Source organism: Streptomyces sp. GDS52 (assembly GCF_052246875.1).
GTDB lineage: Bacteria > Actinomycetota > Actinomycetes > Streptomycetales > Streptomycetaceae > Streptomyces > Streptomyces cathayae.
Genome location: NZ_CM125966.1, coordinates 5,858,737 through 5,916,035 on the forward strand (window position 1 = coordinate 5,858,737; position 57,299 = coordinate 5,916,035).

The following is a 57,299-nucleotide window of genomic DNA, read 5'->3' on the forward strand; positions in this document are numbered from 1 at the left end:
CCGAGGCCGCGGAGCGGTTCGCGGCGGCCGTCACCGCGGAGCTGGCGTCCCTCGCCATGCCGCACGCGCGCGTGTCGTTCGACATCCGGCAGACGGAGGACCCGGACGGCGTCGAGGTCGGCGGGCGCACCGTCGCCCACGGGCCCTCGGGTGTGGACGAGGTCGAGCTGCTGCTGGCCCCGCACCCCGGGGCGCCGCCCCGGCCCATCGCCAAGGGCGCGTCCGGCGGTGAGCTGTCGCGCGTGATGCTGGCCGTGGAGGTCGTGTTCGCCGGGACGGACCCGGTGCCGACGTATCTGTTCGACGAGGTCGACGCCGGTGTCGGCGGCAAGGCGGCCGTCGAGATCGGACGGCGGCTCGCCAAACTGGCGAAGAGCGCGCAGGTCGTGGTCGTCACGCATCTGCCGCAGGTGGCGGCGTTCGCCGACCGGCAGCTGCTGGTGGCGAAGACCGACGACGGGTCGGTCACCCGGTCCGGCGTGAAGGTGCTCGAAGGGGAGGAACGGATCCGGGAACTGTCCCGGATGCTGGCCGGCCAGGAGGACTCCGAAACGGCCCGGGCCCACGCGGAGGAACTCCTGGCGACGGCCCGCGCGGACGGCTAGCCGTCGTACCTCCCGGCGCCTCGGCCGACGGGAGGCACGTCCGCACTCGTACGGGTGAAATTCCTCTCCGGTCCGGTGCAGGCGGGCGCTCCCGTCGTTCCCGCGATCCCCTCGTGTCCTGGCATGCTGGGCGGAGCACGCGTAGGAGACCGTGCGGTACACCCCCTCCGCACGGTCCTTCTGTACGTTCTTCGGGACCATCCGACCCGCACCAGGAGCTCGGCCACGTGACCCCCGTGAGCAGCCACTCACCGCACGGCCAGTCGCCGCTGCGCACCGTGCAGGTGCTGGGCGGCGGCAACGCCGCCACCAGCGCCCATGTGCGCTCACTGGCGGCGGGGCTCGTCGCACGGGGCGTGCGGGTCACGGTGTGCGCCCCCGCCGAGGCGGAGCACACCCACGACTTCACGGGCGCCGGCGCCGGCCATGTGCACGTCCCGCGCAGCAGCGACCCCGGCTCGGTGGCCGCCCTGCGGACGGCCTGCGCGAACGCCGACCTGGTGCACGCGCACGGACTGCACGCCTCCTTCCGGACCGTGCTCGCCCTCAGCGGCCGGCCCACCCCGCTGATCGTCACCTGGCACGACCGGCCGCCCGCCGACGGCGCCCGCGCGCACTTCCTGCGGCTGCTGGAGCGGAGGGTCGCCAAGGCGGCCACCGTGCTGCTCGGAACCACCTCCGCCCTGGTCGACCGGGCCCGCCGGACCGGAGCGCGGGACGCGCGGCTGGCGGCCGTGGCCCTCCCCGTGCCCCGCACGGCCGCGGAGCCGGAGGACCCCGACGGGGCGCGGCTCAAACTGCGTGCCGAACTCGGCGCCGTCGGCCGCCCCTTACTGGTCGCGGCAGGCCCCCTCGAACGGCGCCGTGGCCACCACACCCTGCTGGACGCCACGCACGGGTGGCGCCGTCTCGACCCCGTGCCGCTGCTCGTCGTCGCGGGGGAGGGCCCGCTGCGCGGTGAACTCCAACGGCGGATCACGGACGAGGAGCTGCCGGTCCGGCTCATCGGACGACGCGACGACGCCACCGGGCTGCTCGAGGCCGCGGACCTCGCGCTGCTGCCGAGCCGGGGGGAGGGGCGCTCCGTGCTCGCCCAGCAGGCCCTCCACGCGGGTGTGCCGCTCGTCGCGACCAGGGCCGGCGGCATGCCCGAACTCGTCGGCGACGCCGCCGAACTCGTCCCCCATGGCAACGCGCGTGCGCTCGCCGACTCCGTCGTACGGCTGCTGGGGGACCCGCTGCGCCGGGAGGAACTCAGGGCCAAAGGTTCCCGGCAGGCGGCCGGGTGGCCGACGGAGGACGAGGCGGTGGCCCAGGTGCTCAGTGTCTACGACGAGTTGACGCAGTACCGCCCGTTGATCTGACGTCACCCGCCGCGTCAGGGCATGTGCCGCCGTGCCCGCGGGGCCAGGCTCAGGGTCAGGACCGTGTGCGGGTCGTCGAGGTCACGGCCGGCCGGTTGTACAGCGTCTGGCGGTTCAGGCGCGGTTCGCGGGCCGTCTCCGCCTTGCGGCCCGCGGAGGCCGGACAGGTCTCCGAGGTGGGCAGCAACGGCGGCCGCGAGCGGCGGTCGTGGTCCAGGACCGGGCCGATCGCGCGGTCCACGAAAGCCGCCGGGTCCGGCTGGTCGCGCGGCCGCCACATCAGCAGGTCGATGTCCAGGCGGCGGGCGTCGGACCAGGGACGGTCCGGCGGCCCCTGCGCCGCACCCGCGGTCCGGGCCGCGTGCCGCAGACCCGCCGACGCCCGGTCACCGGCCGCCCCGACCACCACTACGGGCAGCCGCGCCCCCGGCGACATCATCCCCGTCCGCTCCGCCCCGGCACGCAGTGCCGGCGCCCCCGGTCCGCGAGCACCGGCCGTTCCGTCTGCGCGCGCAGCCCGAGCAGCAGCGGCACCCACCCCTCCACCGGCCGCACACCCAGCAGCACGGGCCCCCGAGTGAGGCCGGCTTTTCGGCGACCCACGGGCCGGCACCGCCCAGCCGCCGCCCATGCCCCGGACGCCACCCGTGCGCACGGGCGCACGGGCCGTCGGGCGGTTCCTCAGCCCCCGTACGCTCCCGACGCCGTCAGGCGCAGGGCCGTGTCGATGAGGGGGACGTGGCTGAAGGCCTGGGGGAAGTTGCCGACCTGGCGCTGGTTGACCGAGTCCCACTCCTCGGCGAGCAGACCGAGGTCGTTGCGCAGGGCCAGCAGCTTCTCGAACAGCCGGCGGGCCTCGTCCACGCGGCCGATCATCGCCAGGTCGTCGGCCATCCAGAACGAGACGGCGAGGAAGGCGCCCTCGTCCCCCGGCAGCCCGTCGACGCCTTCGTCGACGCCCTCCGTCGGGTAGCGCAGGATGAAGCCGTCCGGGGTGGACAGCTCGCGCTGGATCGCCTCGATGGTGCCGATCACCCGCTTGTCGTCCGGCGGCAGGAAGCCCACCTGCGGAATCAGCAGCAGCGCGGCGTCCAGCTCCTTGGAGCCGTACGACTGCGTGAACGTGTTGCGCTCCTTGTCGTAGCCCTTCTCGCACACGTCCCGGTGGATGTCCTCGCGCAGTTGCCTCCAACGCTCCAGCGGGCCCTCCACCTCACCGGACTCGATGAGCTTGATGGTGCGGTCGACGGCGACCCAGGCCATCACCTTGGAGTGCACGAAGTGGCGACGCGGACCGCGCACTTCCCAGATGCCCTCGTCCGGCTCCGTCCAGTGCTTCTCCAGGTAGGTGATCAGCTTCACCTGGAGCAGGGACGCGTAGTCGTTGCGGGCCAGGCCCGTCATGTGGGCCAGGTGCAGGGCCTCGGTGACCTCGCCGTACACGTCCAGCTGGAGCTGGTGCGCCGCGCCGTTGCCGACCCGGACCGGGGTCGAGTTCTCGTAGCCGGGCAGCCAGTCCAGCTCCGCCTCACCGAGCTCGCGCTCACCGGCGATGCCGTACATGATCTGCAGGTTCTCCGGGTCCCCGGCCACCGCGCGCAGCAGCCACTCGCGCCAGGCGCGGGCCTCCTCGCGGTAGCCGGTGCGCAGCAGCGAGGACAGGGTGATCGCCGCGTCACGCAGCCAGGTGTAGCGGTAGTCCCAGTTGCGGACGCCGCCGATGTCCTCCGGCAGGGAGGTGGTGGGCGCGGCGACGATGCCGCCGGTCGGGGCGTAGGTGAGGGCCTTCAGCGTGATCAGGGAGCGGATCACGGCCTCGCGGTAGGGGCCGTGGTACGTACAGTGCTCCACCCACTCCCGCCAGAACTCCTCGGTCGCCTCCAGCGACTGCTCCGGCTCCGGCAGCGGCGGCGGCTCCTTGTGCGAGGGCTGCCACGAGAGCGTGAAGGTGATCCGATCGCCCGGCGCCACCGTGAAGTCCGAGTACGTCGTCAGCGACTCCCCGTACGTCTTGGCGGGTGTGTCGAACCACACCGAGTCCGGGCCCGCGACGGCGACCGTGCGTCCCTCGTGCCGGTGCACCCACGGCACCACCCGGCCGTAGGAGAAGCGCATCCGGAGCGCCGAACGCATCGGCACCCGGCCCGAGACGCCCTCCACGATGCGGATGAGCTGCGGGGCGCCGTCGCGCGGGGGCATGAAATCGATCACCCGGACCGTGCCGTGCCCGGTGTCCCACTCCGACTCCAGGACCAGCGAGTCACCGCGGTAGCTGCGCCGGGTCGCGGCCTGCGGCGGGGCGTCGGAGGCGTGCGCCGGGCCGATCCGCCAGAAGCCGTGTTCTTCGGTGCCCAGTAGGCCGGCGAAGATGGCGTGCGAGTCGAAGCGGGGCAGGCACAGCCAGTCGACTGTGCCGTCCCGGCAGACCAGGGCGGCGGTCTGCATGTCTCCGATGAGTGCGTAGTCTTCGATGCGCCCGGCCACGTGCAACTCCAGTCGAACGGCCACGTCACCCCACGAGGGGGCTGTCGCTAGTGCGGTCAAGGGGACAGTGAATGGTGCATGACGTCATACGTCGTTGAGCGACGAAGCAAAGCAGTCGCTCAGCCATGAATGCAAAGCGCCGATTGTTCAGTCAACGAACTGACGAGCTTTCGTTGTTCCGGTGTGACGGGCTGGGGTGGTGCCGTCCGGCCGGCCGGGCTCGACAGTGGGGTGTCCGAGCAGGATACGACGCACGTGGAGGGTCTGTGTGCCGCTCCGGACAACGCACCACCGCCGAACGGGTGAGCAGCGGGTGATGGGCCCGTGAGAGGTGACGAACCCGTGCCGGAGCGTGCGCGGAGCGTGGCCGGACGGCACCACCCCGCGTCGCTGATACGCTGGTAGCCCGTGGACCGGTGGGCCCCTTCCCCGGAGGGGAAATCCGAACAGGGCACCCCCGAACCGCAGCGACGGCACCGTCGGAGCTCTCCGGCAGGCAGCCGCCTCGCACCCTCCAGACCGCGACCACGGGAGCCCCCTCTTGGCCATGCCAAAATCCACGACGACCAAGCACATCTTCGTCACCGGGGGTGTCGCTTCCTCTCTCGGCAAGGGGCTGACCGCCTCCAGCCTCGGCATGCTGCTCAAGGCCCGCGGTCTGCGCGTCGTGATGCAGAAGCTCGACCCGTACCTCAACGTCGACCCCGGCACGATGAACCCCTTCCAGCACGGTGAGGTGTTCGTCACCAACGACGGCGCCGAGACCGACCTGGACATCGGGCACTACGAGCGTTTCCTCGACCGTGACCTGGACGGCTCCGCCAATGTCACCACGGGCCAGGTCTACTCGACGGTGATCGCCAAGGAGCGGCGCGGCGAGTACCTGGGCGACACCGTGCAGGTCATCCCGCACATCACCAACGAGATCAAGCACCGCATCCGCCGGATGGCGACGGACGAGGTCGACGTCGTGATCACCGAGGTCGGCGGCACGGTCGGCGACATCGAGTCGCTGCCGTTCCTGGAGACCGTCCGCCAGGTGCGGCACGAGGTCGGCCGCGACAACGTGTTCGTCGTCCACATCTCGCTCCTGCCGTACATCGGCCCCTCGGGCGAGCTGAAGACGAAGCCGACCCAGCACTCGGTCGCCGCGCTGCGCAACATCGGTATCCAGCCGGACGCGATCGTGCTGCGCTGCGACCGCGAGGTGCCGACCGCGATCAAGCGGAAGATCTCGCTGATGTGCGACGTCGACGAGGCCGCCGTGGTCGCCTGCCCCGACGCCCGTTCGATCTACGACATCCCGAAGGTCGTGCACACCGAGGGCCTGGACGCCTACGTCGTGCGCAAGCTGGACCTGCCGTTCCGGGACGTGGACTGGACGACCTGGGACGACCTGCTCGACCGGGTCCACAACCCCGACCACGAGATCGTCATGGCCCTGGTCGGCAAGTACATCGACCTGCCCGACGCCTACCTGTCGGTCACCGAGGCGCTGCGCGCGGGCGGCTTCGCCAACAAGGCCCGGGTGAAGATCAAGTGGGTCACCTCCGACGACTGCAAGACCCCGGCCGGCGCCCAGGCGCAACTCGGTGACGTCGACGCGGTCTGCATCCCCGGAGGCTTCGGGGACCGCGGTGTGCTCGGCAAGGTCGGCGCGATCCGCTACGCGCGCGAGAACCGGATTCCGCTGCTCGGTCTCTGCCTGGGCCTGCAGTGCATCGTGATCGAGGCGGCCCGCAACCTCGCGGACGTCTCCGACGCCAACTCCACCGAGTTCGACCCGGCCACCTCCCACCCGGTCATCTCCACCATGGCCGAGCAGCTCGACATCGTCGCCGGTGAGGGCGATCTGGGCGGCACGATGCGGCTCGGCATGTACCCGGCGAAGCTGGCCGAGGGCTCGATCGTGCGCGAGGTGTACGACGGCAAGGAGTACGTCGAGGAGCGCCACCGGCACCGCTACGAGGTGAACAACGCCTACCGCGCGGAGCTGGAGAAGAAGGCGGGGATCGTCTTCTCCGGCACCTCCCCGGACGGCAAGCTCGTCGAGTACGTCGAATACCCGCGCGAGGTCCACCCGTACCTGGTCGCGACCCAGGCACACCCGGAACTGCGGTCGCGTCCGACGCGTCCGCACCCCCTGTTCGCGGGTCTGGTCAAGGCCGCCGTCGAGCGGAAGATCTCGAAGTAACACACCGGTTGTACGGTTGCCGGGGTGCCCACCCTCAGAGGGTGGGCACCCCGGCTGCTTTTCACACCCACCGCAATCGCACGACCCCTGTACGTCGGGAAGGACGGGCATGACGATCAAGGACACCCCGGCGGAGTGGGAGGTCCGGGAGACCCGGACCCCCTTCGTCGGCAACAAGACCTCCGTCCGCACCGACGACGTGGTCATGCCCGACGGGACCGTGGCCCATCGCGACTACCAGGTCCACCCGGGCTCCGTGGCCGTCCTCGCCCTCGACGACGCCGACCGTGTCCTGGTCCTGCGCCAGTACCGCCACCCCGTGCGCCACAAGCTGTGGGAGATCCCGGCCGGTCTGCTCGACGTACCCGGCGAGAACCCGCTGCGCGCCGCCCAGCGGGAGCTCTACGAGGAGGCGCACGTCAAGGCCGAGGACTGGCGGGTGCTGACCGACGTCTACACCACCCCCGGCGGCTGCGACGAGGCCGTACGGATCTTCCTGGCCCGCGGGCTGTCCGAGGCCGAGGGCGACCGTTTCGAGGTCGAGGACGAAGAGGCCGACATGGAACTGGCCCGGGTGCCCGCCGCGGACCTGGTCCGCAAGGTGCTGGCCGGTGAACTGCACAACAACTGCCTGGTGGTGGGCGTCCTCTCGCTCGTCGCCGCACGGAGCGGGGACGGGCTCGACGCGCTGCGCCCCGCCGAGGCGCCGTGGCCGGCGCGCCCGTTCGAGGCCTGAGCGGCCCCGGCGAGGCCTGACCCGCCCGGCCCCTTGCGATGTGACCATCGGCTGATCCGATCGGGGGACGCATTCGCCGCGCTCCACACGGAACGTAGCAGAGCGTGAACTAGGCTCTGGAAAACGCCCGATCCGGAGTCCCGGCGGGCTTGCGCGTGCGGTGGGACGGGAGTGTGGCCCGTGACGGATCAGGCGGTGGACACGGACGGTGCACGGCTCTCCCAGGGCGTTACCGCGGGTGACCGGTTCCTGGGCCGTACCAGGGAGCTGAAGGAACTGCGCGCCGACATCGAGCGCGCGGGACTGGACACCCTCTCCGGCCGCAAGGCTCCCCGCGCGCGCGTGCTGCTCATCGCCGGCCGGCCGGGCTCGGGCCGCACGGCTCTCGGCGAGGAACTCGTCCGCCAGGTCGCCGACCGGTACCCCGACGGAGTGCTGCGCGCCCGGCTGCGCGAAACCGACGGCACGCGCGTGCCGGTCGAGCGCTCCGCGCGCGAACTGCTCGACGCGCTCGACGTGCCCGCCCCGGCCGGCGCCGCCGAGGACGATCTCGTCGAGGCGCTGCGGACCGCCCTCGACGGCCGCCGGACGCTGCTCCTGCTGGACGACGCGGCCGACGCCGAGCAGGTCGACGCCCTGCTGCCGGACAACCCCGACTGCCTGGTGGTCGCCGTCTCGGAGGGGCCGCTGACCGGCATCTCCGACGTCCGCCCGTGCACCCTCGGCGGTCTCGACACCAAGTCCGCCGTGGAACTGCTGTCCCGGTCCACCGGCTCGGTCCGCATCACCGTCGACCCCCGGGCCGCTGAGAGCCTGGCCGAGCAGTGCCAGGGGCAGCCGGCCGCCCTGGTCCTGGCCGGCGGCTGGCTCGCCGCCCGGCCCCAGGCCGCCGTCGCCGACCTCGCCCGGCAGCTGCATGCCGACCCCGACAACGGCACCGTCGGCAGCGCGGGCACCGCGGTCGGCCGGGTCCTCCACCTCGTGCACGCCGAACTGCCCGCGCCCGCCGCCCGGACCCTGCGCCTGCTGAGCCTGGCCCCGGCCGGCCTGGTCGACCCGCACACCGCCTCCGCGCTCGCCGGCTGCTCGGTGGGCAGCGCACGCTCCACCCTGGACGGCTTCGTCTCCGTGGGCCTGCTGCACCCGGCGGGGTCGTCGCTGCCGCAGTACGAGGTGCCCCGCTGCCTGCACCCCCTGCTGCGTGCTCTCGCCGAGACCCACGAACGGCCCGGGGAGCTCCAGCTGGCCCGCGCCCGCATGCTGGAGCGGACCGTGCGGCTGCTCCAGTCGTGCAGGGCCATCACCGAGACCGACAGCCCCCGGGCACGCGAGAGACTGCTCGGGATGCCGCGCTCCCTGCGCTTCGCCACCCCCCGGGCCGCCGCCGACTGGCTGCGGGCCCGCCGGCCCGCCCTGCTGGCCTCGGCCCGGCTCGCGGTCGCCGACGGGACGCTGGACACCCTGGCCCGCCGCCTGATGTCGCAGCTGGTGCGTGCCATGGTGGCCCACTTCGGCACCCAGGCCGCCGCGAGCGATCTGTACGGCATCCACCACCTGGTCCTCGACGTGGCCGAGCGCCGGGAACTGCCCCGCGAGAAGGCCGCGGCCCTGCTGAACCTCGGCGACCTCGACGCCCGGACCGGCCGCACGGCCGACGCGCTGGCGCGCTACCGGGCCGCGCTGGACGCCGGACGCGCGGCGAACGACCCGTACGCGACCGGCCGCGCGATGGAATCCGTGGGAGGCGCTCATCTGGAGCTCGGGGACTTCGACCGGGCCGCCGACTGGTTCGGGCGGGCCCTCGCCGAGCGGCTCGCCCGGGACGAGCGCGCGGACGCCGCCCGCCTCTACGGCAGGATCGCCGCCGCCCACACCTACGTCGGCCGCTACGGCGAGGCGCTGCGGAACTGGCGGGCGGCGGTCGCCGGGTACCGCAAGAGCGGCGAGGTGACCGCCCAGGCGCGGGCGCTGAGCGAACTGGCCCGGGTCCAGGAGTACGCGGGCCGGCCCGAGGATTCGCTGCGCACCTGCCGGGAGGCGGTGGAGTGGGCCCGGCGGGCCGAGGACACCCGGCTGCAGGCGGCGCTGCACCTGCGGCTCGCCGACACCTTCGAGCACCTCGGCGACCCCGCGTCGGCCGCGCTGCACCGGGAGACGGCCGAGGGGATGCTGCGGGAGGAGGCCGAGGCGTCCCGGGCATCCGGCATCGACCCGGAACAACCGGGACGACCAGGACAACCGGAACAAGGGGGCGACGCCTGCGAAAGTCGTGCCGCCCCTGCGGAAGGCTGATGCTTTGCGAGGTTGGGCGGCGGCACAGCCTTCGTCGAGATGGTGCCGCGGTGCTGTCTCCAGCGGTCTCCCGGTGCGCGCGCGGGTGCCGGGTACGGGTAGTGATACTTCATATCTGCGCATCACTCTGCTAACCGAGGACCGTGATCGATGTGAAGGTCGGCATCCCCCGCGAGGTCAAGAACAACGAGTTCCGGGTGGCCATCACCCCCGCCGGCGTGCACGAACTGGTGCGCCACGGTCACCAGGTCGTCATCGAGCGCGGCGCAGGCGTCGGCTCCTCGATCCCGGACGGTGAGTACATCGCCGCGGGAGGGCAGATACTGGACACCGCCGACGAGGTCTGGGCCGCCGCCGACCTGCTGCTGAAGGTCAAGGAGCCGGTCGCCGCGGAGTACCACCGGCTGCGCAAGGGCCAGACGCTCTTCACCTACCTGCACCTGGCCGCCTCCAGGGAGTGCACGGACGCGCTGCTGGCGTCCGGCACCACCGCGATCGCCTACGAGACCGTCGAGCTGCCCGGCCGCGTGCTGCCGCTGCTCGCGCCCATGTCCGAGGTCGCGGGTCGGCTGTCCGCCCAGGTCGGCGCCTACCACCTGATGCGGGCCGAGGGCGGCCGCGGCGTGCTGCCCGGCGGTGTCCCCGGGGTGCAGGCCGCCCGGGCCGTCGTCATCGGCGGAGGGGTCTCCGGCTGGAGCGCCGCGCAGATCGCCGTCGGCATGGGGTTCCACGTGACCCTGCTGGACAAGGACATCAACAAGCTCCGTGAGGCCGACCGGGCCTTCGGTGCGAGGATCCAGACCGTCGTCTCCAACGCCTTCCAGCTGGAGAAGGCCTGCCTGGAGGCCGATCTGGTGATCGGCGCGGTGCTGATCCCCGGCGCCAGGGCGCCGAAGCTGGTCACCAACGACCTCGTCTCACGGATGAAGACCGGGAGTGTCCTTGTCGACATCGCGATCGACCAGGGCGGCTGCTTCGAGGACTCCCGCCCGACCACACACGCCGAGCCGACGTTCACGGTCCACGAATCGGTCTTCTACTGCGTCGCCAACATGCCCGGAGCGGTGCCCAACACCTCCACCTACGCCCTCACCAACGCCACGCTGCCCTACGTCGTCGAACTCGCCGACCGCGGCTGGGTGGAGGCGCTGCGCCACGACTCCGCGCTCGCCAGGGGCCTCAACACGCATGACGGCAAGGTCGTGTACCGGGAGGTCGCCGAAGCCCACGGCCTGGACCACGTGGAAGTCGCCGCGCTGCTCGACTGAACCCGGGGGAGGCGGGGAAGGTGACCTCCGGGCGCCAAGTCGACCAAGTCACCGACCCGCAAAGGCGATACGTCAACCAGTTTCATCAACGCGGCCGACTCGGCCCGGCCTTGCCCGACAGGTCCGGCGAGATGTGTGTATGGTCACTTCACGGATCCAGGACAACTCACCTCGAACGTAACGCTTCCACCGATTCGCACACCGGTGGAACCTGCTGTGCGACGGTCGTACGCCCTTGACAGAGGGATGTTTCATTGTCGACACATCGGGCCGGGTCCGGCGGATTGTGTTGCTGCGGACCGCCGACACGCCATAGAGTCGCCAACCGTCGGCATGATGCCACGCTGACCTGTCTAGAAGTTTCCTGGTCACCAAGGAGGTAAGACGACTTGTGAATGAGTCGACATTTACTCCCGGGGGTGGTCAACCAGGAATGCCTGCACGGGACCGGGGTCCCGCGGGGTTCGCTGCTGTCGGCTCCGTCGCCGTGCACACCTTCGCAGCCCAACAGAGTCAGCAGGCGACTCTCACTGCACACCCGAGCATGGATGGCCATCACGTGAACGCCATGGCCGGCGACGGAAGTGGCGCGCCCCACAACCAACTCGCCGACTACGACGAACTGCCCGAGGGGCATTTCTACGACCCCGACGCCGAGTACGAGCCGGATCCCGAGTACGCGGCCACCCTCGCGCCCGACGCTGCCCGCCAGCGCCGCGAGCGCGTCGGCCCGACCGGCCGTCCGCTGCCGTACTTCCCGATCCCGGGCCCGCTGACCGACCACGGCCCCGCGAAGATCATCGCGATGTGCAACCAGAAGGGCGGCGTCGGCAAGACGACGTCGACCATCAACCTGGGTGCCGCGCTCGCCGAGTACGGCCGCCGGGTGCTGCTCGTCGACTTCGACCCGCAGGGCGCGCTGTCGGTCGGACTCGGCGTCAACCCGATGGAGCTCGACCTCACCGTCTACAACCTGCTCATGGAGCGGGGCATGGCGGCCGACGAGGTGCTGCTGAAGACGGCGGTCCCCAACATGGACCTGCTGCCCAGCAACATCGACCTGTCGGCGGCCGAGGTCCAGCTCGTCTCCGAGGTCGCCCGCGAGTCGACGCTGCAGCGCGCGCTGAAGCCGCTCATGGACGACTACGACTACATCGTGATCGACTGCCAGCCCTCGCTCGGCCTGCTCACGGTCAACGCGCTGACGGCGGCGCACAAGGTGATCGTGCCCCTGGAGTGCGAGTTCTTCGCCCTGCGCGGCGTGGCGCTGCTCACCGAGACCATCGAGAAGGTCCAGGAACGGCTCAACCCCGAGCTGGAGCTCGACGGGATCCTCGCCACGATGTACGACTCGCGCACGGTGCACAGCCGTGAGGTGCTCGCGCGCGTCGTCGAGGCGTTCGACGACCACGTCTACCACACGGTCATCGGGCGTACGGTCCGCTTCCCGGAGACGACCGTCGCCGGTGAGCCGATCACCACGTACGCGTCCAACTCCGTCGGTGCCGCCGCCTATCGCCAGCTTGCCAGGGAGGTGCTCGCCCGGTGTCACGCCGAGTGAGTCTGCCGGGGGCCGACGAACTCTTCCGTACGACAGGGGGGACGGCGCTCCAGGCGTCCACGCCGAGGCGCCAGGCGGGCGGCGAGGCCCGGGTCCCCGCTCCCGCGGGGGAGGGCGGCGCGGCCGCGGCCCAGGACGACACGCCGCAGTCGGTGCCCGCGCAGGGTGGCGACGGCGAGGGTGCCGAGCACGTCGCCACGGAGCCCGAGCCGGCCGAAGCCGGCGAGTCCCGCAGCCGCGCCGCGCAGGAGCGCCCCGTGCGACGGCGGGGGGTGCCGCAGGGAGCGGCGGGTTCGGCCGGTTCCGCCGGTACGGCCGCCGAGGGGGCCCCGCGCAAGCGCGCGAGAGCGGCGGCGCGACGGCCCAGTGGACGTGAGCGGCACGACGAGAAGATCACGGTGTACGTGTCCGCCGAGGAGCTGATGGACCTCGAGCACGCCCGTCTGGTGCTCCGGGGCGAGCACGGACTGGCCGTCGACCGGGGCCGGATCGTCCGCGAGGCGGTCGCCGTGGTCCTCGCCGACCTGGAGTCCCGCGGAGACGCCAGCATCCTCGTGCGGCGCCTGCGCGGACGGTAGCGGTAGCCTGCGGAGGCCATGACCTCGAACGACACCCCCGCCACCGGCCACGGCCCGCGGCCCGGCCGCCGGCGCGCGCTGGGGCGGGGGCCGGGGGCCGCGCCGCCGGTGACACCGCCCGCGGAGGCGGGGGCCGAGGGGCCGGGACCGGGGACCGTGCCCGCCACCGAGGACCGGGCTCCGGTTCCGGCGGCCCCGCAGGACGTACCGGATGTACCGGACGTCGGGCGGTCTCCCGGATCGGTACCTGGGACTCCTGAGGCGGCCGAGGGTGCCGAGGAGGGCGACGGCAGGTTCAAGGTCCGGCTGTCGAACTTCGAGGGACCGTTCGACCTGCTGCTTCAGCTGATCTCGAAGCACAAGCTGGACGTCACCGAGGTCGCGCTGTCCAGGGTGACCGACGAGTTCATGGCGTACATCCGGGCGCTGGGACCGGACTGGGACCTGGACGAGACGACCGAGTTCCTGGTGGTGGCGGCCACCCTGCTCGATCTCAAGGCGGCACGCCTGCTGCCCGCCGCCGAGGTGGAGGACGAGGCGGACCTCGCCCTGCTGGAGGCCCGGGACCTGCTGTTCGCCCGCTTGCTCCAGTACCGGGCGTACAAACGGATCGCGGAGATCTTCAGCGGGCGGCTCGACGACGAGGCCCGGCGCCACCCCCGGACCGTGGGGCTCGAGCCGCACCACGCCGAGCTGCTGCCCGAGGTCGTCATCAACATCGGCGCGGAGGGGTTCGCCCGGCTCGCCGTCAAGGCGATGCAGCCCAAGCCCACACCGCAGGTCTACGTCGACCACATCCACGCGCCGCTGGTCAGCGTGCAGGAGCAGGCCGGGATCGTCGTCGCGCGGCTGAAGGAACTCGGCGAGGCCGGTTTCCGGGAGCTGATCGAGGACACCGACGACACGTTGACCATCGTCGCCCGGTTCCTCGCGCTCCTGGAGCTGTACCGGGAGAAGGCCGTCGCCCTCGAGCAGGAGACCGCGCTCGCCGAGCTGACCGTGCGCTGGACCGGCGGTGACGGGGACGTCACCCCCACCGTCACCGACGAGTTCGACCGGCCGCCCGAGCCGCCGAGGGAGCCGGAGGAGCAGTCGGAGGAGCGGTCGGAGGGACAGCCGAAGAAGGAGGAGAAGGCGTGAGCGAGGACACGACCGACGTTCCCGCGGGGCTGCGCACCGTCGCGGACCTCGACCTCACACCCGCCCTGGAGGCGGTCCTCATGGTCGTGGACGAGCCCGTGACCGAGGAGCACCTGGCCAAGACACTGGAACGGCCGAGACACCAGGTCGCGGACGCCCTGCGCGCGTTGGCCGACGAGTACACCGCCCAGGGGCGCGGCTTCGAGCTGCGGCTCATCGCCGGCGGCTGGCGTTTCTACAGCCGCCCCGAGTACGCCGCGGCCGTCGAGGGCTTCGTCCTGGACGGCCAGCAGGCCCGGCTCACCCAGGCCGCCCTGGAGACCCTCGCCGTGGTCGCCTACCGCCAGCCGGTCAGCCGCAGCCGGGTCTCCGCCGTACGCGGAGTGAACTGTGACGGGGTCATGCGCACCCTGCTGCAGCGCGGTCTGGTCGAGGAGGCGGGCACGGAACCCGAAACAGGTGCGATCCTGTACACGACGACGAACTACTTCCTGGAGCGGATGGGCCTGCGCGGTCTGGACGAGCTCCCGGAGCTCGCGCCCTTCCTCCCGGAGGCGGAGGCGATCGAGGCCGAGACCCAGGAAGCCGTACCGTCGTTCGATCCGGACGCTCCGGACCCGGACGACGGTCCCCCTACGAACACGGAATTGTGATGCGAAGCAGCGGCAGCGGCAAGAGCGGCGGACGCGGTAACCCCCGCGGTGCCGGCGGCAACAGGGACCAGAGGCAGGGGCAGGGCCGCCCCGGTAAGCCCCGCCCCGAGGAGCGCCGCTACGAGGCGGGCCCCGGAGGCGTCAAGGAAGGCCCCAAGTCCGGCCGCGGAGGCGCCAAGCCGCCGTCCCAGAAGAGCGGTGGCCGGGGTGGTCGTACCGTCCCCGGGCGTTCGCGCGAGTACGAGACGCGGATCGAGGAGCGCAACCGCGACCGGTACGCGGGCAAGGCGGACGTGAAGCCCCCGAAGACCTTCCCGGGGGCCGAGCAGGAGGGCGAGCGGCTGCAGAAGGTGCTCGCCCGCGCGGGGTACGGCTCCCGGCGCGCCTGCGAGGAGCTGATCGAGCAGGCGCGGGTCGAGGTCAACGGCGAGATCGTGCTGGAGCAGGGCCGCCGGGTCGACCCCGAGAGGGACGAGGTCAAGGTGGACGGGCTGACCGTCGCCACCCAGTCCTACCAGTTCTTCTCGCTGAACAAGCCGGCCGGTGTCGTCTCCACCATGGAGGACCCCGAGGGGCGTCAGTGCCTCGGCGACTACGTCACCAACCGGGAGACCAGGCTGTTCCACGTCGGCAGGCTCGACACCGAGACCGAGGGCGTCATCCTGCTCACCAACCACGGTGAGCTGGCACACCGGCTGACCCACCCGAGGTACGGGGTGAAGAAGACCTACCTCGCGCACATCGTCGGACCGGTCCCGCGCGACCTGGGCAAGCGGCTGAAGGACGGCATCCAGCTGGAGGACGGTTACGCGCGCGCGGACCACTTCCGCATCGTCGAGCAGACCGGCAAGAACTACCTCGTCGAGGTGACCCTGCACGAGGGCCGCAAGCACATCGTGCGCCGCATGCTCGCGGAGGCCGGCTTCCCGGTCGACAGGCTGGTGCGCACGGCGTTCGGGCCGATCGCCCTGGGCGACCAGAAGTCGGGCTGGCTGCGCCGGCTGTCGAACACCGAGGTCGGCATGCTGATGCAGGAGGTCGAGCTCTAGGGGCTTGCCGCCGGACCGCACCCCCTTTTATAGTCGAGTTGACTATAAAAGGGGGTGCGGGTGTTGGACGGCTACGACAAGTACGCCTTCGAACCTTTCGCCGTCACCGTCGACCTCGCCGTGTTCACGATCCGCGGGGGCGCGCTGCACGTACTGCTCGTCGAACGCGGCCAGGAGCCGTACGCCGGCCGGTGGGCGCTGCCGGGAGGCTTCGTCCGGCCGGACGAGTCCGCGGAGAGCGCCGCGCGGCGCGAGCTGGGCGAGGAGACCGGGCTGACGGACGTGTCCGGGCTGCATCTGGAGCAGCTGCGGACCTACAGCGAACCCGGTCGGGACCCGCGGATGCGCGTGGTGTCCGTGGCCTTCGCCGCGCTGCTGCCCCAGGCTCCCGAGGCGCACGGCGGCAGCGACGCGGCACAGGCCCGCTGGACGCCGTACGACTGTGCGCGCGAGCTGGCCTTCGACCACGACCGGATCCTGGCCGACGCCCGGGACCGCGTCGGCGCCAAACTCGAGTACACCTGCCTCGCCACCGCCTTCTGCCCGTCCGAGTTCACCCTCGGGGAGCTGCGACAGGTCTACGAGACCGTGTGGGGCACCGCGCTCGACCGGCCCAACTTCCGGCGCAAGGTGCTCGCCACCCCGGGCTTCGTCGAGGCCGTCCCGGGCGCCGCGCGCCTCACCGGCGGCCGGGGCAAACCCGCCGCGCTGTACCGCGCGGGCACCGCCGCCACCCTCCACCCACCACTGCTCCGGCCGACTCCGGAAGGACGTCCCGCATGACCACGACCACCGTCACCAAGCGCGCCGCCACAGGCGCGCTCACCGGACTCGCCCTGGGGGACGCGCTGGGCTTCCCGACCGAGTTCAACGACGTCCCGTCGATCCTTGCCAAGTTCGGTCCCTGGCGGGGGACGGACCTGCCGAAGCCGGCGATCGTCACCGACGACACCCAGATGACCCTCGCTCTGGGCAGGGGCCTGCGGACGGCGATGGACCGGGGCGTACTCACCCCGAAGCGGCTGGAGCGCCCGGTGCGCGAGGAGTTCGTGGAGTGGTACCGCTCGCCCGAGAACAACCGTGCCCCCGGCAACACCTGCCTCAAGGCCTGCCACCTGCTGGCCGGCGAGGACCGGCCCTGGCAGGACGCCTCCCAGGTCGGCTCCAAGGGCTGCGGCGCCAACATGCGGGTCGCCCCCATCGGCCTGGCCCCCGGTCTGACCGACGAACAGCGCGCGGGCGCCGCCCAGTTGCAGGCAGCCCTCACCCATGGGCACCCGACCGCGCTCGCCGCCTCCGACCTCACCGCCCACGCCGTACGACTGCTCGCCCAGGGCGCCGAACCCACCGGCCTGATCGGCCTGTTGCGTTCCCACGCCTACGAGAACCGCACCCACTACCACGAGTTCTGGCTCGGCGACCTGTGGACCCGCGCCCAGGACCCCACCCCCGAGCACTTCATCACCCGCGGCTGGGACGAGTGCCTGGACATCCTGGAACGCCTCCAGCACGCCGTGCGCACCGTCTCGCCCGAGACCGACCCGTGCCTGGCGACGGGGGAGGGCTGGATCGCGGAGGAGGCCCTGGCGACCGGCCTGCTCTGCTTCCTGCTCTTCGTCGACGAACCGCTCACCGCCCTGCGCCGCGCCGCCTGCACCGCGGGCGACTCCGACTCGATCGCCTGCCTGGCGGGCGCCTTCGCCGGTGCCCACCTGGGCGCGGACGCCTGGCCCGCCGAGTGGGCGGACCGCATCGAGTACCGCGAGGAACTGCTGGCACTCGGCACCCTCTGGGACGCCCGGCCCTAGGGTCTGTCCGGCGGACCATGCCGCAGGAAACCGACGGCGCTTTGTCAGTGCGGGTGAGCGGGTGAGCGGGGGACGATGGGGCCCCTCCCGCTCATGGGGGTCCTTCCCGTTCATGGGCCCCTCCCGCTCGGGCGAAGCCGAGAGTGGGGGAGGAGTCAACGCGGTGGGGGTCCCCTGTTCGGAGAGCTCGGGGGAGGGCGTGCCGGCCCCCGCGTCTGCGGCATGATCAGCCGGGCAGGTCCCGATCCGCCCGGAGGGCCGAGGCGTGGCGGGTGCGGATGAGGAAGTCCTCCACCCGCCGACGGTCCGGTTCTGCGGGGAGCGGGCTGTGCCGGACGGCCTCCCCGGCCTCCCGCTCCAGACGCGTCATCCGTGCCTCGACCTCGGACCAGGCGACCTCGCCCCGCTTCACCGCGAGCAGCGACGCGCGCTCCTCGCCCACGTCGATCGTGAGGGTGCCCGTGCGCAGCACGTCGCGGGCGGAGGCCAGCAGACGGAGCAGATGCATCGCGTGCTTCCACCGGGGCGCCCCGTGGACGCGGACGTCGGCCTCCAGTTTGCGGCGCTGGTTGTGGGCGATGGGGGCACCGCCCGCGCGAGCGAAGCCGAGCGTGGGGGAGGGTGAACGTCTCGTGGACCCGGCGGGAGAGGAAAGCGCCGCGCAGGGCGAGCAGTTCGCGCCCGGTGCCGTCGGCGTGCTCCACGAGCGGTGAGTGCAGGCACTCCAGGATGTTGGGGTTGGCCCGCAGGGCCAGCTCGCAGAAGCGCTCCAGCTCCCAGCTGAACTGCTCCTCGGCCGGTCCCTCGACATGGGTCGGCGGCTTCTCGAAGCGCCAGAACAGGGGAGTGGGGGCGAGGAAGACGCCCCGGCGGTCGGTGTCGCTGCCCTCCGTGGCCAGACCGAAGGCACGCGACCCCATGACGCAGGCGTAGACGGTGTGGTCGCGGACCAGGTGCTCGGGGCGCATGACCGGGAGCGTAGGCGGTGGCTCACGCCAGGCGAATCGAATTTCCCTCCGCCGTGATCTGCTCCGCAGACAGCGGACTGGCCGCCGGGCCCCGGTCCACCGAGCCGTCGGTGACCCGGAACCGGCTGCCGTGGCAGGCGCAGTCGACGGTGCCGTCCGAGACGTCCGCCAGGAGGCAGTGCCGGCGGGTGCAGATCGCCGAGAAGGCATTGAAGCCGCCCCGCTCCGGCTGCGTCACCACGATCTTCTCCTCCTTGAGGATCACCCCTCCGCCCCCCGGGATGTCGCCGGTCGAGGCCGGTTCCCGGCCTGCGGACGCGCTGGGCGGAGCGGTGTCCGTGGCGGTGTCCGGCGAGGAACCCTCGCCGCTCCCGCCCCCGCCGCAGCCGACGGCCGGTGCCGTCACACCTGTCGCGAGAAGGACCGTGCGCCGCGTCGTGGGAGGGGACGTGTCGTCGCTCCGGGGAGAGGAAGGACCGCGGGCGAGGCGGAGAGGGCCCCAGCAGTCTGGCACCGGACACGCCGTCCGTCTCGGCGGGCGGGCACCGGACACCGGCCGCGCCCGTTCTGACTAGGCTGGACGACCGACACCCACGTCGGCGGGCCGGTGAGTGAACACGCCGGCACCCCCGTACATCAGCGCACCAGCAAGGAGCATCGTCGTGGCGGTACGAGCGGTCCGGGGCGCCGTCCAACTCGAGCGGGACGAGTCCGGTCACATGGAGGAGCAGGTCGGAGCCCTGCTCACTGCTGTCCTGCAGCGCAACGGTCTGGCCGCGGACGACCTGATCAGCATCTGGTTCACGGCCACGCCCGACCTGCACTCCGATTTCCCGGCCGCTGCCGCCCGCAGGCTCGGCATCGTCGACGTCCCCCTGATCTGCGCCCAGGAACTGGACGTCGAGGGCGCCATGCCCCGCGTCGTCCGCATCCTCGCGCACATCGAGTCCGATCTGCCGCGTGCCGACATCGCCCATGTGTACCTCGGTGCCGCGGCGGCCCTGCGCAAGGACATCGCCCAGTGAGAACCGCACTCGTCATCGGCACCGGGCTGATCGGCACGTCCGCCGCCCTCGCCCTGTCCCGGCGGGGCGTCGTCGTCCACCTCGTCGACCACGACCCGGAGCAGGCCCGTACGGCCGCCGCGCTCGGCGCAGGCACCGACCGGGAGCCGGCGGGCCCGGTGGACCTGGCGATCGTCGCCGCCCCGCCCGCCCATGTGGCCGGAGTCCTCGCCGAGGCCATGAGCCGTGGGGCGGCGCGCGGCTACATCGACGTCGCCAGTGTGAAGGGCGGTCCGCGCCGCGAACTCGAGGAGCGGGGGCTCGACCTGTCGGCGTACATCGGTACCCACCCCATGTCCGGCCGGGAGAAGTCCGGCCCGCTGGCCGCCGGCGCGGATCTCTTCGAGGGCCGCCCGTGGGTGCTCACCCCCACCCGGGACACCGACACCGAGGTGCTGAACCTCGTCCTCGAACTGGTCTCGCACTGCAGGGCCGTACCGGTCGTCATGGACGCCGACGCCCACGACCGTGCCGTGGCCCTCGTCTCCCACATGCCGCACCTGGTGTCCAGCATGGTCGCCGCACGCCTGGAACACGCCGAGGAGGCCGCCGTACGGCTGTGCGGGCAGGGCATCCGGGACGTGACCCGGATCGCCGGCTCGGACCCCCGGATGTGGATCGACATCCTCTCCGCGAATCCCGGACCGGTCGCCGACCTGCTCACCGACGTCGCCACCGACCTGGAGGAGACGGTGCGGTCCCTGCGCGCACTGCAGTCCTCCGACGAGGACAAGCGCCGCGAGGGCAGCACCGGCGTCGAGGGCGTGCTGCGCCGCGGCAACGCCGGCCGGATCCGGGTCCCCGGCAAGCACGGCTCCGCGCCGCGCGTCTACGAGGTCGTGGCGGTGCTCATCGACGACCAGCCGGGCCAGCTGGCCCGCATCTTCGCCGACGCGGGACGGGCGGGCGTCAACATCGAGGACGTGCGCATCGAGCACGCGACCGGGCAGCAGACCGGTCTGATGCAGCTCATGGTGGAACCCGACGCGGCCCCGGTGCTCACCGCGGCACTCCGGGAGCGGGGCTGGGCGATCCGCCAGTGAGCCCCGCCGGACAGCGGGCGGGCGACGGCGTCCTGCGACAGCGCCCGTGCCGGTTCCGGGGCCCTGCGCGCAGCCGGGAGCGGGTAGGGCCGATCGGGGGACCTACACCCAGTAACCTTGTGCAGGGCGGTCACGCCCCGCTCCCCGTCAGCCAGGTCCAGGAAGGTCCCCACTGTGGAAAGCGCCACGCCAGTGATCGTCGCCATCGACGGTCCGTCCGGCACGGGCAAGTCGAGCACGTCGAAGGCCGTGGCGGCACAGCTCGGCCTGAGCTACCTGGACACCGGGGCCCAGTACCGGGCGATCACGTGGTGGATGGTCACCAACAGCATCGACATCGCCGACCCCTCCGCGATCGCCGCCGTGGCCGGCAAGCCCGAGATCGTCTCCGGCACCGACCCGTCGGGACCGACCATAACGGTCGACGGTGTCGACGTGGCCGGTCCGATCCGCGAGCAGGACGTCACCTCCAGGGTCAGCGCCGTCAGCGCGGTCCCCGAGGTGCGTTCCCGGATCACCGAACTGCAGCGCACGATCGCCGGCTCAGCGGTGACCGGCATCGTCGTCGAGGGCCGCGACATCGGGACCACCGTGCTGCCCGACGCCGACCTGAAGATCTTCCTCACCGCCTCCCCGGAGGCGCGCGCCGCCCGCCGCAGCGGTGAGCTGAAGGGCGCCGACCTGCACACCACCCGCGAGGCCCTGATCAAGCGGGACGCGGCCGACTCCAGCCGCAAGACCTCCCCGCTGGCCAAGGCGGACGACGCGGTCGAGGTGGACACCACCGACCTGACGCTGAAGCAGGTCATCGAGTGCGTCGTCACCCTCGTCGAGGAGAAGCGAGCCGGACGGTGACCGGACTTCCGTCGGCGCGGGGTGCCGAGGTGGGGCGGCGGATCGGCGTCGGCCTGATGTACGGGCTGTGGAAGCCGCGCGTGCTGGGCGCCTGGCGGGTGCCCGCAGCCGGTCCGGTGGTGCTCGCGGTGAACCATTCCCACAACATCGACGGACCGATGGTCATGGGCGTGTCGCCCCGGCCGACGCACTTCCTGATCAAGAAGGAGGCGTTCGTCGGACCGCTCGACCCGTTCCTGACCGGCATCGGCCAGGTGAAGGTGGACCGGGACACCACCGACCGCACGGCGGTCTCCCGGGCACTCGGCGTCCTGCGGGAGGGCGGCGTCCTCGGCATCTTCCCCGAGGGCACCCGGGGCGAGGGCGACTTCGCCTCGCTGCGCGCGGGGCTCGCGTACTTCGCCGTACGCGGCGGCGCGCCGATCGTGCCCGTCGCCGTGCTGGGAAGTTCCGGGCGGGGCGGACGGTTGATAAAGGGGCTGCCCCCGCTGCGCTCCCGTGTCGACGTGGTCTTCGGAGACCCGTTCGACGCGAGCGGCGGCGACGGCCGCCGTACCCGCAAGGCGCTGGACGCGGCGACCGAGCGGATCCAGAAGCAGCTCACCGCGCACCTGGAAAACGCCAGACGTCTCACCGGACGCTAGGCGAAACTGAGTAGTGGATCACCCGGAACCGGGCATTCCACCGACCACGACGGACAACGAGGTACGGACTTCATGAACGACCACATCCAGCCCGACGGCTCGGCCGAGCACGAGCACGATCACGGGGCGCTCGGTGACGCCGAGTTCGCGGAGTTCATGGAGCTCGCCGCGGAGGAGGGCTTCGACCTCGAGGACGTCGAGGGCGCCATCGAGGCCGCCGGACACGGTCCGCTGCCCGTGCTCGCCGTCGTCGGACGCCCCAATGTCGGCAAGTCGACTCTGGTGAACCGCATCATCGGCCGCCGCGAGGCCGTCGTCGAGGACAAGCCCGGCGTCACCCGCGACCGCGTCACCTACGAGGCCGAGTGGGCCGGCCGCCGCTTCAAGGTCGTCGACACCGGCGGCTGGGAGCAGGACGTCCTCGGTATCGACGCCTCCGTGGCGGCGCAGGCCGAGTACGCGATCGAGGCGGCCGACGCCGTGGTGTTCGTGGTGGACGCCAAGGTCGGCGCGACCGACACCGACGAGGCCGTCGTCCGGCTGCTGCGCAAGGCGGGCAAGCCGGTGGTCCTGTGTGCCAACAAGGTGGACGGCCAGAGCGGCGAGTCCGACGCCTCCTACCTGTGGTCCCTGGGCCTGGGCGAGCCGCACCCCGTCTCGGCCCTGCACGGCCGCGGCACCGGCGACATGCTGGACCAGGTCCTGGAGGCGCTGCCGCAGGCACCCGCGCAGACCTTCGGCACGGCGGTCGGCGGCCCTCGCCGGGTCGCCCTGATCGGCCGCCCGAACGTCGGCAAGTCCTCGCTGCTGAACAAGGTCGCCGGTGAGGAGCGTGTCGTCGTCAACGAGATCGCCGGCACCACCCGCGACCCGGTCGACGAGCTGATCCAGCTGGGTGGCAAGACCTGGAAGTTCGTCGACACCGCGGGCATCCGCAAGCGCGTCCACCTGCAGCAGGGCGCCGACTACTACGCCTCGCTGCGTACCGCCGCCGCCGTCGAGAAGGCCGAGGTGGCCGTCGTCCTGCTCGACGCCGCCGACTCCATCTCGGTGCAGGACCAGCGCATCGTCACCATGGCCGTCGAGGCGGGGCGGGCGCTCGTCCTGGCCTTCAACAAGTGGGACACCCTCGACGAGGAGCGCCGCTACTACCTGGAGCGGGAGATCGAGACCGAGCTCGGCCAGGTGACGTGGGCGCCGCGGGTGAACGTGTCGGCCCACACCGGACGCCACATGGAGAAGCTGGTCCCGGCGATCGAGACGGCCCTGGCGGGCTGGGAGACCCGCGTCCCGACGGGCAGGCTGAACGCCTTCCTCGGCGAGCTGGTCGCCTCCCATCCGCACCCCGTGCGGGGCGGCAAGCAGCCGCGCATCCTGTTCGGCACACAGGCCGGCACCAAGCCGCCGCGGTTCGTCCTGTTCGCCTCCGGCTTCATCGAGGCGGGTTACCGTCGGTTCATCGAGCGCCGGCTGCGCGAGGAGTTCGGCTTCGAGGGCACGCCGATCCACCTCTCGGTGCGGGTGCGCGAGAAGCGCGGCAAGAAGAAGTGACCCTACGGCACGCAGGGTGAAGGGGGGCGGTCCCGATCGGGACCGCCCCCCTTCACCCTGCGTGCCGTAGGCGGCCCCGGTGGCCCTCGGTCAGCTCTCCCGGCGCGGGGCCGGGGGCAGCGCCGCCGGTACGTGGGGCCTCCCGATGGCGTGCCGGCCGACCGCTGCGACCTGCTGCCACTGCGGCTGCTGCCCGGCGGTCTGCCGGGCGCCGCCCGCCCCCGCGCCGTAGGCGCCGTACGACCCGCCGAAGGTCCCCGAACCGTGGCCGACGGACGAGTCCGTACCGGCGGACGGGCTCGTTCTGTGCGGGATGCTTCCGAAAGCGGTGAAGCCCAGTTTGTCCTCGCCGCTGCGGTCGCCCGGCAGTGAGCGGAAGGACTTCACGTACTCGGCGTAGAGCGCGTCGTAGATCGGCGTGGCCGAAGGGCCGCTCGTGGAGTCCTGAGCAGACCGCACCGGGGCGGGGACCAACGGGAAGGCCTGGCGGCGGGGAGCGTCGTATGCGTGCACGTATCTCCCAACGACCCCGCCCGGCGAGGGATGCGGCCCACACGGGGTTTTCGCCGGTCACCGACCGGTCGGCCGTCGTCGGACGGCCGGCTCCCGCCGGCCGTCCGGTGGTCGGCTTCCTTCGCCGGGCAGAGGCCGGTCAGAGGCCGGCCAGCGGCAGTGCCGCCGCGACCAGCCTCCCGTTCGCCGCCGCCCGGTCCAGGGCGTCGCGCAGCAGGTCCTCGCGCGGCTGACGGCCGATCGAGCCGACCGGGGCCGCGAACAGCAGCACCTGCTGGTGCTTGTTGGCGGCCGTTCGCCAGCCTTCGGTGACCTGGAGCGGCTGGTGCGCCTGCCACCAGGCCACCGGCTGTCCGCCGTTCGGGTTCGGCTGGAGCACCGCGTGCAGCTGGCCCACGGCCAGCAGTACCGACCAGCCGTGCAGCACGGGCGGTGTGGTGGACAGTTCGGTCACGGGGACGAAGCCCTGCTCGATGAGCAGCGGCAGGAAGTCGTCGCCGGGCGCGAGCGAACCGGGCCGCGCGACCGGCGCGGTCGGCTCGACGACCAGGGCCGGGTGCAGTTCCCCGGCGATCAGGACCAGTCCGCTGGTCACGCCGAGCACGGCCTGCTCCGGCACGGCCTGCTCCGGTGCGATGTGTCCCGGTGGGACGTGTGCGGCCTGGACGGCGGGTGCGGGTGCGGTGTCGTTTCCGCCGATGGACCGCACGGCTCCCTGGAGCTGCTCCTCGGTGACCTGGACGACCTGCGAGGGCAGGCAGGTGGAATGGGCGAAGGCGAGGACGGCGGTCTCCTCCCCGATGAACAGGACTGTGCTGGTGCGCTCCTGCTCCGGGTCGCCCGGGGTGCGGCAGGAGGTGCAGTCGTAGCCGCCCGGGGCGGAATCTCCGGCGAGCAGGCGGTCGGCTTCTTCGTCGCCGATCTCGGCGCGTACCTCGTCGCTGACGTCGAGCATGCGCGGCACGGGTGGCTCCCTCGGGATGCGGTGCGTGGCGAGGCCGGGGGCTCCCGGCCCGTGGTCCGGGCGGGTCCCCGGCTCATACAGAAGACAACGGGTGATCTGCGGGGGGAGTCACGCCCCGGAGCGAACGGAATCGAACCATCTGGCGCACCCGGTCACTTCCGGCACGGAATCGGACACTCGTCGTCAACTGCCCTCGAAGTCAACGGCGTTGCCCGGACGGAGTGGCTCACGGAACGTCCGGCGTGTCGATCGGTAAATCAGGAAATAGGGGAATAAAGTGGGTGTCCGGAAGCTGACGCTACTTAGGGTAAAGGTGAACTGGCCTGGGAGGACGGGGAGTTGCTTGATCCTGCCGGTTCGGGCGTTGACACGCGGCGTCTCGTGACGTGGTGGCGGCGCTCCGCCTTGGGGGACCCCGAGTCCTTGGAGAGGGAGCTACATGTTCGAATGTGCCGGCAACATCCGCGACAACAACCACGACGATGCCCACGACGGCGCGCGAAAGGCTCAGAAGCCCCGTACGGCGGCGGTACTGGCCGGCGCGGTGCTGCTCGCGCCCCTCGGGCTGCTGGCCGGGACCGGCGACGCCACGGCGGCGGACAGCGGAGTGTGGGACCGCATCGCGCAGTGCGAGAGCGGCGGCAACTGGCACACGAACACCGGCAACGGCCACTACGGCGGGCTGCAGTTCACCGCCTCCACCTGGCACGCGTTCGGGGGCACGGCTTATGCGCCGACCGCAGACCAGGCCACCAAGTCCCAGCAGATCGCTGTCGCCACCAAGGTCCAGCAGGCCCAGGGATGGGGCGCCTGGCCCACCTGCTCGGTACGCGCCGGGGCGACCGGGAACGCACCCGCCGTCGGACCGGCGCCCGCGGGGAAGGACCCGGCGAAGCCGTCGCAGGCGCCGGCGCAGCCGTCGGGCGGCGCGGAGCAGGGCTCGTCCGGCGACTACCACACCGTCCGCGAGGGCGACACGCTGAGCGACATCGCCGGCCGGCACGGGACCACCTGGCAGCGGCTGTACGCCGCCAACAAGGACGTCATCGGCGGCGACCCCGATCTGATCATGCCCGGGCAGCGTCTCGCGCTCTGAACCGCCCGGGCGAACCGGGGCCCCAGGTGAGGCCCGGTCACCCGCGGTGAGACCCGTCCGGTCGGCTGCCGGTACTCGGCCGCCCGGACGGGACCTTCGGCGTCGGAACCGGCGTCAGGTCCGGCGGCTGGGTCCCCCAGTCTCCCCCGGTGAACACCACCGCACCCCGGTGCGGTTCGTGGACGAAGGCGGGCCGGTCGCGCAGCGCGGCCGGGAGTCGCTGTTCGGCGATCACCGCGCACGCGTGGAGCGCGGCCGCGGGCCGGATCTCCCGGGGCGACACGAACCGCACCTGCTTCGACGTACCTCACCTGCCCTGCAAGCCCTGTGGCATCGACCGCGGTCACGGTTTCCGTGTCGGGACCGCGAAGACGGCGGACCATGTGAGGGAAACGCGAGCATTCTGTGTGGTAACGCCTTTGCGGGCATGCGGACGGCGAAATGCATGAGGTCCCGGACGTCCCTTCCCGAACTCGCCGCCGTGTTTATCGATGCTCCCGGCGCGAGGCTCGGGAATTTTCCTCGACTTCCCCCGGAAGAGGCGCCGAACCACCCATTCGTGTGATGGTTGCGGGGATAAACGCCTGTCGTGATCCTGTGACAGAAGTGTGACCCTGGGGGGATCTCGGAGCGTGTTCCCGGCCGGGCCTTCCGTGTCCGCCGGGCAGGGCATAGCGTGACCGTATGGCACCCCTTCCGACACCCTCCGCGGAACCCGACGACAGCCCGGACGCCTATGTGGGCCTGCCCGCGGACCGCGCCGAGCGACTCGCGCGCGAGCGCGGCTGGTCGACGGTGCGGGCGCTGCCGCCGGGAGCGATCATCACCATGGAGTACCTCGTGGGACGGCTGAACTTCGAGGTGCGCAACGGCAGCGTGGCGCGGTCCTGGAAGGGCTGAGGCGCGGCGGCGCCCCGGAATCCCCCAGGGTGGTCCGTCAGGGGCGGGCCGACGGCGCGCTGCCGCGCGGATGGCGTTCCCCGTGCGACGGGCGGCGGCTGCCCGTCGGGGTGACCGGAGTGCGCTCCGCCCGGCCCGTGTGCGGGCCGGGCGCCAGGTAGACGGGTGACCGGGTGGCGGAACGGGACGCGGAGACCGGCTCGGGGACCGCGGTGTCCTCGCGGTCGGTGAGCGGCCTGAGCATGACCGGCGCTGCGGCGGGCAGGGGGGCGACGGGCACCGTACGGCCCTGACGCGCGGACCGGCGCTCGCGCCAGCGGTCGCGCCAGTCGAAGATCCGGTCCTCGGCACGGGCGATCATCGGCTCGAACCAGGGCAGTGCCAGCAGGATCAGCAGGCCGGCCACCCAGCCGAGCAGTACGTCGCTCAGCCAGTGGGTGCCGAGGTAGACGGTGGACAGACCGACACCGAGCGAGGTCACCGCGGACAGGGCGGACAGCCAGCGCCGTGCTCTCGGAGTGGAGGCCAGATAGGCCAGGATTCCCCAGGTCACCACGGCGTTGGCGGTGTGACCGCTGGGAAATATGCTGCCGCCGAGCCACATCTCGCTGGATCCGATCTCGGTGGCGTAGTGCGGTCCGAGGCGCCCCATGCCGTACTTCGCGGCACCGACGGTGATGTTGAGCAGCAGCAGGGAGACCCCGAGCGCGAGCAGCGGACGCAGCGTGTGCTGCCGCCAGGAGCGCCAGCCCAGCCAGGCGGCGACCATCACCGCGGTCGGGCCGCGCTGGCCGAGCACCACGTAGTAGTCGACGAAGGCGTGGAGCTGTGCCCACTGCTCGTAGGGACGGAAGAACATCACCCGCCAGTCCAGCCGGACCAGCCAGGAGGTGATGACGACGGCCCACACGATCGCCACGTAGAAGGCCAGGGTGGAGCCGAAGAGCACCGTCCGGTGCCGGCTCATTCGGGGCATGTCGATGTGAGCCGGTCGTTCCGGCTCACGGTCCAGCCTCGCGAACACCCGGTCCAGACGGGTGGGCTTACGTTCGGTACGCACCCAATCGACGTTACAGGGAGTGAACGCGCAGTCCCGCCGAATCGGCGGCTTTGTGATGACGATGTGATGTGGGATCGCTCTCAAGGTGACCTTTATTCTTGGCGAATCGACAATCCCCGAGCAATGTTTCCCTCAATTCTTTTGATCATTCGGGGGCGTGAATTTATCGCGCTTTGGGAATTCGTTCACCAGGGGATGGCGCGGAATTTCCCCGGTGCTCACCGCCGGTGAGCGGGGCGGGAGCGGCTCAGGGTGGACCGGAACCGTTCAGCCAGAAGGCGCCGTAGACCGCCGAGGCCACCGCGGCGGACGCCACCACCAGTGCCGACCTGGGCGTACGCAGCCGGGCCAGGCCCTGCGCCAGGGGCAGCAGCAACGGGAAGGCGGGCATGAGCAGACGCGGCTTCGAACCGAAGTAGCTCGACGCGCACAGGGCGAGGGCGGTGACGACACCGGCGTACACCAGCAGCGGGAGCGGCTGGCGCTGCCGTACACAGATCACGTACAGCCACACCAGCAGGCCGACCCCGAGGACCAGTCCGAGCCCCGCCGGGGCCGAGGGAAACGACGTGAACTTCTCGAGGGTGAACCGGGCGAAGGCATAACCCCCGTCGAACCCGTTCCGCCATCCGGCCTGCACATCGAGATACCCGAACGGCCCCTTCCCGGTCCGGTGGCCGACCCACAGAACGTAACCGGCGGCGCCGAGCGGAGCGAGGAACATGCCGAGCGCCCGGCGGACGCGGACGCCGGGGGCGCCCGGCGGCACGTGCGCGCCCTCGGGTGCGGGAACGCGCCGGGTGTCCTGGTGCGGGGCAGCGCGTTCCCCGGAGCGCGCGCCGCCCACCGCTGCCGCCCGCCGGCTTCCCCCGAACGAGCGGAAGCCTGCGGGGAGGCGACGGCCGTGCGCGAGGGAGGCGATGCCCGCCACCCAGACCGCCGCGACCACCGCCAGCCCCACCGGGCGGGTCAGACCGGCCAGACCCGCCAGCCCCCCGGCCACCACCCAGCGCCCGGTCAGCACCGCGTACAACGACCACGCGGCGAGTGCCGTGAACAGGGACTCGCTGTACGCCATCGACTGGACGACAGCGACCGGCAGCACGGCCCAGAGCAGCACCGCGCACACCCCGATCCGCGGCCCGTACACGTGGTCCGCCACCGCGAAGATCCCCCAGGCGGCGGCGAGCGAGGCCAGCACGGCGACGACGAAGCCCCCGTCGGCGTACGACAGCGGGGACACCGCCGCCAGCAGCCGCTCCAGCCAGGGAAGCAGGGGGAAGAAGGCCAGGTTCGAGTGCACGTCCCCGTTCGGGAGGTGCACCTCGTAGCCGTACCCCAGCTCGGCGATCCGCGTGTACCAGAGCGCGTCCCAGCGGGCCGTCAGCAGGGTGTAGGCGCTCTTGCCGCGCGCCTCGCTCCACAGCACCAGGACGGCCAGACCCAGGGCGCGCACGGCCGCGTACCCGAGGAGCGCCGGCGCGGCCCGGCGCAGCGGGCCGGGACAGGACGGCGGGCCGGGGCGGAACGGCAGGGCGCGCGTCTCGAGATCGGTCACGGGCCCGATTATCGGCGGGCGCGGGGCGGGGCGGTCCGGCGGAGCGCCCGGCCCTCCGGGGCGGGCCCGCCCACCCGGACGGGCGGCCCGGCAGGGCGTACGGGCCCGGGAGGCGACCGGAAGGCGCCGGAAGCGACCGGAGGCGGCCCGGAGAAAAGTGGTGTACGCCACATGCTTCTGCCGAATCTGTGAGAGGTCCGCCACTCGATACCGCCGTTCCCTCGCGTACTCTGACGTGTCACTCGCCGTTCGTTGCGCAGGCCGGAGGCCACACCGCTCCTCTCCGGCCGAGTCACGGGGAAGTCCCCGCCCCGTGAGCCCGCCGAGCGCGAGGGAACATCTGGGAGGTCTGTGCATGTCCGGGACGACCACGGCCGCCGCGCTGCGCCGTAGGGCGGCCGGGGCCGGTGCCAACCGCTGGGTGGTGCTCGTCGTCCTCTGCACCAGCCTGCTGCTCGTGGCCGTCGACGCGACCGTGCTGCACGTGGCGGTCCCCGCGGTCACGGAGGACCTCAGGCCCGGCGGGATGGAACTGCTCTGGATCGTCGACTCCTACCCGCTGGTCTGCGCCTCGCTGCTGATCCTGTTCGGCACCCTGGGCGACCGGGTCGGGCGCAGACGCGTACTCCTGCTCGGCTACGCCCTGTTCGGCGTCGCCTCCGGCATCGCGGCCCTCGCGGACAACGCGCAGGTGCTGATCGCGGCGCGGGTGCTGCTGGGCGTCGGCGGCGCGATGATCATGCCCGCGACGCTGTCGATCCTGCGGCAGGTCTTTCCGGACCGGCGCGAGCGGGCGCTCGCCATCGGCGTCTGGAGCGCGGTCGCCGCGGTCGGCGCGGCGGTCGGCCCCCTGCTCGGCGGGTTCCTGCTGGAGCACTTCTGGTGGGGCTCGGTCTTCCTCATCAACATTCCGCTGATGCTGGTCAGCCTCCCGGTGGGGCGGATCCTGCTGCCGGAGTCGAAGGGTGAGGGCAGCGGCCCCTGGGACGTGGTGGGCGCGCTGATGGCCGCCGCCGGGCTGTTCGCGGTGGTCCTGGGCGTGAAGCGGCTCGGCGGCGCATCCGCCGCCGACGGCGGTGTGTGGACCGCCCTGACGCTGGTCGCGGGCGCCGCCCTGCTCTCCGTCTTCGTCCGCAGGCAGCGGCGACGCGCGCACCCGCTGGTCGACCTGCGGATGTTCGCCCGGCCGGCGTTCAGTACGTCGGTGGGCTGCATCGTGCTGGCGATGCTCGCCCTGGTGGGCCTGGAGCTGATCGCCGCGCAGTACCTCCAGCTCGTCCTGGGGCTGTCCCCGCTGGAGACCGGGCTGCGCCTGCTGCCGCTGACGTTCGCGGCGATGGCGGCGGGGCTGGCGGGTGCGCGGCTGCTGCGCAGGTTCGGGCCGCGCCGCATGGTCTGCTTCGGCTTCTGTCTGACGGCCGTCGCGGTGCTGCTGCTGACCGGGATGGGCGGGCAGGACAACCGCACCCTGCTGCTGAGCGGATTCGTCCTGCTCGGCTTCGGCCTGGAGACCACCCTGTTCGGGGCGTACGAGTCGATGCTGAGCGAAGCGCCCCCGGAACAGGCGGGCGGGGCCGCAGCCATAGGCGAGACCTCGTACCAACTGGGCGCCGGCATCGGGATCGCGCTCCTCGGCAGCGTCATGAACGCCGTCTACGCGCCCGGCCTCACCGGTGTTCCCGGGGTGCCCGCGTCGGCGTCCACGGCGGCGGGGCACTCGCTGGGGGAGGCCCACCAGGTCGCCGCCCAACTCGGCGGGCCCGCCGGAGCCGCCCTGCTGGACGCGGCGCGCCACGCCTTCGTGCACGGGCTGCATGTGACCCTGCTGGTCAGCGCCGGCCTGCTGCTGCTCGGGGCCGCGATGGCGCTGTGGCTGCCGCGGGCGATGCACTGCGAGACGGCGACGGCAGGGGAAACGCCCGCGGATGTGCCGGCCGAGGCATCCACGGACGTGCCCGCCGATGGACTTTCGGAGGCATCGGGCCAAGCAGTCGACGTGCCCGCCCCGCGAGCGGCCGCGGACTCCCACGTCCCGGTGTGAGGCACACCGCCGCCGGGCCGGGTGGACGTGCGCGGCACCGCGTCGTAACGTCGGGTCGGTCCGAGCCGTGACTAGCAACGCTAGTTAACCAGTGCGCCGGTCGGCTCCGCCCCGGTCAGATCCCCCGGAGGGTGTCCCATGTCCGCCCCATCGAAGTCATCGAAGCTGCCCCCCTTCGACCCGGCCGACCCGCTGGGCCTCGACGACCTGCTGGAGCCGGAGGACCTGGCGGTCCGGGACACCGTGCGCGCCTGGGCGGGCGACCGGGTGCTGCCCCATGTCGCCGACTGGTACGAAAAGGGCGAACTGCCCGGCATCCGGGAGCTGGCCCGGGAGCTCGGCGGGATCGGTGCGCTCGGCATGCCCCTGCGCGGCTACGGCTGTGCGGGCGCCTCGGCCGTGCAGTACGGGCTCGCCTGCCTGGAACTGGAGGCCGCCGACTCCGGCATCCGGTCCCTGGTCTCCGTACAGGGCTCGCTCGCCATGTACGCGATCCACCGGTTCGGCAGTGAGGAGCAGAAGCAGCGGTGGCTGCCGGAGATGGCCGCCGGTGAGGTCATCGGCTGCTTCGGGCTCACCGAACCCGACCACGGCTCCGACCCCGCGGGCATGCGGACGTACGCCAAGCGCGACGGCGGGGACTGGGTCCTGAACGGTCGCAAGATGTGGATCACCAACGGGTCCGTGGCCGGTGTCGCCGTGGTGTGGGCGCAGACCGACGACGGAATCCGCGGGTTCGTGGTGCCCACCGACAGCGCCGGGTTCTCGGCACCGGAGATCAAGCACAAGTGGTCGCTGCGCGCCTCCGTCACCAGCGAACTGGTCCTCGACGACGTGCGGCTGCCCGCCGACGCCGTGCTGCCCGAGGTGACCGGGCTGCGCGGACCGCTCAGCTGCCTGACGCACGCCCGGTACGGGATCGTCTGGGGCGCGATGGGCGCGGCGCGCGCCTGCTTCGAGGCCGCCGTCGACTACGCGAAGTCGCGGGAGCAGTTCGGGCGGCCCATCGGCGGGTTCCAGCTGACGCAGGCCAAACTCGCCGACATGGCGGTCGAACTGCACAAGGGGACACTGCTCGCCCATCATCTCGGGCGGCGCATGGACGCAGGCCGCCTGCGTCCCGAGCAGGTCAGCTTCGGCAAGTTGAACAACGTCCGTGAGGCCATCGACATCTGCCGCACGGCCCGCACCATCCTCGGCGCCAACGGGATCTCGCTCGAATACCCCGTGATGCGGCACGCGACGAACCTCGAATCGGTGCTCACCTACGAGGGCACCGTGGAGATGCACCAGCTGGTGCTGGGCAAGGCGTTCACCGGGATCGACGCGTTCCGGTAGGCCCGGTGGGGGCAGGGCCGGCGAGCGGCCCTGCCTCAGCTCTGGTTGTAGAAGCCGTCCGACCGGTGCACCGCGGGCTCCCCGCTGACGACCACGGTGTCGGCCGGGCTGAGCAGGAACACGCGGTTGGACACGCGCTCGATGGAGCCGCGCAGACCGAAGATCAGCCCTGCGGCGAAGTCGACGACGCGCTTGGCGTCACCGGCGTCCATGGCGGTGAGGTTGATGATGACGGGGATCCCGTCCCGGAACAGCTCGCCGATGGCGCGGGCGTCCCGGAAGCTGTCCGGGGTGACCGTGCCGATGCGGCGGCCCTTCTCCTCGGCGACGTCCGTGGCCACCTTGACCCGCGGATCGGTGACCCAGGCGTCCCCCGGCTCGGTTCCGTCGGAGTAGTCGTCGTCGTAGTAACGCTCGTCTTCGTTGTCGTCGACGAGGCCAAGCCAGGCACTTGCCTTGCGTACCGATCCCATGGACGCCTCCTCTCACAGCGGTCCTTCTTGCTTTCCGCATCCCTATGGTCGTCCATGATGCGGATGGCGCGCCAAGTGATGGGACGCCGCGCGGGGGGTTTGTGACGGTACTGGTGCACGGAGAATCCGTCGAGAGCCCAAGCCCCCCAAGGGTCTTGACGTAACCGGATGCTGACTGTGAGTGAAATATGATTCTTCTCGGCGTATGGGTGATGGGCGACGCGTACGGGTGAATGCGACAGTCGGTACGATGCCGGCGCTCCACTTCGCGGCACCCACGGGGGAACGTCATGTTCGGAATGGTCAGGCCCTGCCGGCATCGGCTCGGTGAACGCCTCACGGCTCAGTGGACGGCGCATCTGTGCGGGTTGTGCCTGGCGTTGCGCGGTGACCACGGGCAGCTCGCACGCGTGGTCACCAACTACGACGGGCTGCTCGTCTCGGTCCTGACGGAGGCTCAGGCGGTCCGTGCGGACGCCGGACGGCGCACGGCGGGGCCGTGTCCGCTGCGCGGCATGCGGACCGCCTCCGTCGCGCACGGCGAGGGCGCGCGACTCGCGGCGGCCGTCTCGCTGGTCCTGGCCTCCGCCAAGGTGCGCGACCATGTGGCCGACGGGGACGGGCTGCTGGCCCGCCGACCGGTGGCGCTCGCCGCTCGCCGCGTCGCCGCGAGCTGGGACCGGGCCGGGGCGCGGACCGGTTCGGCCGTCGGGTTCGACACGGCCGTCCTGGTCGACGCCGTCGACCGGCAGGCCGGCATCGAGGCCCTGGCCGGGCCGGGTACCCCGATCCTCACCGTCACCGAACCGACCGAGACCGCCACCGCGGCGGCCTTCGCGCACACCGCGGTGCTCGCCGGGCGCGCGCACAACGCCGGGCCGCTGGCCGAGGCCGGGCGTCTCTTCGGCCGGCTCGCCCATCTCCTGGACGCCGTGGAGGACCTGGAGGCCGACGCCGCGGCGGGCGCGTGGAACCCCCTCACCGCCACCGGAACCCCCCTCGCCGAGGCCCGCCGGCTCGCCGACGACGCCGTGCACGGCATCCGGCTCGCGCTGCGCGAGGTGGAGTTCGGCGACGGAGGTCTGGCGCACCGGCTGCTCGTCCACGAACTGCCCAACTCCGTCCACCGTGCCTTCGATACCGTTTCTTGTGCCCACGGCTCCGGCCCCTACGCCCCGCCCGGCGCACCGGGCATGCCCGGCGGCCCGGTGCCGCCCGAGCCGCCGCGCCGCGACCGGCGCGGGTTGCTCGCCGGCTGCGCGGTGTGGCTGGGGCTGGCCTGTACGTGCCAGATGTGCTGCGGCACGTACGGGGATCCCTGGAGCGGGGAGCGCAAGGAGGGGGTCTGTTCCCGGTACGACTGCGGCGGGTGCTGCGACTGCTGCAACTGTTGTGAGTGCTGCAGTCGCTGCGGTGAGGACGGCGGTTGCGACTGCGGCTGCGACTGCTGAACCGGCGTCCGGAGGGGCTCGTAGAAGCAACCGGAGGGGTGACTTCCGGCCATTTCCGGGGGCCTGCGCGCGGCGGTGACGCTGGGGTGTCGGCCGGTGACGCAAGGGGTGTGGCGGGTCAACCCGCACAGCCGGTTCAAAGGGTGACGTCCGAAAGGCACTCTTGCGCCGACCGGCCGTTCGGCCGAATACTCACCCCCAGCGCTTGTCAGGGGCACGGCATGTTCGGAATCCGGACGGCCTGCCCCCTGCCTGCGCCTCACGGGCCCGAACCCCACGGGGCCCCCTACTTCCTTTGTGGAGGAACGAGAAGTGAGGATCAAGCGCACCACCCCCCGCAGCGGCATCTCGAGACGCACCCGGCTGATCGCCGTCTCCACCGGCCTCGTGGCCGCCGCCGCGATCGCGATCCCCAGCGCGAACGCGTCCGAAGCACCCGCCACCTTCAGTTCCGCCGAGCTCAACAGCGTCAGCGGATCGGTACTGAAGGCCGACATCCCGGGCACCGCCTGGGCCGTCGACAGCAAGACCAACCGGGTCGTCGTCACGGTCGACAGCACGGTGTCCCAGGCCGAGATCGCGCAGATCAAGCAGCAGGCCGGTGCCGACGCCGACGCGCTGCAGATCAAGCGCACGCCCGGTACGTTCAGCAAGCTCATCCAGGGCGGCGACGCCATCTACGCGAGTAGCTGGCGCTGCTCCCTCGGCTTCAACGTCCGCAGCAGCAGCGGTGTCGAGTACTTCCTGACCGCCGGTCACTGCACCGACGGCGCGGGCACCTGGTACTCCAACTCCGCCCGCACCACGGCCATCGGCACGACCGCCGGCTCCAGCTTCCCGGGCAACGACTACGGCATCGTGCGCTACACCGGTTCCGTCAGCCGCCCCGGCACCGCGAACGGCGTGGACATCACCCGCGCGGCCACCCCGGCTGTGGGCACCACCGTCATCCGTGACGGCTCCACCACGGGTACGCACAGCGGCCGGGTCACCGCGCTCAACGCGACCGTGAACTACGGCGGCGGCGACATCGTCTCCGGCCTCATCCAGACCACGGTCTGCGCCGAGCCCGGCGACTCCGGCGGCTCGCTGTACGGCAGCAACGGCACCGCGTACGGTCTGACCTCCGGCGGCAGCGGCAACTGCTCCTCCGGCGGCACGACCTTCTTCCAGCCGGTGACGGAGGCCCTGAGCGCCTACGGCGTCAGCGTCTACTAGGCCTGCTGGAGCTGCTGGACCTGCTGGGTCGACGGACCAGCAGCGAGTCGCCCGTCCAGGAGGACGGACCGGGAGCCGGCCGGTACCACCGGCCCCCGGAGGTTCCACCGCAGCCGGCAGCACGACGAGCCCCCGCACGGCAACCGCCGTGCGGGGGCTCGCTCTTGTGGGGGTACGGAGCCGTCGGGGCCCTTGCGGAAAGCCCCGGCGTTCAGTCCGGAAGGTGCCCCCCGGTGCGGTCCCGGGACTCCACGGCGCCTCTCACGGTGAACAGCTGATCGGTTCTCGGTAGCGGCGCAGACCCCGGGCTTCAGTTCTGGGGACAGCCGCCCCATGATGATGGCCGCACCAGTCCACCGTCAGGTAGCTCCGCGCTGCATAGTTAGACCCGTGGCAGTTACCTTGCGCTCGAACGCGAACATCACGTTCCAGTGCGCCTTTCACGTGGTGTGGTGCCCGAAGTGCCGGCGCCGTGTGCTGGGCGGGCGGATCGAAGCGCGGCTGGAGGAGATCATCCGGGAGGTCGTGGCCGAGAAGGGTGCGTGGCTGGTCGAGTTGGAGGTCATGCCGGACCACGTTCACCTCCTGGTGGAGGTCGACCCGCAGTTCGGTGTGCACCGGCTCGTGAAGGCGGTCAAGGGTCGGCCCTCCCGCGTGCTGCGGGAGGAGTTCCCGGCGCTGAAGTCGCGCCTGCCCACGCTGTGGACCAACAGCTACTTCGTCGCCACTGTCGGCGGCGCACAGCTGGAGGTCGTGAAGAAGTACGTCGAGAACCAGAAAAACGTCTGAGGAGGGAGGTGGACCATGCTGGCCGGACGGAAGTACCGGCTCGGCCTCACGGCCGAGCAGGCGGAGATGGCGGAGGAGTTCGGGAACATCTGCCGGTCGGTGTGGAACACCGCTCTCGAACAGCGCCGCGAGTACCGGCGGCGCGGGGCGTGGATGAACTACGTCCCGCAGGCTGCCGAGCTGGCCGACGCCAAGCGCGAGTACGAGTGGCTGCGCGCCGCCCCCTCGCATGTCCTCCAGCAGACCCTGAAGGACCTCGACAAGGCATGCCGGACCCACGGCACATTCAAGGTCCGCTGGCGCTCCAAGGCCTGCTGGAACCCCTCGTTCAGGTTCCCCGCCGGGAACCTCGTCACAGTGGAACGGCTGAACCGCGCATGGGGCCGCGCGAAGCTGCCCAAGCTGGGCTGGGTCACCTTCCGCTGGTCCCGCCACCCCGGCGGCGAGATCCGCTCCGCCACCGTCTCCCGCAAGGCCGGGCACTGGTACATCTCCTTCCTCGTCGAGGACGGCATCCTCACCCCCGGGCGCCATGCGGGCACGCCAGTCGGGATCGACCGGGGCGTCGTCGTCGCGGCGGCCACGAGCACAGGCGACTTCCACGACCGCGAGTTCGTTACCGCCGGGGAGAAGTCCCGATACCGGCGTCTTCAGCAGCGTCTAGCCCGGTCGAAGAAGGGCTCGGCGAACCGCCGCAAGACCCTCGCAGCGATGAACCGGATCATGGGCCGGGTCACCGACAGGCGCGCCGACTTCTGCGCGCAGACAGCGAACCGGCTCACCACCCGCCACAGCGTGGTGGTGCTGGAGGACCTGCGCACGAAGAACATGACCGCTTCGGCCAGGGGCACGAAGGCAGAACCCGGCCGCAACGTCTGCCAGAAAGCCGGACTGAACCGGGCGATCCTTGACAAGGGCTGGCACCGCATGGAGCTGGCCATCCGCAACGCAGCACGCTCGACCGGCACCGAAGTGGTCCTGGTCAACCCCGCGTACACGTCGCAGACGTGCAACCGGTGCGGGCACGTGGATGCGAAGAACCGTGAGAGCCAAGCGGCCTTCGTATGCACGTCCTGCGGCCACCGGGACCACGCCGACGTGAACGCCGCGAAGAACATCTTCAGCGCGGCGGGACACGCCGTGCCAGCCTGTGGAGACCTCGCCGTTGGGCGGTCGGTGAAGCAGGAACTTCCGGGACCCCGCGAGGCAGTACCGGTCCAACTTGCTTTCGAGCTGGTTGGAATCCCCCGGCTTTAGCCGTGGGGAGGAAGTCAACTGTCAGTCCCCGCAGTCCGAAGGACGCCGTACGATCGCAGCCGGACGGGCGGGGACGCCGAACGCCTCGCAGAGCGCAGGAAAGACCAGAACGGAACTCCCGGTGCAGCGCGTTGAGGCAAAAAGTCCCGGCAAGGCCGGACGAATCAGGCCGGAATGCCTGGACTTCGGGCCAGGGAGCCGGTAAACGTCGAGGGACACATACCAGGACGCGCCGGGCGGCGCCGGTCGCGGGATCACCTGATGAGCCACTTCGGACCCTGGGGGCCGTGATGGTCGAGGAACTGGTGGCGGCGGGAGTGGTGCTGGCGTCCGTCGGAGCGGTCGGTCTGCTGTCGGCGGCGCGGGTCGTCAAGCAGTACGAGCGCGGGGTGGTCCTCCGGCTCGGCAGGCTCCGCCCCCAGGTGCGGGGGCCGGGGCTCACGCTGGTCGTTCCGTTCGTGGAGCAGCTGCACAAGGTCAATCTGCAGATCGTCACGATGCCGGTGCCCGCGCAGGAGGGCATCACCCGGGACAACGTCACCGTGCGGGTGGACGCGGTCGTCTACTTCAAGGTCGTCGACGCCTCCGCCGCACTCATCAACGTCGAGGACTACCGGTTCGCGGTCTCCCAGATGGCGCAGACCTCACTGCGTTCCATCATCGGCAAGAGCGACCTCGACGATCTGCTGTCCGACCGGGAGAAACTGAACCAGGGGCTGGAGTTGATGATCGACAGCCCGGCGGTCGGCTGGGGCGTGCAGATCGACCGGGTCGAGATCAAGGACGTCTCGCTGCCCGACACGATGAAGCGGTCCATGGCCCGGCAGGCGGAGGCCGACCGCGAGCGGCGGGCCCGGGTCATCAACGCCGACGCCGAACTGCAGGCGTCGAAGAAACTGGCCGAGGCCGCCCAGCAGATGGAGGAGACGCCGTCCGCGCTGCAGCTGCGGCTGCTGCAGACGATCGTGGCGGTCGCGGCCGAGAAGAACTCCACCCTGGTGCTGCCCTTCCCGGTGGAGCTGCTGCGCTTTTTGGAACGGTCCGCCCAGCCGCCGGCACAGGGCCCGGTGGAGCAGCGTCGGTCCACCCCGTCCCGCTCGAACGGGGATCAGGAAGAGGCGAATTCAAGCCAGGGTCAGACGCCCTGAATCACCCTGCGGGTTACCCGCTCGTAGTGTTTGCGGTGTGAAGCTGCCCGCGTGTCCATGACCTGTCAGGACATAGAGGGTGCATGGACGTTGCCGTACGTGCGTCCTGAAGTCGGCCTTGTGTGCTCCCTGTGGGCCTCGGAATAGTGGGCGGCGTTCAACCAGCAGGGGTGCGGCCTTTTTTGTGTGCCGCCCCCGTAGCCGTAAGCCTTCCGGTCCGTGAGGTCCCCACAACCTCCCGGACCGTCCCCCCCACAGGAGGTCGTGAGTTGAAGCACCGACGCATGCCCAGGCGGCGCGTTGCCATGACGGGTGCGGGCATCGCCGCGCTGGTCGCCGCGGGAGTCACCTTTCAGACTGCGAACGCCAGTGAGACCCCGGAGGTCTCCACGCCCCGGACTCTCTCGATCGCGGCGGCCGGAAACCTCGCCTCGACGCTCGTCGAGGACCTCGGCGCCGACGCGGCGGGAACGTACTACGACGCGAAGAGCAAGAGCCTCGTGGTGAACGTGCTCGACGAGGCCGCCGCCGAGACCGTCGAGGCGGCCGGCGCCGAGGCGAGAGTCGTGGCGAACTCCCTCGCCGAGCTGAAGAGCGCGCGCACCACCCTCACGCAGGACGCGACCATCCCGGGTACCTCCTGGGTGACCGACCCGACCACCAACAAGGTCGTGGTCACCGCGGACCGCACGGTCTCCGAGGCCGAGTGGGCCACCCTGACGAAGGTCGTCGACGGGCTCGGGGCCAAGGCCGAACTCCAGCGCACCAAGGATGAGTTCAAGACCTTCGTCGCGGGCGGCGACGCCATCACCGGAAACGGCGGGCGCTGCTCGCTCGGCTTCAACGTGACCAAGGGCGGCGAGCCGTTCTTCCTCACCGCCGGGCACTGCACCGAGGGTATCTCCACGTGGTCGGACTCCTCCGGCACCGTGATCGGCGAGAACGAGGCGTCCAGCTTCCCGGGCGACGACTACGGCCTGGTCAAGTACACCGCCGACGTGGACCGTCCGAGCGAGGTGAACCTCTATGACGGCTCCACGCAGGCGATCTCCGGCGCCGCCGAGGCCACCGTCGGCATGCAGGTCACCCGCAGCGGCTCCACGACCCAGGTGCACTCCGGCACGGTCACGGGCCTGGACGCCACCGTGAACTACGGCAACGGCGACATCGTCAACGGCCTGATCCAGACCGACGTCTGCGCCGAGCCGGGCGACAGCGGCGGCTCGCTCTTCTCGGGCAGCAGCGCGGTGGGTCTCACCTCCGGCGGCAGCGGCAACTGCACCTCCGGCGGTACGACCTTCTTCCAGTCGGTGACGGAGGCCCTCTCGGCGACCGGCACCCGGATCGGCTGATCCACCCGCGGTACCCGTAACACCCGCGGTACGCACACGGACGTCCCGTCCCTCTCTGCGAGGGGCGGGACGTCTTCCGTGTGTCCGCCCGGCGCGGGAGGTGCGGTCGCTGCGCGAAAGTCTGCCGCGCATCGCGCCCGACGGGGCGTTTTATCACCTTTGGTGACCCATTATCAGGTGACGCCGCACGCCGTCGGCGGGCGTGGAGATTTTTTACCGACCCGTAACTTCCCCGCAGGGCTACTCACCCGTAACTTGACGAGTGAACAACATCCTCGTGATCCGGGTCACAGGGCGCAAGGCCGTCGCACTCTCCCCTCGACGTGCAAGGAGATCACACGATGCTGCCCTGGAAGCGAGTGGCCAGACCGCTGGCCGCACTCCTGCTGGCCGCCGCGGCCGTCACCGTCCCCACCACCGGTGCCCACGCCGCGGCTTCATCCAGCTCGGGCTGGAACGACTACACCTGCAAGCCGTCCGCCGCCCACCCCCGCCCCGTCGTCCTGGTCCACGGCACCTTCGGGAACTCCGTCGACAACTGGCTGGGCCTCGCGCCCTATCTGAAGCACCGCGGCTACTGCGTCTTCTCCCTCGACTACGGTCAGCTCGCCGGTGTCCCCCTCTTCCACGGCCTCGGCCCCATCGAGCGGTCCGCGGAACAACTCGACGCCTTCGTCGACAAGGTGCTCGCCGCGACCGGCGCCACCAAGGCCGACCTCGTCGGGCACTCGCAGGGCGGCATGATGCCCCGCTACTACCTCAAGTTCCTCGGCGGGGCCGACGAGGTGAACGCCCTCGTCGGGATCGCGCCCAGCAACCACGGCACCACCCTCGGCGGCCTCACCAACCTGCTGCCCTACTTCCCGGGCGCCGGGGACCTGCTGAACGAGACCACCCCCGCCCTCGCCCAGCAGATCACCGGCTCCGCCTTCCTCGCCAAGCTGAACGCGGGCGGCGACACCGTGCCCGGCGTCCGCTACACCGTCCTCGCCACCCGGTACGACGAGGTGGTCACCCCCTACCGCAGTCAGTACCTGAGCGGACCGAACGTACGCAACGTCCTGCTCCAGGACCTGTGCCCGCTCGACCTGTCCGAGCATCTGGCGATCGCGCTGTTCGACCGGATCGCCTTCCACGAAGTCGCCAACGCCCTCGATCCGGCCAACGCCCGACCCACCACCTGCGCTTCGGTGTTCAGCTGACACGTGTAGCAGGTGACACGTGTAGCAAGTGGCATGTACAGCCGGTGACCCGTGCGGTCGCTGAGACGCATGCCGGGGGCCTGTCCGGCCTGAGCCGCCGGACGGGCCCCCGGGTACGGGCGGAGTCGGATCAGCGGCCGTTGCGTCCGCTCGCCGTGCGCCGCCGGTTGGAGGCGAACAGCGCCGCCGAACCGAGCGCCAGCGTCGCGGCTCCGCCGACCATCAGGTACGGGGTGTTCCCATCGCCCCCGGTCTCCGCGAGGTTCTCCGAAGCACCGGCCGCCTTGGGCTGGTTGGGGGCGGCCTCGGTGGTGTCGTCGGGGGCGTCGCCGGCCGCCGCGCCGGAGCCGTCGTCCGTGGTGTCACCGGTGGTGCCGTCGGCCGCCGGGGTCGGCTGTGCCGTGGTGTGCGGGTCGTCGTCCCCGTGCCCGTGGTTCTCGATGGTCGACTTCTCGGCGCCCTCCTCGACCTGCTCCTCGGAGGGGGCGGAGGCGGCCGGCGCCGGGGCGGCCGCGCTCTTGGGCGTGTCGCCGCCGGACGCGGCGCCGCTGCCGGCGGTGTTCTTGTTCGCGGTGCTTCCGCTCGTCCCGCCGAACGTGACGTCCGAGCAGGAGTAGAACGCCTCCGGGCTGTCCGAGCGCTGCCACACCGCGTACAGCAGCTGCTTGCCGGAGCGCTCGGGGAGGGTGCCGGTGAACGTGTAGAAACCGCCGGAGGCGGCCGGGTCGGTGGAGGTCGCCACCGGGTTCGCCAGATCCAGGTCGCCCCAGCCCAGCGGCTTGGACGGGTCGTAGCCGGGCTTGGTGATGTACACCTCGAAGGTGCCCTTGTGAGGGGCGGTCACCCGGTACTTGAAGGTGTACGAGCCGCTGCTCACCGCAGTGGTCGGCCAGTCGTCGCGGACCAGGTCGAGTCCCTTGAACGCCTCGTTGTTCGCACTGCAGAGCTTGCCGTCGGGGATGAGCTCCTCGTGGCGTCCGCCCGCGTCGCCGATGCGCACGCCGTTCCAGTCGTAGAGCGCCTGGGTGCCGCCGGCCGCGACCGCCGCCTGGCACGCCGCCGACTTCGGGCTCTCCGGTCCCTCGGCGAAGCACTGCGCGACCCTGCTGACCGGGTCGCCCATCGAACCGTGCGCGGCCGCCGGTGCGGCGGACAGCCCGGTCAGGGCGAGCGGGACGATACCGACGGCGGCGACGGCGGCCTTGCGGCGTGCGGTCATGGGGCAGCAACTCCTCGGAACGATCACTGGACTTGGGGGGAATCCCGTGGGGGGACGGGTCAGAAACTAGCCCCAGGGAACAGTGGAATCGCCTGGCAGAGGCTGTGCGAGGAGATCCTTATGGCCGCGTTAAGGAAGCGCTCAGGCTGAGATCAGGTAGCAGCCCGAGCGGCGTGACGGACGCCGCCGACCGGAGGGGCTCAGCCGTCCGGCCACCAGGTGCGGGCGATGTCCTCGCGGATCTCCGGGCGTGCGGCCGGGCGCTCGTCGGTCTTCTCGCGGATCCGGCGGGCTTCCGTCTTCTTCGGGGGCTTCTGTGCGGTGACACGGCGCATGGCTGCCTCCTTCGGGGTCCACGGACACCGCGGTCTCGCAGGGGTGGACCTTTCGGGGGAGAGTTCCTCATCGGTCCCGATCTGTCTGTGGCCCCGGTCACGAATCGATTGTCAGTGGCAGCTGCCACTCTTGCCCCATGACCGACGAGAGTGACGTCACGGGCACGGCGGGTGTCGACTGGGACCTGGCGGCCGCGGCCTTCGACGAGGAACCGGATCACGGGCTGCGCGATCCCCGGGTGCGCGAGGCCTGGGCCGGGCGGCTGCGTTCCTGGCTGCCCGCCCGGGCGGGCGATGTCCTGGACCTCGGCTGCGGCACCGGCAGCCTGTCCCTGCTCGCCGCAGCGCAGGGACACCGGGTGATCGGAGTCGACCGGTCCCCGGCCATGGTGGCGCTCGCCCGGGAGAAGCTCGCCGGACGTGACGCGGTGTTCCTCGTCGGTGACGCCGCGGCGCCACCGACGGGGGAGCGGCGTCACGACGTCGTTCTCGTACGGCATGTGCTGTGGACGCTGCCCGATCCGGCCCGGGTGCTGCGGCACTGGCGGGGGCTGCTGCGTCCCGGCGGCCGGCTGGTGCTGGTCGAAGGAGTGTGGGGCACGGTGAGCCCCGTCGGCATACCGGTGGACCGGCTCACCTCGCTCCTCGCCCCGTTCGCCGGACACCTGCGGGTCGAGAGGTTGTCGGACGAGACGGCACTGTGGGGGAGGGAGGTGGGCGACGAACGGTACGTGGTGGTCGCGACGCCGGAGTGAGGTGAGCCCGGCCGGGCCCGGCTCCTCAGCTCAGGAGCGCGTCGAAGCGGTCCTCGCGGGCCCGGGTCTCCAGTTCGTCGAGGGCGGCGACGGCGGCGGCCGCCGCACGGGGGTCCGTCTCCGGGAGGCCGCTCGCCGCGAACTCGTCCTCGTCGAGCCGCCGTACGTCCGTGCCGTCGGCGGAGCGCCACAGGTCCAGGTCGAGGTCCTCGACCACCAGCTCCGTACCGGTGAGCACGGCCGGGCGGGTGATGTCGCAGTAGTGGCCCTTGAGGGTGCCCCCGGCGGTGCGCACCTCCTTCACGGAGTACCACCGGTCGCGCCAGTAGTGCTCGGTGAAGACGTCACCGGGTTCGAAGCGGACGAAGCCGAAGTCACGGGTGCCGTCGCCCGCCCAGGGGGCGCGCACGGTGATGCGGGCGCCGTCGTCGGAGAGGAGGTCGGCGGGATAGCGGATCTTGGTGCGGCCCGCCTTGACGAGGACGACCTCGACGCGTGCGGGGCCCTCAGCCGAGTTCGCGGACATGGCGTACCTCCGTTGCGCAGATTTCGTAGCCGAACCACTTGTTGATCGCGATCATCGGTTCGTTCCCGGTGTCGTTGCCCGTGAAGGCCTCCGTGCACCCGGCGGCGCGGGCGCGGTGCAGGGAGGCGTTCTTGGCGAGTTTGGCCAGCCCCCGGCCGCGGTGGGCGCGGGCGGTGCCGGTCATGGCGGTGCCGTAGCGGCCGTCACCGTCGGTGTGGACCGCGGTGAAGGCGGCGGGGGCGCCGTCGACCACCGCGACCGTGGTCAGGGCGGGGTCGAGCAACGGGTGCCGCCAGGTCTCCTCGAGCCATGCCCCGTAGTCGGTGGGCTCGGTGTCGATGTCGCTCGGTTCGTCCGACGAGGTCTCCGCGTCCAGGACGAACAGCGGGTGCGGATCGTCGGCGAAGTCGGCGCCGGTGCGCAGTTCGACGCCGGGCGGCGGATCCTGGAGCGGCGGCAGGATGCCGTTCGTCAGGTCCAGCCGCAGGAAGTACGCGGACCGGCCGGCCCGGTAGCCGCGCCGCTCGGCGAAGGCGCGGTTGTCCGGCGCGTCCATGACCCAGGTGTAGACCTTGTGGGCGCCGAGGGCGGCCAGGCGTTCCTCGACGGCGCGCAGCAGCAGCGACCCGGCGCCGCGCCGGCCCCTGTCCGCCCGTACGTAGACGCTGGCGGAGCCCTGGCCGGGCTCCGGGCTGTCGTGGGCGAGGCTGAGCTGGACGACACCGATGATCTCCCCGTCCTCCTCGGCGACGAGCTGCCCGAAGTGGGCGTCGGGGTGGGAGCGCCGCAGATGGTGCAGCACGGACTCGGGGGTGGACAACATGAAGGGGACGGCGAGCCTGCGCACACGGGAGAACCCCTCGGCGTCGGCTCGGACTTCGGGGCGCAGGTCGCGCACGATGATGGCCATGAGGGCGCACGCTACGGGGGGACGCGCTGGGACTGCCTCCTATTTTCCGCCGGGTGCGGGACAATCGGGTCGTGACCCTGAAGATCCATATCGACGACAGCGCGCCCCCGTACGAGCAGGTGCGGGCGCGGATCTCCGAGCAGGCGCGGTCGGGAGCCCTGCCGGTGGGCTACCGGCTGCCGACGGTGCGGGGCCTGGCCGAGACGCTCGGCCTCGCCGCGAACACGGTGGCCAAGGCCTACCGCGCGCTGGAGGCGGACGGCGTGATCGAGACCCGCGGCCGCAACGGCACGTTCGTCGCCGCCGCGGGGTCGGCCGCGGAGCGGGAGACGGCGTCGGCGGCCCAGGCCTACGCGGAGCGGGTGCGGCGGCTCGGGCTGAGCGAGGAAGCGGCCCTGGCCGCCGTACGGGACGCGCTGCGGGCGGCCTACGGGGGATGAGTCGCGGGGGCGGCCCAGGGGAGGCGGCCGCGGGCGGCTACAGGTACAGCCCCGCCTCCGCCTTCCCGCGTGGTTCCGGCAGTGCCGTCGGGGAGGTTCCCCGGCGCAGGGCGTACAGCTCGGCCAGGGTGGCGCCCTCGCGGCCGACGCCGTCCTCGTGGCCCAGCCAGTTCACCGCCTCCGTCCGGGTCAGCGGCCCCACCTCGATGCGGGCGAGGCAGCGGCCCGGGCGGACGACGGCCGGATGGAGGCGCTCCAGGTCCTCGTTGGTGGTGACGCCGACCAGGACGTTGCGGCCCTGGCCGAGCAGCCCGTCGGTGAGGTTGAGCAGCCGGGACAGGGCCTGTCCCGCGGTGTGCTTGGCCTCGCCGCGGATCAGCTCGTCGCAGTCCTCCAGCAACAGCAGCCGCCAGCGCCCCTTGCCCGCCGCGTCCTCCTCGCCGATCGCGATGTCCATCAGGTAGCCGACGTCGGAGAAGAGCCGCTCGGGGTCCAGGACGCAGTCCACCTGGCACCAGTCCCGCCAGGAACGGGCCAGGGTGCGCAGCGCGGACGTCTTGCCGGTGCCCGGCGGACCGTGCAGCAGGAGCAGCCGGCCCGCGATGTCCTCGGGCGTGGTCTTCATCAGGCGGTCCATCGCGTGGGCCACCGGCGCGGTGTAGTTGGGCCGGAGCTCGTCCCAGGTGCCCGCGGAGATCTGCCGTGTGGTGCGGTGCGGACCACGGCGCGGGGAGACGTACCAGAAGCCCATGGGCACGTTCTCCGGCTGCGGTTCCGGTTCGTCCGCCGCACCGTCCGTCGCCTCGTCCAGGATCTTCGCCGCGAGTTCGGCGGTGGTCGCGGTGACGGTGACGTCGGCGCCCCGGTTCCAGCGGGAGACCAGCAGCGTCCAGCCGTCGCCCTCGGCCAGGGTGGCGCTCCGGTCGTCGTCCCGGGCGATGCGCAGCACCTCGGCGCCGGTGGGCAGCAGGGTCGCGGCGGAGCGCACCCGGTCGATGGTGGCCGCGTGCGAGAACGGCTGCTCGCCCGTTGCGAAGCGGCCGAGGAACAGCGCGTCGACGACGTCGGACGGGGAGTCGCTGTCGTCGACGTTGAGCCGGATCGGCAGGGCGTCGCGCGGGTCTGCAGGCATGCCGCCATGATCGGTCACCCGGGTGCCCCGCGCACCCGGTTTCCGTGGGCGCGCGGGGTCGTACGGGTGGTCCGGGGCAGCGGCCGGCCCGGTCGTGCCGGACGGCGTCACCGGCGGCCGGGCGCCGCCAGTCGCCGCGCGTGCCGCGCCCGGCGGACCACCGCGTACCCCTTGGTCAGGGCCCGGTCCCGGACGAACACGCGGCTGAGGGCGCGGCCTTCCACCAGCCGTTCGAACTCGGCGGTGTCCGTCGACCGGCGCACCGTGACGCGCCGCAGCGCGTACGGCCCCTGGGCCCGGCGGGCGAGACCGTTGCCGACGGCGAGGGCCTGCGCGTACCCCGTCTCCCGCACCGCCTCCCGCACCCGGCGGCTGGAGTAGCCGTAGGGATAGGCGAACGAGGCCGGCGTGCGGCCCAGTTGGTCCGAGACGATCTCCTTGCAGAGGATCAGTTCGGAGCGCAGCCGCCGGTCGTCGAGCTGGTCGAGCTGCGGGTGGCTGTGGCTGTGGCCGCCGATCTCCACACCCGCGTCGGCCAGTTCGCGCACCTGGTCCCAGTCCAGCATGGTGTCCAGGCCGCCGCCGGTGTCGTGCGGCCCCCGGAGCCATCCGGTGGAGACGAACAGGGTGGCCGGGAAGCCGTGCCGGGCGAGCACGGGCAGGGCGTGCCGGTGCACGCCCTCGTAGCCGTCGTCGAACGTGACGAGCACCGGTCGCGCGGGCAGCGGGCGTCCCGTGCGCCAGCAGGCGGCCAGTTCCGCCGTGTCCACGGGAGTGAGGCCCCGCTCGGCGAGCACCGCCATCTGCCCGGCGAACGCCTGCGGGGTCACGGACAGCGCGCGGGTGGCGTCGTTGGGCTCGGCGGCCACCGAGTGGTACATGAGGATCGGGACGCGTTCGTCAGTCACCTCGGCCACGGGCACCTCCCTGCTCCCCGCCCGGGTGCTCCCCGGCACGGCGGGCCTCGCCGCCGACGTCGGCCACGGAGAACGTGACCCCGCCCCGCCGGGCCCGCACGCTCCCCACCACGTATCCGCCCGCCGCCGTGAGCACCCCGGCGACGATCGCGCCCGCGCGTCCCGCGCCGCCCGGCCGGGCCAGCAGGGCGTCGCGCAGCCCCCGGACCACCCCGGCCGGCAGGACACGCGTGGTGTACCGGCGTTCCGACTCCAGTCCCTTCCCGGCGCCGACGCTCCGCGCCACCAGCGCCTTGGACAGCCCCTCGGCGTAGGTGCGGGTGCGGAAGTAGCGGAAGCGCTCGCGGACCGGGGGCACCCGGTGGTGGATCACCGCACGGTCGTCGATCAGCAGGACCGCGTCGGGCCGGGCGCGGCTGAGGCGGATGCACAACTCCGTCTCCTCCCCGCCCAGCGGGCGCTTGTCGCCGTCCCGCCCGATACCGGTGGCGAAGCCGCCCGCGGCGTCGAAGGCGCTGCGCCGGAAGGAGGCGTTGCCGCCGAGGACGTTGCGCACCCGCACCCGTCCGCGCGGCAGCCCCCGGTACGTGCAGCCCACCACCCAGTCGAACTCCTCGGGGAACCAGGAGGGGCGCCGCCCCGACGCCCAGAGGGGCTCGGTGCGCCCGCCGACCGCCATCACCCGCGGATCGGCGTAGCCCTCGGCGAAGTGCCTGAGCCAGTCGCGTTCGGCCACGGCGTCGTCGTCGAGGAACGCGACGATCTCACCGCGCGAGGCTGCGATGCCGGTGTTGCGGCCGGCGGACAGACCGCGGGGGCCCGCGTTGGCGAGCACCCGCACGTCGTCGGTCTCCTGGTACTCCTTGCCCAGACGGTCCAGCAGACCCTGGTGGTGGTCAACGACCAGCAGGGTCTCCAGGGCCGGCCGGGACTGCGCCCGCACCGAGGCGACCGCCGCGAGGACGTCCTCCCAGCGGTCCTCGGTGTAGGCGCAGATCACGACCGAGATGCCGGTGTCGCTCAAGACACCTTCCCCCGGACCGTTTCGAGCAGCGGCGAGTGACGCGGACGGCGGCGCAGGGCCCGCCGGTTGGAGCGTTCCCCGAGGATGACCCCGAGGACGCGGAACCCGTCCCGCACGGCCCGCAGATTGCTCGTGCCGTGGATGCGCAGGTACTCGTGGCTGGGTATCTCCTGCACTCTCAGCCCGGCCTTGACGACCCGGATGTTCATCAGGGTCTCGACCTCGAAGCCGGTGCAGTCGAGGTCGATCTTGTCCAGGCAGTGCCGCCAGAAGGCGTTGTAGCCGTAGCAGAGGTCGGTGTAGCGGGCGCCGAACTTGCGGTTGACGACACCGCACAGGACCCGGTTGCCGAGCTTGCGGATGAAGGTCATGTCGTCGGTGCCGCCGCCGTTGGCGAAGCGGGACCCCTTGGCGAAGTCGGCGCCCGAGACGAGGGCGGAGACGTACGACACGATCTCGTTGCCGTCGGCCGAGCCGTCCGCGTCGACCATCACGATGATGTCGCCGGTGCAGGCCTGGAACCCGGTGTTCAGGGCGTCCCCCTTGCCCTTCCCGCGCTGTTCGACGACCTTGACGTCCGGCCACAGCTCGCGGGCCACTTCGACGGTGTCGTCGGTGGAGTTGCCGTCGACCAGGACCACTTCGTGGACCCAGTCGGGAAGCGTCTTGAAGACGTACGGCAGGTTCTCCGCCTCGTTCATGGCCGGGATCACCACGCTCACCGGCGGTGCGATGGCCAGGTGCGAGGAGACGGGCCGGTACTTTCCGGTGGCCGGCGGATTCTCGTCCGCGGTCGCCGGCTGCAGAACGGAACTCATGAGTCTGATCCCTCTCGTCCGGTGGGCCGCCCGCCCCCGGGCGGCCCGGCTGTTCGTCCGGTTCGAAAGGGGGGTTCTCACCCGCGGCACGACGGAACGGAGTTCCGCGCACGCCGGGTGAGCTGGCAAAACTGGCCGGCCGCAGAAAGCGACGGCCGACCGCGCGGCACGGCTCGGTCACCGTTGCGGTCACCGAGCACGGCACCCCCCTACCGCGCCCCGCCCCGGTTCGTCGCGGTCCTGAGCCCTCCCCTGGGCCGCATACTGACGAACCGGTGCGAGTGAGATGTATTGCAATGTGTGACGGTATTGATGGTTGAACCCCTATGGCAAGACCTGGAGTCAGATCTCACGTTTTTGTTGGTTTGGCTGTTGCGTGACCCTCCGGCCGGACGGTCCCGGCCCGCACGAGCAGAGCCTTCCGCTCGGCCGGCCGGAAGGGCTTGGGCCGGCGGTCCCCGAAGAAGGCCTCGGTGAAGACGCGTTGACGCCGATGGTCTGCGTGATCCGTATGGTCTGCATGGCCGACTTTGCCCCCCGAAGCGCCGGATGACGGGCTTCAATGTGGCGCAGCCCGTTGTGGGCGTCAAGGTCCGAACGACCCTAAGGCCTGAATTCGTCCGGGATTGAACAGGCCTGCCCGGATGGGGTCCGAGGCGGACAAGCCGCCTGATCCTGGGGGAAGTCACAGTTTTGGCATGGACACTTCCAGTCAACGCGCGTAGTTGCTATGAAAGTTGCGGCAGAGATCCTGCTAAAGGGAGGTTCCATGAGACGTTCCCGGCTTTCCGTCCTTCTCGGCTCACTCCTCCTCGCCGTCGCCACCGCCCTCACCGGGGCAGCCACGGCGCAGGCTTCCCCACAGGCCGCCGCCGGCTATGTGGCGCTCGGCGACTCCTACTCCTCCGGCGTCGGAGCCGGCAGCTACATCGGCTCCAGCGGCGACTGCAAGCGCAGCACGAAGGCCCACCCCTACCTCTGGGCCGCCGCCAACTCCCCCTCGTCCTTCGACTTCACCGCCTGCTCGGGCGCACGGACCGATGACGTCGTCTCCGGGCAGCTCGGCCCGCTCAGCGCCACCACCGGACTCGTCTCGATCAGCGTGGGCGGCAACGACGCCGGTTTCGCCGACGTCATGACGACCTGTGTGCTCCAGTCCGAAAGCACCTGCCTCTCGCGGATCGCCACCGCGCGGGCGTACGTCCAGTCGACGCTGCCCGGCCGGCTCGACAGCGTCTACTCCGCCATCCGCACCCGGGCCCCGAACGCCCATGTCGTCGTCCTCGGCTACCCCCGCTTCTACCAGCTCGGCACGTCCTGCGTCGGCCTCTCCGAGGCCAAGCGGAAGGCGATCAACGACGCGGCCGACCTCCTCGCCACCACCATCGCCCAGCGCGCCCGCGCACACGCCTTCACCTTCGGCGACGTGCGCACCGCCTTCACCGGCCACGAGATCTGCTCCGCCAACTCCTGGCTGCACAGCGTGAACTGGCTCAACATCGGTGAGTCCTACCACCCGAAGGCGGCCGGCCAGTCCGGCGGCTACCTCCCGGTGCTCAACAGCGCGGCCTGATCCGGACGCACGGCCCCCGGTGGCCGCCCGCTCAGGGGGCGGCCACCGAACCGGAACGAGAGGGGGAGGCCCCGCCCGACGGGGTCTCCCCCTCGCACGTCACCGAGAACGGCACCGAGTCGGACCTCGTGCGCACCGGCTCCCGCACCTCCACCCCGATCCAGTTCTCGAACATCCCGGTCGTCGAATACGTCGTCACGGTCACCGTGTCCCGCCGGGTGTGCCCGCCGTCCCGCGGGAACGACAGCGTCCGCCACCCCCGGTCGGCCACCGAACCGTCCTCGGACACCCAGCGGTAGGACACCTCCGCGGGCAGCCGGCCCACCGTGAACGTCGCCGTGAACGCCGGCGCCCGCTCCCTCGGCGGCGGACAGACCCCGGAGTACTCCGTGTGCGCGCCCTCCACCGTCACCCGCACCGACTGCGGCGGCGGGGTGGTCTCCTCACCGTCGTCGTAGCCGTCGTCGCCGCTCGCGGAGACGGTCGGGGCCGGCCCGTCGGTCCGCCCGGCCGTCTCCCCGCCGCCCTCGTCCCGGTTCTCGCCACCGGTCCGCGTGGACGAACTCGCGCCGCCTCCCCGGGGGTCGGTGCCGGAAGCGTCCCCGCCGTCCCCGCCGTCCCCGCGGTTCAGCAGCGCGTACGTCAGCCCGGCCAGCGCCAGGACCAGTACGGCCACGCCCGCGACCAGGGCGGCGGCGGTACGGCGGCCGCGCCCGGGGCGGGCGGTTTCGGCGATCCCGGCTGCCGGAGCCGGAGCTGGAGCCGGAACCGGGGGCAGGGGAGCGGCGGTGGCCCCGTGCGGGTGGGGGCGCGTGGCGACGGTGGGGGTGTACGGCGCCGCCCCCGCCGTGCCGGCGCGGGGCGTGCCTTCCGGGGAAGGGGTGCCCCCGGCGGCGACGAGCCGCAGGTCCTGCTGCGCCCGCTCCGCCGGCAGCCGCTCGGCCGGGTCCTTGCGCAACAGCCCCTCGACGACCGGGGCCAGCGGCCCGGCCCGGCGCGGCGGCGGCAGTTCCTCGTCGACGATCGCACGCAGGGTGCTCAGCGGGGTGTCCTGACGGAACGGCGAGCAGCCCTCCACCGACGCGTACAGCAGCACACCGAGCGACCACAGGTCCGACTCGGGGCCGGGGGTACGGCCCAGCGCCCGCTCCGGGGCGAGGAACTCGGGCGATCCGACGACCTCCCCGGTCATGGTCAGCGCGGAGCTGCCCTCGACCACGGCGATCCCGAAGTCGGTGAGCACGATCCGCCCGTCGTTCGCGATCAGCACGTTGGCGGGCTTCACGTCCCGGTGCAGCACCCCGGCACCGTGCGCGGCGCGCAGCGCGGCGAGCACCTCCGCGCCGACGTGCGCGGCGCGCCGCGGATCCAGTGGGCCCTCGGCCTCCAGGACATCGGCCAGGGACAGGCCGCGGACCAGTTCCATGACGATCCACGGACGTCCGTCCTCGGTCGCCACGTCGTACACCGTCACCACATTGCGGTCGGTGATCCGGGCGGCCGCCCACGCCTCCCGTTCGAGCCGGGTGTACATCCGCTCCACGTCGGCCGCCGAAAGCCCCGCCGGAGCACGTACCTCCTTGACGGCCACCTCACGGTGCAGCACCTCGTCGCGGGCCCGCCACACGGTTCCCATACCGCCCTCACCCAGCGGCGACAGCAACCGGTACCGGCTCGCGATCACCCGCTCACTGCCCGGTTCCTCGGACATGGCGCCCCCTCATCGCATCCGGGCGAATTATTCGTTTCCTCATGAAAATAGCTCAGCCGAGTGCGGATGCCGCCCCTCTGAACACCAATCCGGCGCCCAGGACCACGACGGCGAACGCCGATCCCAGGGGGGCGCTCCGGCGCACGAGCGCAACCGCCGGGCGCGTGGTCCAGCGCGGGCGCCGGGCAAGGAGCCGGGTCACTCCGCTGCCCGCCTTGACGACGGCGTACCCGGCGGCGGTGAGGGTGAGGGCCAGCCCGATGCCGTACGCGACGACGAGCAGCAGCCCGAACCAGGCCTGACCGAGGGCCGCGGCGCCCACCAGCACCACGACGGCGGACGGACTGGGCACCAGCCCGCCGGCGAAGCCGAGCAGGATCGTGCCGCGGAGGGTGGGGGCGACGGGGTGGGTGTGGGTGCGACCGCCGTGGGTGTGCTGGACGGCATGGGGGTGCGGGTGACCGGGACGGTCGTGCGGGCCGTGAACGTGATCATGGCTGCCGTCGCCGTCGCCGTCGCCGTCGCCGTCGCCGTCGCCGTGGTCGTGGTCGTGGTGATGCGTGTGGTTCCGGTTGCGCAGTGCGCGGCGGAGGAGGTTCGCGCCCGCCAGGGTGACGAGTGCCCCGCTCGCGATGCCGAGCCAGGCGACCACCGAGGGCGCGGCGGCCGAACCGGCCGTGACCAACAGGCCGAGGGCGACCACACCGAGGGTGTGGGTGACCGTCACCGAGGCGGCCAGCGGGAGAACGTCCCGCATTCGGGCCCTGCCGCCCCGGGCTGCCGCCGTCGCGGCCATGAGCGTCTTGCCGTGACCCGGCGCGAGCGCGTGCGCCGCGCCGAGGACGAGCGCGATCAGCAGCGCGAGCGCCGCGAAGCCCGCCGTGAGGTCGTGCCGCGCGATGAGATCGTCCAGGGCGCGGGTCCACCGGTCGGCGGCGCGGGGCAGCACGGAGGCGGTCGGCGCGTCGGGCTCCGTCCCCGCCAGCGCGGGACCGCCCGCACGCACCCGCAGGGCCGCGGTCGTGGTGTCGGCCGGTGAGGACAGCAACTCTTCGGGGTAACGGGTCAGTTCGCGTGACTGCGAGGTCCTCGGTACGTCCGACGCTGCCAGCGTCATCCGGTCACCGCGCGCGGTGACCTCCCGCCAGCCGGGACCCGAGGACGCCCCGGCCCCGCGGAAGTCGACGTCCACCGGATCGACCTCGGGCAGCGGGGCCGTCAGCCGGCACTCCACACGCAGCGTGTCGAGCCCTGCCTGACCGGGGTACACGCGCGCGTGGCTGCTTCTCGCGGTGACGGGGACCTTCCGTCCCCCGACGCGGACCTCGCTGTCGCGGGCGGCGGTGGCGCAGCGCCGCCGGGCCCACTCGTCCATGCCCAGCGCCTCGACGTCCGGCTGCACCTGGGTGGCCGGGATCTCGGCGAGGTCCTCGACATGATGGACGCGGAGCTCGCCGGGCGCGGCGACCAGACCGTCGTAACGGTTGACGGTGAAGTTGCCGAGCGGGTGCGCGCTCGCCGTCGCCATCGGCACCAGGGCGAACGCGCAGGCGGCGGTGAGGACGGTGATGCCGACGGCCGGCGTACGACGGAGGTTCACCGCGTCGCCTCCAGGTCCCCCAGGGCGGCACGGGCCGCGCGGGCACCGAGAGGGGAGAAACCGGGGTTCAGCTCCAGCGCCGCCGTGAGGGACCGGCGGGCGTCGCCCTTGTGGCCGGTGGCGTGTTCGATCATGCCGCGGTGGTAGAGGAAGGCGGCGTTGCGGTAGCCCGTGGCCGTGGCCCGGCGGGCGTAGGGGAGTGCCTCCTCGGAGCGTCCGTTCCGGTGCAGGGCCCAGGCGAGGGCGTCCGCGGTGTGGACGCTGTGCCGCCGGTCCCATTCGGTGCGGGCCGCGCGCAGGGCGGTTCGGGTGTCGCCGTGGTCGGCGGCGGCGAGCGCCGTGTCGAGGTCGGCGTTGACCCCGCCGGCGCGGGCGAGGGCGGTCTGCGCGTCGACGAGGACGTACTGGTCCTGGGCCTTCGCGCGGTCGCCTTCGGCGCCCCGGGTCTCGTACAGCTCGCCGAGGGCGACCAGCGGGCCGGGCAGCGGGGAGCGGGCGACGACCTGCTCCAGGGTCTCGATCCCGCCCGCGCGGTCACCGCTCGCGGCCTGGGCGCGGGCCCGGCCCTCCAGGGCGGGGAGGTACTCCTCGTCGGCGCCGAGCGCCCGTGCGTAGTGACGCAGGGCGACTTCGTGGTCCCCCTGGTTCCAGGCCAGTTGACCGAGCGCGGTCGCCACGTACGCCACGTCCGGGGCCGCGGACGCGCTGTCCAGGGCCCGTTCCAGTACCTTGCGGGCGGTCCTCACGTCGCCGCGCAGTTCCCGGACGTACGCGTACCGCGTGAAGACGGGCACCCCCGGGCGCCTGCTGTCCGCCGTGTCGGCGGCCTCGGCGGCCTCGTCGTACCGGCCGAGCTCGACCAGGGCGTCGATCCGGGAGGACAGAGCGCGCTCGCTGTAGGGGTTCTGCCGCAGGGCCCGGTCGGCGTACTTCAGGGCGCCGGAGAAGTCGTGCCGGGCCGCGGCGAGGGCGGCACGGCCGGCCAGGGCCTGCTCATTGCCGGGCTCGAGCGCGAGAGAGCGGACGAACGCCCGCTCCGCCTGCGGGTAGCGCGAGGGGTCACCCTTGGTCCGCGCCTGCTCGACGTAGGCGAGCCCCAGGACGGCCCACCCGCCGAAGTCCCTCGGCTGGAGACGAAGATGGGCCTGCAGGGAGCGGATCCCGGCGTCGAGGCCGCCCCGGGCGAGCACACCGGCCGCGAGCGTCCCGGTCGCGGGAGCGGCCTCGGCCGGCGTCCTGCCCCGGGCGCCCCCGGCGGCGACCGTCCCGGCGGTCGCCGCGACGGCCAGCAGTGCGGCGCACACCGTGAGACGCAGCCCGCGCGAGCGTCGCGCGGCGCCGGAGAACCGGCGCAGGGCGGCCGTCCGGGCGCCGGAGGAGAAGGTGCCGGGGCCGGCACCCGGCTGCGCGCGTGTCGTCCTCGGCGGTGCGGTGGGCTCGGCGGGCCCGGTGCCCCGGCCGCCCTCCGGGGCGTGGTCGTTCGTACGCGGAGGCATGCCTCTCCTCGGTCTGCGGGTGGTTTTCCTCGGTTGTCCGCGGTCGCGGAGCCGGTCAGTACGCCCGGCCGCGCATCCTGCGCCACCACAGCAGGCTCCCGCCGATCAGCAGGATCCCGCCGGCTCCCGCACCGGCGGACGCGGCGATCAGGGTGGTGTCGTCGAAGCCCTCGGCGCCGGCCGGCCGCAGCGCGTCACCGAGCTGGTTGCGTACGTCGTTGCCGCTGTCCACGCCCTCGGCGAGCGGACCGCGCGACCCCTCCGTCGGGTCGGCCAGATACGGGAACGAGGCGCCGAACTCCTTGTCGTTGGCGTCGACCGCGTCGCCCAGGTCGTTCTCCGCGCCGACCAGCTCGCCCTCGACCACCTGGAGCGCCGCGTCGATCACGTCGTCGGTCAGCCGCCGCCCGTTGGGGAAGCCCGCGTTGTCCCCGTCCAGCACACCGAGCCGCTTCGGTTCGGCCGTCGGCTCGATCGACGTGTTGAGACGCAGCATCTCCGACGGCGTCACGTGCGGCGGCTGGTTGAGTCCCTCGACGCCCTTGAGGAAGACGTCGACGAGGTCGTTGCGCGGCTCGGCGGGCGCCTCGATCTTGTAGATCGCCTCGATGAGCTTCGGCAGTTCC

At 72.1% G+C, this 57,299-nt stretch carries 51 protein-coding genes and 2 pseudogenes (2 of these 53 only partly in view); 32 read left to right on the forward strand and 21 right to left on the reverse strand.

Annotation, left to right across the window (positions count from 1 at the left end):
• Positions 1-605, forward strand: the 3' end of a protein-coding gene (recN, locus tag ACTWJ9_RS26725) for a DNA repair protein RecN (protein ID WP_279338106.1). It extends 1,114 nt beyond the left edge of the window; the window shows 605 of its 1,719 coding nt (coding positions 1,115-1,719); the start codon falls outside the window, past its left edge; the stop codon is at positions 603-605.
• 227 nt (positions 606-832) lie between these two features.
• The gene (locus ACTWJ9_RS26730) at positions 833-1,969 is read left to right on the forward strand and encodes a glycosyltransferase family 4 protein (protein WP_443294862.1); all 1,137 of its coding nucleotides are present in this window, start codon (positions 833-835) and stop codon (positions 1,967-1,969) included.
• A 14-nt stretch (positions 1,970-1,983) separates the two neighbouring features.
• Here the strand turns inward: ACTWJ9_RS26730 and ACTWJ9_RS26735 are convergent.
• Positions 1,984-2,597, reverse strand: a pseudogene (locus ACTWJ9_RS26735) (PucR family transcriptional regulator); the annotation flags it as partial.
• Positions 2,598-2,650: 53 nt separating this feature from the next.
• Positions 2,651-4,453 carry a glycoside hydrolase family 15 protein gene (locus ACTWJ9_RS26740; RefSeq protein ID WP_279336823.1) on the reverse strand — a complete coding sequence of 601 codons (1,803 nt, stop codon included), beginning with the start codon at positions 4,451-4,453 and terminating at the stop codon, positions 2,651-2,653.
• Between the two features lie 547 nt (positions 4,454-5,000).
• Here ACTWJ9_RS26740 and ACTWJ9_RS26745 point away from each other — a divergent pair.
• From ACTWJ9_RS26745 to ACTWJ9_RS26795, 11 genes are all read left to right on the forward strand, one after another.
• On the forward strand, positions 5,001-6,647 hold the full coding sequence (locus tag ACTWJ9_RS26745) for a CTP synthase (protein WP_279336824.1): 1,647 nt from the start codon (positions 5,001-5,003) through the stop codon (positions 6,645-6,647).
• A gap of 109 nt (positions 6,648-6,756) precedes the next feature.
• Positions 6,757-7,383, forward strand: coding sequence for an NUDIX hydrolase (locus tag ACTWJ9_RS26750; protein WP_279336825.1), 627 nt, complete (start codon positions 6,757-6,759; stop codon positions 7,381-7,383).
• 180 nt (positions 7,384-7,563) lie between these two features.
• The gene (locus tag ACTWJ9_RS26755; RefSeq protein WP_279336826.1) at positions 7,564-9,675 is read left to right on the forward strand and encodes a tetratricopeptide repeat protein; all 2,112 of its coding nucleotides are present in this window, start codon (positions 7,564-7,566) and stop codon (positions 9,673-9,675) included.
• Between the two features lie 143 nt (positions 9,676-9,818).
• Positions 9,819-10,943 carry an alanine dehydrogenase gene (gene ald, locus ACTWJ9_RS26760; protein WP_279336827.1) on the forward strand — a complete coding sequence of 375 codons (1,125 nt, stop codon included), beginning with the start codon at positions 9,819-9,821 and terminating at the stop codon, positions 10,941-10,943.
• A gap of 433 nt (positions 10,944-11,376) precedes the next feature.
• Positions 11,377-12,504 carry a ParA family protein gene (locus ACTWJ9_RS26765; protein ID WP_202280511.1) on the forward strand — a complete coding sequence of 376 codons (1,128 nt, stop codon included), beginning with the start codon at positions 11,377-11,379 and terminating at the stop codon, positions 12,502-12,504.
• Entirely contained in the window at positions 12,489-13,082 is a 594-nt protein-coding gene (locus tag ACTWJ9_RS26770; protein ID WP_279336828.1) for a hypothetical protein, read from the forward strand. The genes ACTWJ9_RS26765 and ACTWJ9_RS26770 overlap by 16 nt, the downstream gene beginning before the upstream one ends.
• Positions 13,083-13,100: 18 nt before the next feature.
• On the forward strand, positions 13,101-14,222 hold the full coding sequence (locus ACTWJ9_RS26775) for a segregation and condensation protein A (protein WP_279336829.1): 1,122 nt from the start codon (positions 13,101-13,103) through the stop codon (positions 14,220-14,222).
• Positions 14,219-14,875: an SMC-Scp complex subunit ScpB gene (gene scpB / locus ACTWJ9_RS26780; RefSeq protein ID WP_279336830.1), complete on the forward strand. Its 657-nt coding sequence runs from the start codon at positions 14,219-14,221 to the stop codon at positions 14,873-14,875. Before ACTWJ9_RS26775 ends, scpB begins: the two co-directional genes overlap by 4 nt.
• A complete protein-coding gene (locus ACTWJ9_RS26785; RefSeq protein WP_279336831.1) occupies positions 14,875-15,924 on the forward strand; it encodes a pseudouridine synthase in 1,050 nt (349 codons plus the stop codon). Before scpB ends, ACTWJ9_RS26785 begins: the two co-directional genes overlap by 1 nt.
• A gap of 63 nt (positions 15,925-15,987) precedes the next feature.
• Positions 15,988-16,707, forward strand: a complete 720-nt coding sequence (locus tag ACTWJ9_RS26790) for an NUDIX hydrolase (protein WP_443295927.1) — start codon at positions 15,988-15,990, stop codon at positions 16,705-16,707.
• The gene (locus ACTWJ9_RS26795; RefSeq protein WP_387040189.1) at positions 16,704-17,732 is read left to right on the forward strand and encodes an ADP-ribosylglycohydrolase family protein; all 1,029 of its coding nucleotides are present in this window, start codon (positions 16,704-16,706) and stop codon (positions 17,730-17,732) included. The genes ACTWJ9_RS26790 and ACTWJ9_RS26795 overlap by 4 nt, the downstream gene beginning before the upstream one ends.
• Positions 17,733-17,958: 226 nt before the next feature.
• Here ACTWJ9_RS26795 and ACTWJ9_RS26800 read toward each other — a convergent pair.
• A pseudogene (locus ACTWJ9_RS26800) lies at positions 17,959-18,700 on the reverse strand (nucleotidyltransferase domain-containing protein).
• A gap of 22 nt (positions 18,701-18,722) precedes the next feature.
• On the reverse strand, positions 18,723-19,106 hold the full coding sequence (locus ACTWJ9_RS26805) for a Rieske (2Fe-2S) protein (RefSeq protein WP_443294863.1): 384 nt from the start codon (positions 19,104-19,106) through the stop codon (positions 18,723-18,725).
• Between the two features lie 256 nt (positions 19,107-19,362).
• Here ACTWJ9_RS26805 and aroH point away from each other — a divergent pair, with 256 nt between their 5' ends.
• From aroH to der, 5 genes are all read left to right on the forward strand, one after another.
• Complete coding sequence (aroH, locus tag ACTWJ9_RS26810; RefSeq protein ID WP_279336834.1) at positions 19,363-19,725, forward strand: chorismate mutase; 363 nt, start codon at positions 19,363-19,365, stop codon at positions 19,723-19,725.
• Positions 19,722-20,807 carry a prephenate dehydrogenase gene (locus tag ACTWJ9_RS26815; protein ID WP_279336835.1) on the forward strand — a complete coding sequence of 362 codons (1,086 nt, stop codon included), beginning with the start codon at positions 19,722-19,724 and terminating at the stop codon, positions 20,805-20,807. The genes aroH and ACTWJ9_RS26815 overlap by 4 nt, the downstream gene beginning before the upstream one ends.
• Before the next feature lie 174 nt (positions 20,808-20,981).
• Positions 20,982-21,662 carry a (d)CMP kinase gene (cmk, locus tag ACTWJ9_RS26820; RefSeq protein WP_279336836.1) on the forward strand — a complete coding sequence of 227 codons (681 nt, stop codon included), beginning with the start codon at positions 20,982-20,984 and terminating at the stop codon, positions 21,660-21,662.
• Complete coding sequence (locus ACTWJ9_RS26825) at positions 21,659-22,306, forward strand: lysophospholipid acyltransferase family protein (protein WP_279336837.1); 648 nt, start codon at positions 21,659-21,661, stop codon at positions 22,304-22,306. The genes cmk and ACTWJ9_RS26825 overlap by 4 nt, the downstream gene beginning before the upstream one ends.
• 72 nt (positions 22,307-22,378) lie before the next feature.
• On the forward strand, positions 22,379-23,857 hold the full coding sequence (gene der / locus ACTWJ9_RS26830; protein WP_279336838.1) for a ribosome biogenesis GTPase Der: 1,479 nt from the start codon (positions 22,379-22,381) through the stop codon (positions 23,855-23,857).
• Positions 23,858-23,947: 90 nt separating this feature from the next.
• Here der and ACTWJ9_RS26835 read toward each other — a convergent pair whose 3' ends face one another.
• Entirely contained in the window at positions 23,948-24,370 is a 423-nt protein-coding gene (locus ACTWJ9_RS26835; protein WP_279336839.1) for a hypothetical protein, read from the reverse strand.
• A gap of 139 nt (positions 24,371-24,509) precedes the next feature.
• Entirely contained in the window at positions 24,510-25,334 is an 825-nt protein-coding gene (locus tag ACTWJ9_RS26840) for a hypothetical protein (RefSeq protein WP_279336840.1), read from the reverse strand.
• Positions 25,335-25,773: 439 nt separating this feature from the next.
• On the opposite strand from ACTWJ9_RS26840, the gene ACTWJ9_RS26845 reads away from it, so the two are divergent.
• Together ACTWJ9_RS26845 and ACTWJ9_RS26850 are read left to right on the forward strand one after the other, a co-directional pair.
• Positions 25,774-26,430, forward strand: a complete 657-nt coding sequence (locus tag ACTWJ9_RS26845) for a LysM peptidoglycan-binding domain-containing protein (protein ID WP_279336841.1) — start codon at positions 25,774-25,776, stop codon at positions 26,428-26,430.
• A 684-nt stretch (positions 26,431-27,114) separates the two neighbouring features.
• Positions 27,115-27,330 (forward strand): I78 family peptidase inhibitor, encoded by a 216-nt coding sequence (locus tag ACTWJ9_RS26850; RefSeq protein WP_443294864.1) that lies wholly within the window; start codon positions 27,115-27,117, stop codon positions 27,328-27,330.
• 37 nt (positions 27,331-27,367) lie between these two features.
• Here the strand turns inward: ACTWJ9_RS26850 and ACTWJ9_RS26855 are convergent, their stop codons facing one another.
• On the reverse strand, positions 27,368-28,390 hold the full coding sequence (locus tag ACTWJ9_RS26855) for a phosphatase PAP2 family protein (protein ID WP_279336843.1): 1,023 nt from the start codon (positions 28,388-28,390) through the stop codon (positions 27,368-27,370).
• Between the two features lie 247 nt (positions 28,391-28,637).
• A complete protein-coding gene (locus tag ACTWJ9_RS26860) occupies positions 28,638-29,948 on the reverse strand; it encodes a glycosyltransferase family 39 protein (RefSeq protein WP_443294865.1) in 1,311 nt (436 codons plus the stop codon).
• Between the two features lie 355 nt (positions 29,949-30,303).
• Here ACTWJ9_RS26860 and ACTWJ9_RS26865 point away from each other — a divergent pair, with 355 nt between their 5' ends.
• Positions 30,304-31,989, forward strand: coding sequence for an MFS transporter (locus tag ACTWJ9_RS26865; RefSeq protein WP_443294866.1), 1,686 nt, complete (start codon positions 30,304-30,306; stop codon positions 31,987-31,989).
• A gap of 138 nt (positions 31,990-32,127) precedes the next feature.
• Positions 32,128-33,327, forward strand: coding sequence for an acyl-CoA dehydrogenase family protein (locus ACTWJ9_RS26870; protein ID WP_387040913.1), 1,200 nt, complete (start codon positions 32,128-32,130; stop codon positions 33,325-33,327).
• A gap of 35 nt (positions 33,328-33,362) precedes the next feature.
• Here ACTWJ9_RS26870 and ACTWJ9_RS26875 read toward each other — a convergent pair whose 3' ends face one another.
• On the reverse strand, positions 33,363-33,800 hold the full coding sequence (locus tag ACTWJ9_RS26875; protein ID WP_279336847.1) for a cell division protein SepF: 438 nt from the start codon (positions 33,798-33,800) through the stop codon (positions 33,363-33,365).
• 290 nt (positions 33,801-34,090) lie between these two features.
• Between ACTWJ9_RS26875 and ACTWJ9_RS26880 the strand changes: the two genes are divergently transcribed.
• From ACTWJ9_RS26880 to ACTWJ9_RS26910, 7 genes are all read left to right on the forward strand, one after another.
• Positions 34,091-35,251, forward strand: a complete 1,161-nt coding sequence (locus ACTWJ9_RS26880) for a DUF5685 family protein (RefSeq protein WP_443294867.1) — start codon at positions 34,091-34,093, stop codon at positions 35,249-35,251.
• Positions 35,252-35,563: 312 nt separating this feature from the next.
• Positions 35,564-36,469 (forward strand): S1 family peptidase, encoded by a 906-nt coding sequence (locus tag ACTWJ9_RS26885; protein WP_279336849.1) that lies wholly within the window; start codon positions 35,564-35,566, stop codon positions 36,467-36,469.
• A gap of 390 nt (positions 36,470-36,859) precedes the next feature.
• Positions 36,860-37,258, forward strand: coding sequence for an IS200/IS605 family transposase (tnpA, locus tag ACTWJ9_RS26890; protein ID WP_443294868.1), 399 nt, complete (start codon positions 36,860-36,862; stop codon positions 37,256-37,258).
• 15 nt (positions 37,259-37,273) lie between these two features.
• Positions 37,274-38,515 carry an RNA-guided endonuclease InsQ/TnpB family protein gene (locus ACTWJ9_RS26895; protein WP_443294869.1) on the forward strand — a complete coding sequence of 414 codons (1,242 nt, stop codon included), beginning with the start codon at positions 37,274-37,276 and terminating at the stop codon, positions 38,513-38,515.
• A gap of 290 nt (positions 38,516-38,805) precedes the next feature.
• Complete coding sequence (locus ACTWJ9_RS26900; RefSeq protein ID WP_279336852.1) at positions 38,806-39,663, forward strand: slipin family protein; 858 nt, start codon at positions 38,806-38,808, stop codon at positions 39,661-39,663.
• A 269-nt stretch (positions 39,664-39,932) separates the two neighbouring features.
• Positions 39,933-41,015: a S1 family peptidase gene (locus ACTWJ9_RS26905; RefSeq protein WP_443294870.1), complete on the forward strand. Its 1,083-nt coding sequence runs from the start codon at positions 39,933-39,935 to the stop codon at positions 41,013-41,015.
• Between the two features lie 341 nt (positions 41,016-41,356).
• Entirely contained in the window at positions 41,357-42,217 is an 861-nt protein-coding gene (locus tag ACTWJ9_RS26910; RefSeq protein ID WP_443294871.1) for an esterase/lipase family protein, read from the forward strand.
• A gap of 130 nt (positions 42,218-42,347) precedes the next feature.
• Here the strand turns inward: ACTWJ9_RS26910 and ACTWJ9_RS26915 are convergent, their stop codons facing one another.
• Both ACTWJ9_RS26915 and ACTWJ9_RS26920 read right to left on the reverse strand, forming a co-directional pair.
• Positions 42,348-43,436: a lytic polysaccharide monooxygenase gene (locus tag ACTWJ9_RS26915; RefSeq protein ID WP_279336854.1), complete on the reverse strand. Its 1,089-nt coding sequence runs from the start codon at positions 43,434-43,436 to the stop codon at positions 42,348-42,350.
• A 200-nt stretch (positions 43,437-43,636) separates the two neighbouring features.
• On the reverse strand, positions 43,637-43,771 hold the full coding sequence (locus ACTWJ9_RS26920; protein WP_279336855.1) for a hypothetical protein: 135 nt from the start codon (positions 43,769-43,771) through the stop codon (positions 43,637-43,639).
• Positions 43,772-43,908: 137 nt separating this feature from the next.
• On the opposite strand from ACTWJ9_RS26920, the gene ACTWJ9_RS26925 reads away from it, so the two are divergent.
• Positions 43,909-44,526 carry a class I SAM-dependent methyltransferase gene (locus tag ACTWJ9_RS26925; protein ID WP_443294872.1) on the forward strand — a complete coding sequence of 206 codons (618 nt, stop codon included), beginning with the start codon at positions 43,909-43,911 and terminating at the stop codon, positions 44,524-44,526.
• Between the two features lie 25 nt (positions 44,527-44,551).
• Here ACTWJ9_RS26925 and ACTWJ9_RS26930 read toward each other — a convergent pair whose 3' ends face one another.
• Both ACTWJ9_RS26930 and ACTWJ9_RS26935 read right to left on the reverse strand, forming a co-directional pair.
• Complete coding sequence (locus ACTWJ9_RS26930; protein WP_279336857.1) at positions 44,552-45,052, reverse strand: DUF402 domain-containing protein; 501 nt, start codon at positions 45,050-45,052, stop codon at positions 44,552-44,554.
• Entirely contained in the window at positions 45,033-45,962 is a 930-nt protein-coding gene (locus tag ACTWJ9_RS26935; RefSeq protein WP_387041590.1) for a GNAT family N-acetyltransferase, read from the reverse strand. Before ACTWJ9_RS26935 ends, ACTWJ9_RS26930 begins: the two co-directional genes overlap by 20 nt.
• A gap of 71 nt (positions 45,963-46,033) precedes the next feature.
• Between ACTWJ9_RS26935 and ACTWJ9_RS26940 the strand changes: the two genes are divergently transcribed.
• The gene (locus tag ACTWJ9_RS26940; protein ID WP_279336859.1) at positions 46,034-46,402 is read left to right on the forward strand and encodes a GntR family transcriptional regulator; all 369 of its coding nucleotides are present in this window, start codon (positions 46,034-46,036) and stop codon (positions 46,400-46,402) included.
• A gap of 37 nt (positions 46,403-46,439) precedes the next feature.
• On the opposite strand, the gene ACTWJ9_RS26945 is transcribed toward ACTWJ9_RS26940, so the two are convergent.
• From ACTWJ9_RS26945 to ACTWJ9_RS26960, 4 genes are all read right to left on the reverse strand, one after another.
• A complete protein-coding gene (locus ACTWJ9_RS26945; RefSeq protein WP_387041593.1) occupies positions 46,440-47,534 on the reverse strand; it encodes a DUF5925 domain-containing protein in 1,095 nt (364 codons plus the stop codon).
• A gap of 107 nt (positions 47,535-47,641) precedes the next feature.
• The gene (locus tag ACTWJ9_RS26950) at positions 47,642-48,442 is read right to left on the reverse strand and encodes a polysaccharide deacetylase family protein (protein WP_387041600.1); all 801 of its coding nucleotides are present in this window, start codon (positions 48,440-48,442) and stop codon (positions 47,642-47,644) included.
• Complete coding sequence (locus ACTWJ9_RS26955; protein WP_443294873.1) at positions 48,435-49,475, reverse strand: glycosyltransferase; 1,041 nt, start codon at positions 49,473-49,475, stop codon at positions 48,435-48,437. Before ACTWJ9_RS26955 ends, ACTWJ9_RS26950 begins: the two co-directional genes overlap by 8 nt.
• Positions 49,472-50,293, reverse strand: coding sequence for a glycosyltransferase family 2 protein (locus tag ACTWJ9_RS26960; protein ID WP_279336861.1), 822 nt, complete (start codon positions 50,291-50,293; stop codon positions 49,472-49,474). Before ACTWJ9_RS26960 ends, ACTWJ9_RS26955 begins: the two co-directional genes overlap by 4 nt.
• A 769-nt stretch (positions 50,294-51,062) precedes the next feature.
• Between ACTWJ9_RS26960 and ACTWJ9_RS26965 the strand changes: the two genes are divergently transcribed.
• Positions 51,063-51,866 carry an SGNH/GDSL hydrolase family protein gene (locus tag ACTWJ9_RS26965; RefSeq protein ID WP_279336862.1) on the forward strand — a complete coding sequence of 268 codons (804 nt, stop codon included), beginning with the start codon at positions 51,063-51,065 and terminating at the stop codon, positions 51,864-51,866.
• A gap of 31 nt (positions 51,867-51,897) precedes the next feature.
• Here ACTWJ9_RS26965 and ACTWJ9_RS26970 read toward each other — a convergent pair whose 3' ends face one another.
• The 4 genes in view from ACTWJ9_RS26970 to ACTWJ9_RS26985 are tightly spaced (at most 55 nt apart) and all read right to left on the reverse strand, a layout consistent with a single transcriptional unit that may run on beyond the window.
• A complete protein-coding gene (locus ACTWJ9_RS26970) occupies positions 51,898-53,577 on the reverse strand; it encodes a serine/threonine-protein kinase (RefSeq protein WP_443294874.1) in 1,680 nt (559 codons plus the stop codon).
• Positions 53,578-53,629: 52 nt separating this feature from the next.
• Positions 53,630-55,177, reverse strand: a complete 1,548-nt coding sequence (locus ACTWJ9_RS26975; RefSeq protein WP_443294875.1) for a HoxN/HupN/NixA family nickel/cobalt transporter — start codon at positions 55,175-55,177, stop codon at positions 53,630-53,632.
• Positions 55,174-56,673, reverse strand: a complete 1,500-nt coding sequence (locus ACTWJ9_RS26980; protein ID WP_443294876.1) for a tetratricopeptide repeat protein — start codon at positions 56,671-56,673, stop codon at positions 55,174-55,176. The genes ACTWJ9_RS26975 and ACTWJ9_RS26980 overlap by 4 nt, the downstream gene beginning before the upstream one ends.
• Positions 56,674-56,728: 55 nt before the next feature.
• Positions 56,729-57,299, reverse strand: the final stretch of a protein-coding gene (locus ACTWJ9_RS26985; protein ID WP_279336865.1) for a DUF4331 domain-containing protein. It continues 962 nt past the right edge of the window; 571 of the gene's 1,533 nt are visible here — the last part of the coding sequence; its start codon lies off the right edge, out of view; its stop codon occupies positions 56,729-56,731.

Excerpts from the sequence above, each read along its gene's own strand:
- ACTWJ9_RS26945 (WP_387041593.1), bottom strand. The coding sequence starts at position 47,534 with ATGCCTGCAGACCCGCGCGACGCCCTGCCGATCCGGCTCAACGTCGAC.
- ACTWJ9_RS26865 (WP_443294866.1), top strand. The coding sequence starts at position 30,304 with ATGTCCGGGACGACCACGGCCGCCGCGCTGCGCCGTAGGGCGGCCGGG.
- der (WP_279336838.1), top strand. The coding sequence starts at position 22,379 with ATGAACGACCACATCCAGCCCGACGGCTCGGCCGAGCACGAGCACGAT.
- ACTWJ9_RS26870 (WP_387040913.1), top strand. The coding sequence starts at position 32,128 with ATGTCCGCCCCATCGAAGTCATCGAAGCTGCCCCCCTTCGACCCGGCC.
- ACTWJ9_RS26930 (WP_279336857.1), bottom strand. The coding sequence starts at position 45,052 with ATGTCCGCGAACTCGGCTGAGGGCCCCGCACGCGTCGAGGTCGTCCTC.
- ACTWJ9_RS26765 (WP_202280511.1), top strand. The coding sequence starts at position 11,377 with ATGCCTGCACGGGACCGGGGTCCCGCGGGGTTCGCTGCTGTCGGCTCC.
- ACTWJ9_RS26935 (WP_387041590.1), bottom strand. The coding sequence starts at position 45,962 with ATGGCCATCATCGTGCGCGACCTGCGCCCCGAAGTCCGAGCCGACGCC.
- ACTWJ9_RS26795 (WP_387040189.1), top strand. The coding sequence starts at position 16,704 with ATGACCACGACCACCGTCACCAAGCGCGCCGCCACAGGCGCGCTCACC.
- ACTWJ9_RS26910 (WP_443294871.1), top strand. The coding sequence starts at position 41,357 with ATGCTGCCCTGGAAGCGAGTGGCCAGACCGCTGGCCGCACTCCTGCTG.
- ACTWJ9_RS26960 (WP_279336861.1), bottom strand. The coding sequence starts at position 50,293 with ATGAGTTCCGTTCTGCAGCCGGCGACCGCGGACGAGAATCCGCCGGCC.
- ACTWJ9_RS26900 (WP_279336852.1), top strand. The coding sequence starts at position 38,806 with ATGGTCGAGGAACTGGTGGCGGCGGGAGTGGTGCTGGCGTCCGTCGGA.
- ACTWJ9_RS26845 (WP_279336841.1), top strand. The coding sequence starts at position 25,774 with ATGTTCGAATGTGCCGGCAACATCCGCGACAACAACCACGACGATGCC.
- ACTWJ9_RS26875 (WP_279336847.1), bottom strand. The coding sequence starts at position 33,800 with ATGGGATCGGTACGCAAGGCAAGTGCCTGGCTTGGCCTCGTCGACGAC.
- ACTWJ9_RS26925 (WP_443294872.1), top strand. The coding sequence starts at position 43,909 with ATGACCGACGAGAGTGACGTCACGGGCACGGCGGGTGTCGACTGGGAC.
- ACTWJ9_RS26970 (WP_443294874.1), bottom strand. The coding sequence starts at position 53,577 with ATGTCCGAGGAACCGGGCAGTGAGCGGGTGATCGCGAGCCGGTACCGG.
- ACTWJ9_RS26895 (WP_443294869.1), top strand. The coding sequence starts at position 37,274 with ATGCTGGCCGGACGGAAGTACCGGCTCGGCCTCACGGCCGAGCAGGCG.
- ACTWJ9_RS26775 (WP_279336829.1), top strand. The coding sequence starts at position 13,101 with ATGACCTCGAACGACACCCCCGCCACCGGCCACGGCCCGCGGCCCGGC.
- ACTWJ9_RS26915 (WP_279336854.1), bottom strand. The coding sequence starts at position 43,436 with ATGACCGCACGCCGCAAGGCCGCCGTCGCCGCCGTCGGTATCGTCCCG.
- ACTWJ9_RS26745 (WP_279336824.1), top strand. The coding sequence starts at position 5,001 with ATGCCAAAATCCACGACGACCAAGCACATCTTCGTCACCGGGGGTGTC.
- ACTWJ9_RS26965 (WP_279336862.1), top strand. The coding sequence starts at position 51,063 with ATGAGACGTTCCCGGCTTTCCGTCCTTCTCGGCTCACTCCTCCTCGCC.
- ACTWJ9_RS26880 (WP_443294867.1), top strand. The coding sequence starts at position 34,091 with ATGTTCGGAATGGTCAGGCCCTGCCGGCATCGGCTCGGTGAACGCCTC.
- ACTWJ9_RS26850 (WP_443294864.1), top strand. The coding sequence starts at position 27,115 with ATGGCACCCCTTCCGACACCCTCCGCGGAACCCGACGACAGCCCGGAC.
- ACTWJ9_RS26980 (WP_443294876.1), bottom strand. The coding sequence starts at position 56,673 with ATGCCTCCGCGTACGAACGACCACGCCCCGGAGGGCGGCCGGGGCACC.
- ACTWJ9_RS26920 (WP_279336855.1), bottom strand. The coding sequence starts at position 43,771 with ATGCGCCGTGTCACCGCACAGAAGCCCCCGAAGAAGACGGAAGCCCGC.
- ACTWJ9_RS26785 (WP_279336831.1), top strand. The coding sequence starts at position 14,875 with ATGCGAAGCAGCGGCAGCGGCAAGAGCGGCGGACGCGGTAACCCCCGC.
- ACTWJ9_RS26750 (WP_279336825.1), top strand. The coding sequence starts at position 6,757 with ATGACGATCAAGGACACCCCGGCGGAGTGGGAGGTCCGGGAGACCCGG.